General features: G+C 71.0%; 44 protein-coding genes and 4 pseudogenes (2 of these 48 running past the window's edge). 9 read left to right on the top strand and 39 right to left on the bottom strand.

Going from position 1 to position 57,671, the window contains the following annotated elements; genetic code table 11:
• From AC5WRT_RS14345 to AC5WRT_RS14275, 15 genes are all read right to left on the bottom strand, one after another.
• Nucleotides 1-1,078, bottom strand: partial view of a putative baseplate assembly protein gene (locus AC5WRT_RS14345; protein ID WP_496100276.1) — the 5' portion only. The gene continues 881 nt to the left of window position 1, outside the view; the window shows 1,078 of its 1,959 coding nt (coding positions 1-1,078); the start codon lies at nt 1,076-1,078; the stop codon falls past the left edge of the window.
• Complete coding sequence (locus tag AC5WRT_RS14340; RefSeq protein ID WP_496098118.1) at nt 1,078-1,500, bottom strand: GPW/gp25 family protein; 423 nt, start codon at nt 1,498-1,500, stop codon at nt 1,078-1,080. Before AC5WRT_RS14340 ends, AC5WRT_RS14345 begins: the two co-directional genes overlap by 1 nt.
• A complete protein-coding gene (locus tag AC5WRT_RS14335) occupies nt 1,500-1,817 on the bottom strand; it encodes a PAAR domain-containing protein (protein WP_496098117.1) in 318 nt (105 codons plus the stop codon). The genes AC5WRT_RS14340 and AC5WRT_RS14335 overlap by 1 nt, the downstream gene beginning before the upstream one ends.
• Nucleotides 1,818-1,903: 86 nt before the next feature.
• The gene (locus tag AC5WRT_RS14330; protein ID WP_496098116.1) at nt 1,904-3,727 is read right to left on the bottom strand and encodes a VgrG-related protein; all 1,824 of its coding nucleotides are present in this window, start codon (nt 3,725-3,727) and stop codon (nt 1,904-1,906) included.
• The gene (locus tag AC5WRT_RS14325; protein ID WP_496098134.1) at nt 3,724-4,446 is read right to left on the bottom strand and encodes a CIS tube protein; all 723 of its coding nucleotides are present in this window, start codon (nt 4,444-4,446) and stop codon (nt 3,724-3,726) included. The genes AC5WRT_RS14330 and AC5WRT_RS14325 overlap by 4 nt, the downstream gene beginning before the upstream one ends.
• Complete coding sequence (locus AC5WRT_RS14320) at nt 4,443-4,868, bottom strand: phage tail protein (RefSeq protein WP_496098115.1); 426 nt, start codon at nt 4,866-4,868, stop codon at nt 4,443-4,445. Before AC5WRT_RS14320 ends, AC5WRT_RS14325 begins: the two co-directional genes overlap by 4 nt.
• A gap of 24 nt (nt 4,869-4,892) precedes the next feature.
• On the bottom strand, nt 4,893-8,111 hold the full coding sequence (locus tag AC5WRT_RS14315) for a hypothetical protein (RefSeq protein WP_496100275.1): 3,219 nt from the start codon (nt 8,109-8,111) through the stop codon (nt 4,893-4,895).
• Nucleotides 8,112-8,115: 4 nt separating this feature from the next.
• Nucleotides 8,116-8,274, bottom strand: a complete 159-nt coding sequence (locus AC5WRT_RS14310) for a DUF6760 family protein (protein WP_358656509.1) — start codon at nt 8,272-8,274, stop codon at nt 8,116-8,118.
• Complete coding sequence (locus AC5WRT_RS14305; RefSeq protein ID WP_496098113.1) at nt 8,271-8,774, bottom strand: hypothetical protein; 504 nt, start codon at nt 8,772-8,774, stop codon at nt 8,271-8,273. The genes AC5WRT_RS14310 and AC5WRT_RS14305 overlap by 4 nt, the downstream gene beginning before the upstream one ends.
• On the bottom strand, nt 8,771-9,211 hold the full coding sequence (locus AC5WRT_RS14300) for a phage tail protein (protein WP_067132325.1): 441 nt from the start codon (nt 9,209-9,211) through the stop codon (nt 8,771-8,773). The genes AC5WRT_RS14305 and AC5WRT_RS14300 overlap by 4 nt, the downstream gene beginning before the upstream one ends.
• A gap of 35 nt (nt 9,212-9,246) precedes the next feature.
• Complete coding sequence (locus AC5WRT_RS14295; protein WP_496100274.1) at nt 9,247-10,803, bottom strand: phage tail sheath family protein; 1,557 nt, start codon at nt 10,801-10,803, stop codon at nt 9,247-9,249.
• Between the two features lie 195 nt (nt 10,804-10,998).
• A complete protein-coding gene (locus AC5WRT_RS14290) occupies nt 10,999-13,077 on the bottom strand; it encodes an ATP-binding protein (protein ID WP_496098111.1) in 2,079 nt (692 codons plus the stop codon).
• Nucleotides 13,074-13,814, bottom strand: coding sequence for a Pvc16 family protein (locus tag AC5WRT_RS14285; protein WP_496098110.1), 741 nt, complete (start codon nt 13,812-13,814; stop codon nt 13,074-13,076). Before AC5WRT_RS14285 ends, AC5WRT_RS14290 begins: the two co-directional genes overlap by 4 nt.
• On the bottom strand, nt 13,811-16,933 hold the full coding sequence (locus AC5WRT_RS14280) for a TolB family protein (RefSeq protein WP_496100273.1): 3,123 nt from the start codon (nt 16,931-16,933) through the stop codon (nt 13,811-13,813). Before AC5WRT_RS14280 ends, AC5WRT_RS14285 begins: the two co-directional genes overlap by 4 nt.
• Before the next feature lie 208 nt (nt 16,934-17,141).
• The gene (locus AC5WRT_RS14275) at nt 17,142-17,810 is read right to left on the bottom strand and encodes a helix-turn-helix transcriptional regulator (protein WP_496098108.1); all 669 of its coding nucleotides are present in this window, start codon (nt 17,808-17,810) and stop codon (nt 17,142-17,144) included.
• Between the two features lie 271 nt (nt 17,811-18,081).
• Between AC5WRT_RS14275 and AC5WRT_RS14270 the strand changes: the two genes are divergently transcribed.
• Nucleotides 18,082-19,365 (top strand): COG1470 family protein, encoded by a 1,284-nt coding sequence (locus AC5WRT_RS14270; RefSeq protein WP_496098133.1) that lies wholly within the window; start codon nt 18,082-18,084, stop codon nt 19,363-19,365.
• 421 nt (nt 19,366-19,786) lie between these two features.
• Nucleotides 19,787-21,121, top strand: coding sequence for an eCIS core domain-containing protein (locus tag AC5WRT_RS14265; protein WP_496098107.1), 1,335 nt, complete (start codon nt 19,787-19,789; stop codon nt 21,119-21,121).
• Between the two features lie 333 nt (nt 21,122-21,454).
• Here AC5WRT_RS14265 and AC5WRT_RS14260 read toward each other — a convergent pair whose 3' ends face one another.
• The 9 genes and pseudogenes from AC5WRT_RS14260 to AC5WRT_RS14220 all read right to left on the bottom strand — a co-directional run.
• On the bottom strand, nt 21,455-22,138 hold the full coding sequence (locus tag AC5WRT_RS14260; protein ID WP_496098106.1) for a TetR/AcrR family transcriptional regulator: 684 nt from the start codon (nt 22,136-22,138) through the stop codon (nt 21,455-21,457).
• A 41-nt stretch (nt 22,139-22,179) separates the two neighbouring features.
• Nucleotides 22,180-23,892: an allophanate hydrolase gene (locus tag AC5WRT_RS14255; protein WP_496098105.1), complete on the bottom strand. Its 1,713-nt coding sequence runs from the start codon at nt 23,890-23,892 to the stop codon at nt 22,180-22,182.
• Nucleotides 23,889-27,482, bottom strand: a complete 3,594-nt coding sequence (uca, locus tag AC5WRT_RS14250) for an urea carboxylase (protein WP_496098104.1) — start codon at nt 27,480-27,482, stop codon at nt 23,889-23,891. The genes AC5WRT_RS14255 and uca overlap by 4 nt, the downstream gene beginning before the upstream one ends.
• On the bottom strand, nt 27,479-28,279 hold the full coding sequence (locus tag AC5WRT_RS14245) for an urea amidolyase associated protein UAAP2 (RefSeq protein WP_496098103.1): 801 nt from the start codon (nt 28,277-28,279) through the stop codon (nt 27,479-27,481). Before AC5WRT_RS14245 ends, uca begins: the two co-directional genes overlap by 4 nt.
• 1 nt (nt 28,280) lies before the next feature.
• Entirely contained in the window at nt 28,281-29,192 is a 912-nt protein-coding gene (locus tag AC5WRT_RS14240) for an urea amidolyase associated protein UAAP1 (protein WP_496098102.1), read from the bottom strand.
• Between the two features lie 62 nt (nt 29,193-29,254).
• Nucleotides 29,255-30,859, bottom strand: a complete 1,605-nt coding sequence (locus AC5WRT_RS14235) for an amino acid permease (RefSeq protein WP_496098101.1) — start codon at nt 30,857-30,859, stop codon at nt 29,255-29,257.
• Nucleotides 30,856-31,275 carry a recombinase zinc beta ribbon domain-containing protein gene (locus tag AC5WRT_RS14230; RefSeq protein WP_496098100.1) on the bottom strand — a complete coding sequence of 140 codons (420 nt, stop codon included), beginning with the start codon at nt 31,273-31,275 and terminating at the stop codon, nt 30,856-30,858. The genes AC5WRT_RS14235 and AC5WRT_RS14230 overlap by 4 nt, the downstream gene beginning before the upstream one ends.
• Before the next feature lie 302 nt (nt 31,276-31,577).
• On the bottom strand, nt 31,578-32,639 hold the full coding sequence (locus tag AC5WRT_RS14225) for an alpha/beta hydrolase (protein WP_496098099.1): 1,062 nt from the start codon (nt 32,637-32,639) through the stop codon (nt 31,578-31,580).
• A gap of 649 nt (nt 32,640-33,288) precedes the next feature.
• Nucleotides 33,289-33,479, bottom strand: a pseudogene (locus AC5WRT_RS14220) (IS30 family transposase); the annotation flags it as partial.
• Nucleotides 33,480-33,571: 92 nt separating this feature from the next.
• On the opposite strand from AC5WRT_RS14220, the gene AC5WRT_RS14215 reads away from it, so the two are divergent.
• The 3 genes from AC5WRT_RS14215 (at nt 33,572) to AC5WRT_RS14205 (ending at nt 36,791) form a co-directional block, all read left to right on the top strand.
• Entirely contained in the window at nt 33,572-34,441 is an 870-nt protein-coding gene (locus AC5WRT_RS14215) for a trypsin-like serine peptidase (protein ID WP_496100272.1), read from the top strand.
• 554 nt (nt 34,442-34,995) lie between these two features.
• Complete coding sequence (locus AC5WRT_RS14210) at nt 34,996-36,234, top strand: M23 family metallopeptidase (RefSeq protein WP_496095226.1); 1,239 nt, start codon at nt 34,996-34,998, stop codon at nt 36,232-36,234.
• A gap of 302 nt (nt 36,235-36,536) precedes the next feature.
• Complete coding sequence (locus AC5WRT_RS14205; RefSeq protein ID WP_496095227.1) at nt 36,537-36,791, top strand: hypothetical protein; 255 nt, start codon at nt 36,537-36,539, stop codon at nt 36,789-36,791.
• 54 nt (nt 36,792-36,845) lie between these two features.
• Here AC5WRT_RS14205 and AC5WRT_RS14200 read toward each other — a convergent pair whose 3' ends face one another.
• The 5 genes and pseudogenes from AC5WRT_RS14200 to AC5WRT_RS14180 all read right to left on the bottom strand — a co-directional run.
• Complete coding sequence (locus AC5WRT_RS14200) at nt 36,846-37,142, bottom strand: alpha-amylase inhibitor (RefSeq protein ID WP_496095228.1); 297 nt, start codon at nt 37,140-37,142, stop codon at nt 36,846-36,848.
• 950 nt (nt 37,143-38,092) lie between these two features.
• The gene (locus AC5WRT_RS14195; RefSeq protein WP_496100271.1) at nt 38,093-39,295 is read right to left on the bottom strand and encodes a globin domain-containing protein; all 1,203 of its coding nucleotides are present in this window, start codon (nt 39,293-39,295) and stop codon (nt 38,093-38,095) included.
• Between the two features lie 9 nt (nt 39,296-39,304).
• A complete protein-coding gene (locus AC5WRT_RS14190; protein ID WP_496100270.1) occupies nt 39,305-39,748 on the bottom strand; it encodes a globin domain-containing protein in 444 nt (147 codons plus the stop codon).
• A gap of 364 nt (nt 39,749-40,112) precedes the next feature.
• A pseudogene (locus AC5WRT_RS14185) lies at nt 40,113-40,470 on the bottom strand (thiamine pyrophosphate-binding protein); the annotation flags it as partial.
• Between the two features lie 583 nt (nt 40,471-41,053).
• Nucleotides 41,054-41,620, bottom strand: a pseudogene (locus tag AC5WRT_RS14180) (sigma-70 family RNA polymerase sigma factor); the annotation flags it as partial.
• A 414-nt stretch (nt 41,621-42,034) separates the two neighbouring features.
• Between AC5WRT_RS14180 and AC5WRT_RS14175 the strand changes: the two are divergent.
• Nucleotides 42,035-42,793: pseudogene (locus AC5WRT_RS14175) on the top strand (B12-binding domain-containing radical SAM protein); the annotation flags it as partial.
• Between the two features lie 309 nt (nt 42,794-43,102).
• Here AC5WRT_RS14175 and AC5WRT_RS14170 read toward each other — a convergent pair.
• Nucleotides 43,103-43,711 carry a hemerythrin domain-containing protein gene (locus tag AC5WRT_RS14170; protein ID WP_496095231.1) on the bottom strand — a complete coding sequence of 203 codons (609 nt, stop codon included), beginning with the start codon at nt 43,709-43,711 and terminating at the stop codon, nt 43,103-43,105.
• Between the two features lie 200 nt (nt 43,712-43,911).
• Here AC5WRT_RS14170 and qcrB point away from each other — a divergent pair, with 200 nt between their 5' ends.
• Nucleotides 43,912-45,555 carry a cytochrome bc1 complex cytochrome b subunit gene (gene qcrB / locus AC5WRT_RS14165; RefSeq protein WP_496095317.1) on the top strand — a complete coding sequence of 548 codons (1,644 nt, stop codon included), beginning with the start codon at nt 43,912-43,914 and terminating at the stop codon, nt 45,553-45,555.
• 15 nt (nt 45,556-45,570) lie between these two features.
• On the opposite strand, the gene ctaF is transcribed toward qcrB, so the two are convergent.
• The 9 genes from ctaF to AC5WRT_RS14120 all read right to left on the bottom strand — a co-directional run bounded on the left by ctaF (nt 45,571) and on the right by AC5WRT_RS14120 (nt 54,455).
• Nucleotides 45,571-45,963 (bottom strand): aa3-type cytochrome oxidase subunit IV, encoded by a 393-nt coding sequence (gene ctaF / locus AC5WRT_RS14160; RefSeq protein WP_496095232.1) that lies wholly within the window; start codon nt 45,961-45,963, stop codon nt 45,571-45,573.
• Nucleotides 45,960-47,678 (bottom strand): aa3-type cytochrome oxidase subunit I, encoded by a 1,719-nt coding sequence (gene ctaD / locus AC5WRT_RS14155; protein ID WP_496095233.1) that lies wholly within the window; start codon nt 47,676-47,678, stop codon nt 45,960-45,962. Before ctaD ends, ctaF begins: the two co-directional genes overlap by 4 nt.
• Nucleotides 47,679-47,812: 134 nt before the next feature.
• Nucleotides 47,813-48,052: a hypothetical protein gene (locus tag AC5WRT_RS14150; RefSeq protein WP_496095234.1), complete on the bottom strand. Its 240-nt coding sequence runs from the start codon at nt 48,050-48,052 to the stop codon at nt 47,813-47,815.
• Between the two features lie 151 nt (nt 48,053-48,203).
• Nucleotides 48,204-48,851 (bottom strand): ATP-dependent DNA ligase, encoded by a 648-nt coding sequence (locus AC5WRT_RS14145; protein WP_496095235.1) that lies wholly within the window; start codon nt 48,849-48,851, stop codon nt 48,204-48,206.
• A gap of 222 nt (nt 48,852-49,073) precedes the next feature.
• On the bottom strand, nt 49,074-50,426 hold the full coding sequence (locus AC5WRT_RS14140; protein WP_496095318.1) for a (Fe-S)-binding protein: 1,353 nt from the start codon (nt 50,424-50,426) through the stop codon (nt 49,074-49,076).
• A complete protein-coding gene (locus AC5WRT_RS14135; protein ID WP_496100269.1) occupies nt 50,405-51,607 on the bottom strand; it encodes an FAD-binding oxidoreductase in 1,203 nt (400 codons plus the stop codon). The genes AC5WRT_RS14140 and AC5WRT_RS14135 overlap by 22 nt, the downstream gene beginning before the upstream one ends.
• Entirely contained in the window at nt 51,523-52,164 is a 642-nt protein-coding gene (locus AC5WRT_RS14130) for an FAD-binding oxidoreductase (protein ID WP_496095237.1), read from the bottom strand. Before AC5WRT_RS14130 ends, AC5WRT_RS14135 begins: the two co-directional genes overlap by 85 nt.
• A 550-nt stretch (nt 52,165-52,714) precedes the next feature.
• Nucleotides 52,715-53,611 (bottom strand): DMT family transporter, encoded by an 897-nt coding sequence (locus AC5WRT_RS14125; protein ID WP_496100268.1) that lies wholly within the window; start codon nt 53,609-53,611, stop codon nt 52,715-52,717.
• A 256-nt stretch (nt 53,612-53,867) separates the two neighbouring features.
• Nucleotides 53,868-54,455, bottom strand: coding sequence for a proton-conducting transporter transmembrane domain-containing protein (locus AC5WRT_RS14120; protein ID WP_496100267.1), 588 nt, complete (start codon nt 54,453-54,455; stop codon nt 53,868-53,870).
• A gap of 408 nt (nt 54,456-54,863) precedes the next feature.
• Here AC5WRT_RS14120 and AC5WRT_RS14115 point away from each other — a divergent pair, with 408 nt between their 5' ends.
• Together AC5WRT_RS14115 and AC5WRT_RS14110 are read left to right on the top strand one after the other, a co-directional pair.
• A complete protein-coding gene (locus AC5WRT_RS14115; protein WP_496100266.1) occupies nt 54,864-56,558 on the top strand; it encodes a sigma-70 family RNA polymerase sigma factor in 1,695 nt (564 codons plus the stop codon).
• A 1,021-nt stretch (nt 56,559-57,579) separates the two neighbouring features.
• On the top strand, nt 57,580-57,671 hold the beginning of the coding sequence (locus AC5WRT_RS14110) for a protein kinase domain-containing protein (RefSeq protein ID WP_496100265.1). The gene runs 1,153 nt beyond the window's last position; only the first 92 of its 1,245 coding nucleotides appear in the window; its start codon is at nt 57,580-57,582; its stop codon lies beyond the right edge, outside the window.

The raw sequence follows: 57,671 nt of genomic DNA, 5'->3' as shown, positions 1-57,671 counted from the left end.
CGGTGGTCGCGTCCACCCGTACGTGCCGGTCGTCTGGGCCGGAGCGGCCGAAGTGCTCAACGGCGCTCCAGCGCTGCCAGCCCTCGGCCGAGGAGACCTCCACCACCGGCGGCTCGCCGTCCAGCAGCACCGGCGGCCGGCCGAGCCGGAACACCTGGCCGGGCACCCCCTCCGAGGTGCCGAGCGGGACGTCCGTCACTGTCTCGGCGTGCTCCACCGCGATGGTGCCGCCGACCGTGAACACGGACGCCTCACGCACCGTCGGGGACTCCGAGTAGAACGGCTGGCCCGGCTCCGGCTCGGTGACCCGGCAGCGCAGCCAGCCCGCACGCGTCCCACCGATCACGGACGCCGTGTGCCCGGCGGGGACGTGCACGATCACCTCGCCGGGCCGGTTGAGGCCGCCCGTCGTGTCCGAGCCGGTCTCGCACGCCAGCCAACGACCGCCGTCCCAGGCCTCCCACACCAGAGGCGGCTGGCGCGGGTCCACGCCGACGCCCTCCACCCGGCTGTCCAGGCGTACGGCGACGATGCACCGGGGTACGGCCGTGGGCAGCCCGAACAGCACGGCGTCGCCGGGTTCGGGCGCCGTCCGGAAGCACCGTACGTCGCGGCCTTCGCTCAGCTCACGGGTCCGCTCGGTCTGCTCGCCGGTCCGGGGCGCGGTCACCAGCCGGTTCAACTCGCTCGGCAGGATGCGCAGTTCGTCCGTGGTCGCGAACACCACGGGCTCCTCCGCCTCGCCGTCGCCCGTGGTCACCTCGGTGCCGGGGGGCAGCGTCACCGTGTCGGGCTGCGGCGCGGACAGCCAGAAGTCGACCTCGGCACCGGCCGCCGCCGGCGGGAACAGGCGGATGCCCAGCAGGTCCAGGAAGGCGGTGTAGTTCTTGTCGGGCACCCGGTTCAGCCGGTACAGCAACTGGTCCACGACATACGCGAAGGTCTCGATCAGGGTGACACCGGGATCGGAGACGTTGTGGTCGGTCCACTCCGGCGCGCGCTGTTGCACGTACCGTTTCGCCTCGTCGACGAGTTGCTGGAACCGTCGGTCGTCCAGGTTGGGGGAGGGCAGGGCCATCAGTCCGCGACCGCTTCCTCGGCCCCCTCCTCGGAGGGGATCGTGTAAAAGGGAAACACCAGGTTGCGCCGGTCGTTGGTGGACCGCACCGTGTAGCGCACGTCGATGTACAGGGTTCCGTCGTCCACCGCGTCGAAGGCCACCACCACGTCGTTCACGCTGATCCGCGGCTCCCACCGCTCCAGCGCCTCGCGCACCTGCTGGGCGATCCGCCCCGCGGTGGCGCCGTCGCCGGGTGCGAAGACGAAGTCGTGGATGCCGCAGCCGAACTCCGGGCGCATCGGGCGTTCTCCTGGCGCGGTGCCGAGCACCAGCCGGATCGCCTCCTCGATCTCCCGTTCCCGCTCCACCATGGCGATCCCGCCGGTCGGCCCGACCCGCAGCGGGAACGCCCAGCCTCGCCCGATGAACCGCTCGCTCATCACAGGCCTCCGATCCGGACGTTCAGGGCGCCGAGCTGGATCGTGGCGCCGCACGTGGTCTGGTCGCCCGCCCGTGCGGCCGGCAGCCCGCCGATGAGCACCTCGCCCGGGGTCAGGCCGGCCGGGTTGGGCATGACCACGTTCCCCGGGCCCAGGGCGGCGTGCGGCGGCACCACACAGGTGTGCAGGCTTCCCACGACGGCGGCGGGACGGCCGCCGATCAGCACGCGCGCCACCGCCATGGCGGCGCCGGGCGGCGGGGTGGCGATCACACCCCCATGACTGGTGGGGTCGCCGGTACGGGCTGCGCCGGGCATGCAACGGGCTCCTCGAAGCGGTTCGTGGCCCCCAAGGGGCCTGTGACGACAGGAATATGACGACAGTCAGAGATAGGCTGGGAGTGTCAATTGATACGCACGAGATCCGCCTTCAGCACTCCGAGCAGACCGCCGTCGAGCGTGAGGTCCGTGTGCCCCGCGACGCTCACCGACCGGCCGCCGACCCTGACCGTGTTGGTGCCGTCGATCTCCACGGTGCCGCCCTTCACGCTGACCTTCCCGGTCTTCGCGTCGAGCGTGATGCCCTGGCCGTCCATCACCACGGAGGACAGCGCCCGTCGGCCGCCGGCCGCGTACACAGTCAGCTCGAGCCGGTTGCTCCGGTCGTCCAGCAGCACCTCCAGCCGCTCGTCCGCGGTACGCAGCAGTACCCCGGACGGGCCCGTCGGAGGATCCAGCAGCTCCAGCCGGTGCCCCGAACGTGACACCAGAGAACGGCGGTTGACCTTGCCGCTGGTCTCGTCCACGAGAGGCACGTCGTGCTTCGAGGGCCGGTCCACGCCGTTGTACAGACCGCCGATGACATACGGACTGTCCAGCAGGCCCTGCTCGAAGCCGACCAGCACCTCGTCGTTGACCTCGGGGCTCACCACACCGCCCCCGCCCTTGCCGCCCCACTGCACCGTACGCACCCAGTCGGTCACATAGGTGTCGTCCAGCCAGGGGAACTTGAGCCGTACCCCGCCGCTCTGCGCGCCGCCCGGCTCCCGCACGTCCGTCACCACCCCGATCGCGAGGCCCGGCATGCGCGGACCCCGCCCCGGCGCATTCGCACCCGTCACGAGACCGGCCAGGGACCGGTCCGGGCTGGCGCTCACCCACACCGTGGTGCGGTAGCCACCGTGCGGTTCCAGGGTGTGCTGCACCGCCGTGGACGTGTACTTGCCGGAGAACGCGGGTCCCACATTGCCGAGCGCGACCGGCCGGCCCGCCCGCAGCCGCGGATTGCCCTCGGCCAGCGCCTCCAACTCACCGAAACCCGCACTCACCTGACCGGCGACCGCACCGGCGGCCGCCGTCGTCTCGGCCTGCGTCCGGTACGGCGTGTCCGTCACTGTCAGCTTCGCCGACTTCCCGAACCGGGCGCCGAACTGAGGGGCCAGACCGGGCAGTACGGTGTCGCTGGTCACCGACTGCTGCCGGGCCACCAGCGGCGTCTTGGTGGTGACGTCCCAGCCGCGCACCTCGACCTGGGACGCCCCGTCCGCCCCCGACAGCGCGGCCCGCAGCGCCAGCAGATTCCGCCCGTACTCCAGCACCATCGGACTCCGCGTCGCCGGAGTCGACGGCGCGGGCGCACCGGAGGCCTTCTCGGGCTTGGTGAACTGCAGCACGCCCTTGTCGTCGACCCGCACCTGCGCACCGCTCTCGCCCGCCAGATACTGCAGGAAGTCCCAGTCGGACACATTGGCCTGCGACAGCTGCTTGTACGTGACCGGCGCCGCCTCGACCTTCCCGACCGGCAGCCCCGCCCCGGCGGCCACCTTGCGGACGATGGCCGCGGCCGTCATGTTCCGGTACGCCACCACCTTCCGCCCTCGCTGCAGCCGGTGCGCGACGGAATAGGCGCGGACGACCGTGAACGACCCGGTGCCGTCCCGGTCGATCTCCACCGCCGTGACCTCGCCGTTGAACAGCCGCTCCCGCGCCTGCCCGGCCACCGTCACCACCGACACCCGCAGCGGGGTGCCCAGCGTGATGCCGGTCGACTTCAGGAACTCGTGATCGGGATCGCGGTAGGTGAGCACGGCCGTGTCCGGAAGGCCCACGTTCTCGTCCACCACACAGCTCACCAACTGCGCGGCCCAGATCTGCGGCAGCTCACCGGGCGCCTCCACGACGGGGTCCGCCGCGAAGGACCGGCCGCCCCGCGCCTCGGGTGTGGTCACCGCTCCTCCTCACCGTCCGCGTCCCCGAGCGCCGGCACCACCAGCTCGGTGCCGGGCACGAGGGCCATCGGGTCGTCGATTCCGTTCGCCTCCGCGATGACCCGCCACGCCGTCGCGTCGCCGTACTCCCGCCAGGCCAGCAGCGCCAGGCCGTCCCCGGCCACGACCGTGTGCGTGCTGCGGGCCGTGCGGGCGCCGGACGTCGGGTTCTGTCCCGGTGGGTCGACGCTCGCCTCCTCCACCGACAGCGAACAGGTCGCCCGCAGCGGTTTGCCGTCCACGTCGAACAGCGAGTACGTCACCGACAGGCTGGAGAGCACGCCGTCGAACGACGTCGTCCGGGCCGTACCCCACTCGAACCGCACCCAGGGACTGGCCGGTTTCTTCCGCGCGAGGCTCGCCGGGCTGGGCACGCACGCCTTCATCAGCGTCTCCACCGCCTGCTCCACCGAGTTGTCATGGGTCGAGGTCGCGTCGAGGAAGACCTCCAGGCTCAGCTGCCGCGGCCCGCTGCCCACGAACTCCGGCAGCGCCGACTGCCCTGCCATCCGCGACGGGGTGCGCCGCCACTCGGTGGTCTTGCTCAGCTGCAGGGTGTTGGGATTGAACTGGAGGTTCAGCCGCGCGATCGTCCCTCCGGGCTTCGCGCCGACCGCCGCCGGGGGTTCCTTCAGGGTCAACTGGGCCCTGGCCCGGCTCGTCCGCATGGCAGGCATCAGGAAGGCCTCAGTCCCTCGTGGGCGATCTCCAGCGTCTCCACCGCCGCCTGCGAGGAGGAGGGGTCGAACGACGGCCCCTGCCAGCGCACCGGCACGATGCCGAGCACCTGCCAGCTGATGATGCGGGTCAGATCCGGCTTCAGCGCCACGATCTCGCCGTCCTTGGGCTCCACACGCCGCAGCGTCTCGTCGAGCCAACGCGCGATCTTCGTCGTGTCGGCGGTGACCGGCCGGCTGAGGGTGATGTTCGACCAGGTGACCCGGCCGGGCAACTGCCAGGTGAAGCCGTTGTTCCCGCCCTCCGCGTAACTCTCCATCTCCACCTCGGCCCCCATGCCGGAGCAGGTGTGGAAGGCCCCCAGATCGTTGCCGCCGATCGCGAGCCGGAAGAACACGCTCGTCGCGAAGATGTTGTCCGTCATCCGTTGGTCATCCGTTCCCAGTCCTCAGCGGCGTCCGTCGTAGGGGCGGCCCGCACGTTCGCGGCCACGCCGCAGATCGGCGCGGAGCAGCCGGGCCAGCGGGTCCAGCAGCCGCCGCGCCAGCTCGTCCAGGTCCACCACGGGCTCCTGCCGCGCTCCCGCCGGTCCCGGCCTCCCGGCGCCGGCCGTCCCGGGCACCGGCGGCGCGGAGGACGACCGTTGCCGCCCTCGCGGGGGCACGGCCGTCACGGGCACCCCGGCGGACACGGCGCCGTCCCCGGCTCGGGCCGCCTCGCGCTGCACGGCCGGCCCCGTGGGGCCGGCGGCCCGCGGCGCCGCCGTCGCCGGCGCGGTCGGTGCGGTACGTGCGGCGCGGACCACCGGCACGAGCGGGGCGCCGGCAGCCGGGGCGTACGGCTGCTCCTGGAGCGGTGGTGCCTGCGGATCGGACAACGGCAGGCTGAGCGGCCGTACGGCCATGTCGCCGCCGGCGGTGGTGCGTTGGACGGGCGGAGCAGGCCGTACGACGGGTACACCCCGTGCGACGGGCGGGCTCGGCTGCCCTCCGGGCACGGTCGGCCGGGTCCGCGGTGGACCGGACGTACCGGAGGGCGGGTCGGCGGACCCCGACGGCACCGGACCGGCAGCGGCGCGCTGTACGTGCGGCACTTCGGGACCCGGCACGGGCGAGGGCGCGGATGCGCTCAGGACAGGGTCCGGAGCGCGGCGCCAGGACGCGGCGACGACGGGTCGCTCGGCTGCGCGGGTTCCCGTGGGCGGCGCGACGTCTTCCGGCGTGCGGGTGTTGACGGTGAGCGGGCGCCCGGCGAGCAGGGCGAGGCTGCGGGGTGCGGACCGCTGCCCCTGAGCCGGGAGTGGTCGGCGCCGGATGACACCGGGTGTGTCCGCACCGTCGGTGCCGGGGCCGGGCCGGGCAACGGTGACCGAGCGGGCGACGACCAGCGGCGCCGGTCCACGTACGCCTGCGTTGTCCGCCGCCGTGGTCCCACGGGCCGGCGTTCGACCGCCGGTCGAGGTCACGGCGCCTTCCGCTGCGCCCGCCGGTGTCGACGCCGACGCCTCGCGGGACGTGGGTGCCTGGCCCGGTGCGGGGGACGGGTGTGTCTGCGGGGTCCTGCGCTGCACGGCATCGGTCGCGGAGGCGATCCGGGTGAGGACGACCGGCTCCGGCCGGCCCGCGCCGGCTGTCGTCGCCGACTCGCCGGTCGAGGTCGCCGGAGGATCGGGTGCGGCGGCGCGTTGCACGGCACCGGGTCCGACCGCGTTGGAAGGCGCCGATTGCGGGGCGACCGGAGTGACCAGAGGCGCGGCGGGAGCGTCCGAGGCGCTCGACGTGGGGTGCGCAACTCCTTGGATCACAGGTGAGCCCGGGCTCCCGCCGCTCTCGGTGCTCGTCGCGCCCAGCAGCGGCGCGGAGGGCTTCCGGGCACCGGAAGCGGTCGCGGGCGTGTCCGTGACGGTGCGGTCCGGGCGCACCGGGGTGCGTTGGACGCGCGGGAGGGCCTCGGCGCCACCGGCGGTCGGGAGGCCGGCCGCGCCACGGGGGCCGGCCGGGGGTGCCGCGTCCGCGGTCGGCGGCATCGCGGACAGCGGCGCCCCGAGTCCACCACCTGCACGGGCCCGGGCGACGGACGGCTCGGGAACGGTCGCCGCGGTACGGGGCGTTCCGGTCGCCTGGGCCTGGGTCAGGGTTTGGCTCTGGGGCTCGAGCCGCGGCCGGATCTGGTGCGCCGGGCGGATCTGGAGCGTTGCGGCGTTTGCGCCGTGCGGGCCCGGCGTCGCATCGGTACCAGGAGCGCTCGCCCTGCGCTGCACGATCGGGAGTTCCGGTCCGGCCGACGGGTGTGTGCCGGTGGTCGGACCGGTCTCCTGGGTCCCGTCGGTGGTCAGTGGCCTGGCGGTGGCGGGCAGTTCCGACAGGGGAGCGCCGAGGGGCGCCCGGCTGTCGGGGCGTGCCGGGCCGGCGGTGCGCTGCACGGGAGGCACGGGGTTCGGCGTTGCTCCAGCCATGGTTTCCGGCACCACGTCAGGGCCCGCAGCGGGGAGAGCGGCCGCAGGGGTGGGCCGAAGGACCGCGATGCGGCGCACCGGCGTGGCCGGCCGCCGGGCGACGGTCAGCGAAGGGCCGAGCGGCCGAGGGCGCACGGAGCGGGTGCCGGTGGTGCCCGACGCGCGGGCCAGGGCGGCGGAGACGTCGGGCGCCGGCGTGGCGGGGGCTGTGTGTTCCGTCGTGCCGTTCGTGTCCTGACCGTGCGGCGCGGTGCGGCCGGTGTGCGGAGCCGTACCGGGGCCGGAAGCGGGCCGGGGCGCGGTGCTGTCTCCCGCGGAGCGGGGCACCACGGCGATCCGTCGCACGACCGGCAGGTCGGGGTCGATGGCCCGGCGACCCGGGTCGGCGGCGGACCGCCGTACGGGAGTGTCCGGTGCGGCGACGGTCACCAGGGGGCCGGCGGCAACGAGGCCACGGCTGGGCGACGTCCCGGCCGAGCACTGGACGGAATGCGGAACGGCCTGGCCGGACTGCCCGCCCCGGCCCGAGGCCGCCGAAGCGGTCGCGCCGGCTCCGTCACTGCTCCCGACGCCTCGAGGAGTCGCGCTCCGATCCGCAGCCGCCGTTCCGGCGGAGCCAGGCGAGTCGCTGCCCGCCCGCTGCCGGGACCCGGAATCCCGCCGCGTGCCGGTGCCGTGGGGCCGGGCCCCCGGTCGTGCCCTGCGGGGCACCTGAGGCACGGGCGCAGCGGACTCCTGTTGCGCGCCGGCCGTGTCCGGACGCGGCTCGCCGGGTTCCTCGGCGCGCGGACTGGTCTCTGCGGCCTCTTCGGCCTGCTGACGCGGTACGCGCAGCAGCAGGGGGCCGCCGGCGGTGTGGGTGGCGCGCGCCGCGACCGGACCGGTGACGCCGCGCACCAGGCCGACCGGCGCGGAAGGCAGCAGTGCGTGGCCGAGACCCGCGTCGAACGACGGGTCCTGCCAGGACGCGAGACCCGAGCGGAAGGCGAGGCCGTCGCTCACACCGAGCGGGACGCGGGCCACCGTCAGCGTCGGCGGCGGCGTACGGCGCCACCCGCCGTCCCAGTCGTGGGGCACGGTCGGGCCGGCTGCCACCGACGCGGGCGCGCCCACGGCACGCGGCGCGGCCTGCTGCGTGGAGCCGGGACCTGCCGGGGTGCCGCCGGCACCTGGCGCCGTGGCCCGGCGGCGCCGTCTGTCCCGCCATGCCATGAGCTCAGCCACCTTCGTTCACACGGGTGTTGATACGGGCGATCTCGGCCACCCACTGCCGCCGCTCGGCGTGGGTGAGGTCGAGGATCTCCTCGCGCTGCCAGTGGAAGTGGTAGGCGATGTACGCGATCTCCTCCCGCAGCCGGGGGAGTGCGTACGTCACGATTCCCCCAGGCGCCCACCCGAGAGGTCGACCTCGAAGCCGCCCTCGCAGTGCGGGCAGACCACCGCCGCGCGGGTGTGGCCCTCGCTGTTGACACGGCGGTAGAAGTCCTGGAGGAACGCGACGTCGGTGGCGTACATCCGCTCCACGATCCCCGCGTGCACATCGGTGAGGGTGCCGAGCCGGGTGATCACCTGGCTCAGCAGCACCACACTCAGATATGCCGGGTTCTCCTTGACCCGCAGATCGATCTGCGGCCGCAGCTCGTCCCGGGCGGTGGCCAGACGCATGGCGCCGTGCCGGTGGAGCGTGCCCGCCTCGTCCACGTAACCGCGCGGCAGCTCGAACTCGAACTCGGTGCGCAGCCCGTGGTCCTGAGAGGGCGCGGGTCGGGCGGCCGGAGTCTTCGGCGGGGCCTGGGGCTGGTCGGCCGCCTGAGCGGGCGCCGTCGCCTCCAGGAACTCCTCCAGGTTGCCGGCCGTGACGGTACGGCGCCTCATTCGACGACGATCTCCTCGAACACGATCGTGACGGTCTCGGTGGCCGCGGAGGACTCGCCGGCCTTGAGGGAGGGACCCTCCCACTTCGAGGCCCAGCCGTTCATCAGCTGGATACGGCGGACCGTCTCGCCCTTGGTGTCCTTGATCTCGATGGTCAGGTTCTGCCGGGCGGTGTCGACGGCACCGTTGTTCAGCGTCTCCTTGATCCACTTGGTGAACTCGCTGCTCTTGTCGAGTCCCCGGGTGATCGTGATCTCGCCGGCCTGTCGTGCCCCGGGCTGCTTGCGGATGATCTGCTTGCCCGTCGACGTGACCTGCTTGACCTCGACGACCTCCTCCTCGACGGAGAAGCCGCTGATCTCCTGGATCGACTCGACCATGTACCCGCCGAGCTGCACGCCGAAGACGTGAGTGGAGAGAGCGTCGCCTTCTGCCATGACTGTCTGTCACCTTTCCTTCGCGGACCCGCGGGTCACTCGTCGATGAGGCTGGTGCTGTCGGAGAACTGGGCCAGCCGGAACACCACGAACTCGGCGGGCTTGACCGGACAGACGCCGATCTCACAGACGACGCGTCCCTGGTCGATGGAGGTCTGCGGGTTGTTGTCGCGGTCGCACTTGACGTAGAACGCCTCTTCGGCGGTGCGGCCGAAGAGCGCGCCCCGGCGCCATTCCTCGGTGAGGAACGCGGTGACGTTGCGCCGGATGCTCGACCACAGCCGGTCGTCGTTCGGCTCGAAGACCACCCACTGGGTGCCCAACAGGATGGACTCTTCGAGGTAGTTGAACAGACGGCGCACGTTCAGATAGCGCCAGGCCGGGTCGGAGGACAGGGTGCGGGCGCCCCAGATCCGGATGCCACGGCCGGGGAAGGCACGCACGCAGTTCACGCCGATCGGGTTCAGCAGGTCCTGCTCGCCCTTGCTGAGCCGGACCTCCAGGTCCACCGCGCCCCGGATCACCTCGTTGGCGGGCGCCTTGTGCACCCCGCGCTCGGCGTCGCTGCGCGCCCACACCCCCGCGATGTGACCGCTGGGCGGGACGGTGGTGTTACGGCCGGCCGCCGGGTCGAAGACCCGCACCCACGGGTAGTAGAGGGTGGCGTACCGGGAGTCGTAGCCCGCTTCCTCGTTGCGCCACTGCCGCACCTGCTGCGCGGTGAGCCCGGGGGGAGAGTCCAGGACGGCGACCCGGTCGCCCATCTGCTCGCAGTGCGAGATGACCGCGAGCTGCACGGTGCGCACGCCCTCGGCGTCGATGTCACCGCGCTGGTAGGCGCCCATCAGGTCCGGGACCGCGACCATGGTGATCTCGTCGATGCTCTCGAGGCCGGCGAAGCCGGTCCGGGCGGAGGCGTCACCGACGTACTCGGCCGGGTCGATCCGGGACACCGCCTCGGCGACGGGCGCCGCGGGCGCGGCCGGGGCGTCGGGCACGGCCACCGTCTGGCTGGCCGGCCGCGTCTGCGTCGCGTCACGCTGCTCGGTGACCTCGACCAGCTTCGACGCGCGCAGCTGGGTGACCACATAGCCCTTGACGTTCTTGCGGGTGGAGACGTCGTACGTCTCGACCACCTGCTCGCCCTGGCGGACCAGCAGTTTGAAGCGGTCCTCGGGCGGGTTCTCGCCGTCGGCGTCGGCGATCTCCACCGACACTCCGGAGGTACCGGGCCTGGCCGTGATCTGGAATCCGCCGAGCGACAGCGGCTGGGCCGCCCGGACGTCCCGGGGCCCCTGGCCACCTCCGGACGTGGCGGCGCCGTCGGCGGAGCCGCCGATGCGCACCACGTAGGCCGCGCCGCCGCCGTTGGAGAAGTAGCCGTACACGGCGTGCGCGAGGTACGTGCCCTCGGTGAACCCACCGAACAGCTGGGTGTACTGGTCCCAGTTGGTGACCAGGGTCGGTTCGTGGAAGGGCCCGCTCTGGGTGAACCCGACGAACGCGGCGACGGCGGTGCCGACCCCCTCGATCGGGCGGGCACCGGACTGCACCTCCTCCACGTACACGCCCGGGGTGAGGTACGTCGGCATGCTCGCTCCTTCACGTTCCATCGGATCACCTGCGTCGATGCCGAGTCTCCGGGGCGGATCAGGCCCGGCGGCAGGGGCGCCGGTACCTTGCCGGGGGCAACCGCACTGCCTTTCCGGACGCCCGCGCGGACCGCTGGGGAAGGAACGGCGTCCCGGGCCGCCCGAGTTCGGCACGGGACCGGCCGGTGAGGCTCCTCACGCGCCCAGGACGTCCGCCAGATACGGCCCGAACTCGCTCTCCAGGACCAGCCGACCGAGCTTGCGGTACTCCTGCACCACCGCCGTCACCAACTGCCGCATGGTCAGCGGGCCCCCGTACTCCGCGGCCAGATAGGCGGCGGTGACCGCGCAGGCCCGGATGGAGCCGCCGGCCAGTTCGAACCGGTCCGCGCAGAAGCCGAGGTCCAGGTCGTCCGCGCGGGGCAGCCGGGCGCCCAGACACCTGTCCCACAGGGCCAGCCGCTGGGCCGCGTCGGGCACGGGGAACTCCGCCACCACGTCGAGCCGGCGGGTGAACGCCTCGTCCAGGTTGGCCCGGAGATTGGTGGTCAGCACCGCGATCCCGTCGAAGGACTCCATGCGCTGCAGCAGATACGCCGACTCGATGTTGGCGTGCCGGTCGTGCGCGTCCTTGACCTCCGAGCGCTTGCCGAAGATCGCGTCGGCCTCGTCGAAGAGCAGGACCGCATTGACCGCGGAGGCCTCGGTGAAGATCCGCTCCAGGTTCTTCTCGGTCTCGCCGACGTACTTGTCGACGACCGTGGACAGATCGACCACGTACAGATCCATGCCGAGGTCCGCGGCGACCACCTCGGCCGACATCGTCTTGCCGGTGCCCGACTCGCCCGCGAACAGCGCGATCACGCCGCGTCCCCGGCCGCCGCCGGGCCGCATCCGCCACTGTCCGAGCACCTGCTCGCGATGGCGGGCGCGGACGGCGAGTTCACGCAGCCGGCGGTGGGTCGCCTCCGGCAGCACCAGGTCGTCCCAGCCGACCGCCGGCTCCACCCGGCGGGCCAGCCGGGCCAGTCCCGCGCCGTTCTGCGCGCGTACGGCGGACCTGAGGTCGTCGGGGCGGACCGGGTGGCCCGCCAGCGCGGCGGAGCGCAGCGCCGCGTCCGCCGCGCGCCGCAGCTGTCCGCCGTCCAGACGGTGCGCGGCGACGGCCCGGGCGAGGGCATCGGTGTCGCCCGCTACGGCACCCTCGGCGTCGGCCAGGGCCAGAGCGTGCCGCCAGCGCGCGGCCTGTCGCTCGAGGGAGGGCGGAGCCACCGGCAGGACGACCGGCGTGTCCGGCCCCCATGCCGGGTCCCAGCCCTCCCTGCCGTGGGTGAACAGCGGGACGCCGCGCAGCGCCGTGCACAACGCGCTGACGGCACAGGCCCGTTCGGCCGGTGCCCCGGGCAGTGCCTCCAGCGGGCCCAGGACGACTCCGGCACCGGTGAGGCGGGCCTCCAGCGCCGCGACCCGGGCGAGCGCGGGCACCTCGCCGGAGCGTCGGGCGAGTGCCGCCGCGTCGAGGACCAGCGCGCCCAGCCCCACCGCGCGCAGGGCCGCGCCGGCGAGTCCCGGCGCGTCACCACCCCGGTCGAGCAGATGCACCGACCCCGTTCCGGTGCGGGCGGCACGCGTCGCCCGGCGCACCTCGTCCACGTCGGCCGTCGGGTCGTCCGCAGGCTCGCCGAGCACTCCGGCGAGCCGGGCGTCCGGGTCCGTCCCGCCCAGCAGATGGCCGGTCACCCGGTCCGGTACCGCGAGCACCCGCGACAGCGGTGGCCGCTCCGGCTCGGTGACCTCCAGCAGTCCGCCCGCGACCAGCGGCGCTCCCGGTGCGAGGCGGAAGCGGGCGGCCGACGCAGACGCGAGCCCGCACAGCTCCAGCGACAGGGCGACCGTGGGCCTACGGCGGGTCAGATCGTCGTTGAGATAGCCGTAGAGCCGCTCGAAGCGGGCGTCCAGGTCCGGTGCCAGCGCGATCAGCAGCAGGTCGGTGTCGAGCGGCGACAGCCCGAACCGTGCGGCGAGCGTGCCGAGCACGGAATCGGGTGGCGGGGACAGCGGCTCATATCCGGGCACGTCGAGTCCGCCGGGATCGTTCAGGATCCGCTCCACTGCCTCGGGGGAGAGGTACTGGCCGCGGTAGGGGTCGTCGGGGTCGGGATCGACGGCACGGCGGGCGGCCACCGCGTGCCGGACCCGCTCCTCGACCAGCCGCAGCCGCTCCCACAGGGGATCCGTGCCGGCCGCGGTGACGACATCGGCGGGATACGTCACGGCTGGCGGCCCCCTCTGCGGCGGCGGGCGGACGCCGGGTGCCGCTCGCGCGGACCGGCGAAACCGTCCGGCCCCGGGTCGCTCACGCCCTCGTAGCGCAGCCGACGCCCCGGCACCGGATCCCCGTCCTGCCGCTGATCCGTGTCCTGCCGGTGTGCCCCGTCCTGCCGGTGATCCGTGGCCCGCACCACGAGGCCCTCGGTCACCGGCGGCGCTGTCGTCCTGCTCGCCCCGGCGAGTGGCGCGCGCACCCGCACACCGAGCGATGCCTTCAGCTCGCCGCCGAGTGCCGACCACACATCGGAGGCGGACGGGCCGTCGGGCCCCGCTCCGGCGGCCTCCAGCGAGACGGTCAGGCCCAGTTCGGCCAGCGAGCCCGTGAGCAGCCGCTCCGGCAGCGCGTCGACGGCCACCAGCGTGGCCAGCACCTGGGCCAGCAGCCGATGCTCGTCCTGCGGGCGGCTCGCCCACGCCGTGACCAGGTACGTCAGCTCGAACCAGCGGGGCGGGGTGCGGCGGGCCACCACACGTCCGTCCGCGTCGTACACCTCCCCGGCGCCGCTGCCACGCCGACTCGCGTCCTCCCGGATGTCGTACAGGAACGCACAGACGGTGGGGGCGTTGCGGCGCGCGGCCCAGTCCCGGGTCGGCGCGTCGAGGACGATCTCGACCCCGGACGCCTCCAGCCCCGACTCCGCGAGCAGACCGCGCAGTGCCTCGTCGACCTCGTGGATCACCGGCGGGTCACCTCGTCCGGCGGCTGCACACTGCCGTTCACCACCAGGAAGTCGGTCTTCACCGGGGAGAATCCGGGCCCGCTCGCGCTGATCGTCCGCGGGCCCGTCTGGTCCTTGGTGAGGATGAGCAGCTGGCCGATGAACGTGCCGTCCGGCCCCGGCACGGTCGGTGCCGCGGCGGCGGTGATCCCCGGCTTCCAGGTGAAGCGCACCGGGACGCCCGGCGGGAAGTCCTTGCCGCGCACCGAGGTGACGAAGCCGGGCTTGCCGATCGGCGGGACGGCGACGATCTTCGGCTGCAGGATCCGCAGCGTGGTGTGCGTCCGGTTGTCCCGCGGGTCGGCGTCCGTGCCGGTGGTGGTGAGGGTGCCGGTGACCCGACCGGTCAGCGCGTGGTCGGGGGAGAGCACCACCCGTACGACGGCGGAGTCGCCCGGTGCCAGGTCCGGCAGCGCACACACCCACCGGGTGTCGCAGCCGGCCGGCGGCCCCCCGTTCGGGATCCCGGAGGGCAGGCCCATCCGCAGCCGCAGCCGCAGCCCGGTCGCCAGGGCGTTACGGCCGTTGCGCACGGTGTACGTCACCACGACCCGGCCGCCGACATAGCCCGGGTCGGGCTGGGCGGTGACCCGGACGCCGGGGCCGGCCTCCGGGGCGGGCGGGGGCGGCGGGGTGGGCGGTGTCGGCGGCGTCGGAGGCGGAGTGGGAGGCTCGGCCTTGTGCACCGGCACCACGGTCCGGGCGGTGTTGTCGTCGGGCTGCGGGTCGATCACGCTCCCGGTGACCGACCAGCCCACCGGGTGGTCGCCGACGGCGAGCCCGGTCAGCGTCACGGTCACCGGCACGGTCGTGCCGGGCGGCACCACACCGATGTCGCACTGCAGGGAGGCGGCGTCACAGGTGCCGCCCGGCCGACGGATCCTGCTCACACTCACCCCGGCCGGCGGCGCGATGGTCAGCCGGGTGCCGGGCGAGGCGGCCGGGCCGGTGTTGACGATGTCGACGCGGACGTCCGTGGAGTGGCCGACGGTGACCGCGGGCACCGTGCCCGGGGCGTGCACGGCCAGGTCCACCGACTGCTGGACGCTCGGCTCCTTCTGCCGCCCCGGCAGTTCCAGGGTGAGCGCGCTCAGATGGCCGGTGGCCACATTCAACCGATGCAGCTTCTCGGGGCAGTTGACCGGCGTGTCGGTGCGTGCGCTGAAGACAATTCCGGTGCCGTCCGCGGTCCAGGCCGCGTCACGCGGCTGGTGGGGTCCGGTGACCGAGCTGTCCGGCAGCTCCCGGCGGCAGGCGTCGGCGTCGCCGCGGGCCGACTCGGGCAGCAGCACCTGGCAGGTGTCGCCGGACACGGAGGTGAGCACCATGCCGTTGTGCTCGTCGACCCGGCCGCCGCCGTTCTTGCGGTTGAAGGCGATCTGCCGGCCGTCCGGCGAGAACGCGGGACTGTCGTCGATGACCGCGCAGGTGGCGGGGCAGATCGTCGCGCTCAGATCGCGCTGCTGGTCCGGATGGTCCACCGGCACGGTCCAGATGTGCTTGTTGCCGCCGTTCCCGTCGATGGTCATGTTGCGGGTGAAGGCGAGCGTGGTGCCGTCGGAGGACCAGGTGGGCTGGGCGTCGCCGCCCGTCTGCCGGCCGGCCGGCGGCACGATCTCGTGCACGATCGCACCGGTGGTGGCGTTGGCGATCAGGATGTGCCCGGGACCGGAGGCGGAGCCGACCCCGCCCGGCGACGTCCGGGTGAACGCGACGAACCTGCCATCCGGCGACAACGCGGGGTCGGTGTCCCAGTCCTTCGGTCCGCGCCCGGCGAGCGGCATGGGCGCGGCGTTGGAGCCGTCGGCGTCGACCGTCCAGATCCGCTCGATCCGGTTGTCCGTGTCCCCCTCGAACCGTGTCACCACGATGCGCCGGCCGTCGGGTGTGTAGTTCTGCCGCTCCGTCCACGGGTCGTATCCGGCCGCCGGGTTGAACAGGGGGTCCTTGGTCGGATCGGTGTTGCTGTCGGCCGCCGGGTCCTCGTTCAGGATGGTCAGCCCGAGGTCACGCGGGTCGGCGCCGTCCGCCCGGACGTCCTGGAGGGTCACCACATGCGGACCGTGCACGCCGTTCGCCGTGTTGCTGCCCTTCGCCGAGGTGCGGTCCACCACGACATAGCCACCGTTCTGCGGGCCGACCCAGGTCGGCGTGCCGACGGCGCGGTCCTCCATGAGCACCAGGCTCGGGCCCGACGCGCGGTTCCGTACCTGGTACACGTGGTCCCAGTCGCCCTCGCAGCCACAGGTGCGGTCCGGACTGAGGAACAGTACGCCCTCCCCATCGGGCGTCCACGCCGCCCCATGGGTCCGCCAGCCGGTCGGTGTGCCGGTGAGCAGCGGCTGGTCGCCGACCGTGCCGCCGGTCACCCGGAGCCGGGGGCCCGTCGATTTGCCGGAGGCGGTGGGGGTGGAGGTGTACGCGATGAGGTCGCGGTGCCCCGGGTCGTTCACCGGGTTCCACACCGGTTCCGTCGCCTTGTCACCCAGCGTGCCGGTCACCCGGGTCGGGGTGCCGCCGGCCAGCGGGCGCACGTAGATCTGCTCCCCGAAGACCGCGTCGCTGTCACACGCGTACGCCAGGCGCTGCCCGTCCGGCGAAACCGTGGGGCTCTCCTCGTTCGCCGGCGTGTCGGTCAGCCGGGTCAGCCCGGTGCCGTCGGTGCGCACCAGCCACAGGTCGCGCTGCTTCTTGCCGTTCGGGCCGCCGGGCTCCGCCGAGTCGAACACCACGGACTTGCCGTCCGGGGTCAGCCGGGGGTGTGCCGCGTCCCGGCCGCTGGTCAGCTTGCGTACCGAGCCGTCGGGGGCGCGTAGATAGATCTGCGGATTCTTCTCGTCGCGGCGGCTGGCGAACACCATCGTGTCGCCCAGGGCCGACGGCTCGACGTCGTAGTGCGCCGGGCCCGCCCCGAACAGCGGCTCGCTGTCCTTGGTGTCGACCACCTTGCCGAGGCTGCGGTGCCCGGTGCCGGCGTAGGCGATCCGGGTGGCGGAGGCGTCGACGGCCTTGGGCTGGGCCTGGGCGCTGCCCGGTCCCGAGGCCGCCGTCAGCGCGAGCAGCGGGACCAGCAGGAGCAACGAGGCTCCGAATCTCCCCGGCCGACGTCGCCCGCCGGGGTCAGCGGTGCCGTTCACGGTCCACCTCGCAGTCTCGGAACACATGGGTCGCCCCGTCACTCTGTGTCCGAGCGGGCATCGCGCGGCAGGGCGCCGGGGACCTGCCCGGGGGAAGTGTGGGCTGCGCTTTCGGGCAACATCGCCGAGACACCACATAGGTGACGGGCGCTCAGATCAGTCCGTTGCGCAGTGCGTAGCCGACGGCATGGGCCCGATTGCGTAACTGCAGACGTGTGGTGATCTCATGCAACACGTTCTTGACGGTCCGTTCGGAGTACGACGTCTTCCGCGCTATCTCCGCGGTGTCGAACCCGTCCGCCACCAGGCGCAGCATGTCCGCCTCGCGCGCGGTCAGCGTGGACAGGGTCAGACCGTGCGGGTCGAGCGCCGCGCGCTGCAGACTGCCGACATGGCTCAGCAACTTGCCGAGCAGGTCACCGGGGAGCACGCCTTCGCCGTTGGCCAGGGCGAGCACCAGATGAAGGAGCCGGTCCTGGTCCGCCTCGGCGCGCCGCAGCACCGCCGCGACACCGCACTCGACGACCCGCTGCAGCGCCGCGGACTCGAAGGAACCGACCACGAGCCCGGTGCGGGTCGCAGGGTTGCGCTGCAACCGCTGCAGCAGGGCCATCACCTCGTCGTCCACGGAATCGACGACCACGAGGGACGCGTGTGCCCGTTCCGCGTCGGTGTCGTCCAGCAGCTCCACCTCGGGACGCTGGCGCAGCTGATGGACGACACCGATGCGCAGGACCAGGTCCTGGGCGTAGACGGCGACGGAGACCCGGTACGGCCGGTCGGCCGTACCGGCCTGATGTTCTGCTGCGGAGAGGGGCATGCGGAGTCCTGTTCCAGTGGGAGTAGGGAAGGGATGCGGAAGGCCGCGGAAGCCGAGAAGGGCACGGCGGCGGGGCCCGCCGGAGGTTCGCGGGCCGTTCCATGAGCCATCAACAGGCCTGCCGCTTCCGCAAGTCGAGTTTGACCGTGCGGGGCACGCACCCTGCCCGCATGTTGCCCTCGCACCTCTCGTGGCCGTCCGGAGGTGGTTCTACGGTCGTCGCGTGATGCCTTCTGCAGCCTCTTCCGGCCCCGGACTGCCCGGGCTCGACATGCCCGACGTGACGGTGGCCCCGGGCGGTACCGCCTCGACCCGCCTGACCGTCCGCAATGACAGTGACATCGTCGAGGCGTACACCTTGGAGGTCGTCGGTGATTGTGCGGCCTGGGCCACCGTGGAACCCGAGCGGGTCTCGCTGTATCCCGGCACCTCCGAGACGGTGACCATCCGGCTGGACCCGCCCCGCGCGCCCGAGGTCAGCGCGGGTGATGTGCCGCTGGGCGTACGCGTGCTGCCGGCCGAGCACCCCGAGGCCGTCACGGTGCCCGAAACGACGGTGCACGTGGAGGAGTTCCACGAGCTGCGCACCGAGATCCTGCCGCGCCGCCGACGTGGCTGGCTCCGGGGCCGCTACCGGCTGGCGGTGCGCAACGAGGGCAACGCCCCGGCCCGGATCGTCCTGACAGCGGAACAGCCGGGGGAGGAGCTGCGGTTCGCGTTCACTCCGGCCGAACCGACGCTGGAGCCGGGCGAGTCGGCGGAGACCCGTCTGCGGGTACGCACCGGCAAGCCGGTCTGGTTCGGCAAGCCCGTGGTCTGGCCATTCACCGTGAGTGCCACGGACATCGCGGCCGCTGAGCGTGCCGAGCGGCCGGGCGCCCTCGTTCGGCCGCCGCTGGAAGCCGAGTTCGCTCAGATCCCGATCTTCCCCAAGTGGCTGCTCGCGGTGCTCGCGGCCTTGATGGCGCTGCTGCTCGCGTGGTTCGCGCTCGTCCGTCCGGCGGTGCGCAGCGCCGCCAAGCAGGCCGCCGACGAGGTGGTCCAGCCGCGGCCCACACCCCGTGGACGGAACGGGCAGTCTCCCGGGACCGGGTCCGGGGACAAGGCGGGTACGGGTACCCAGGCAGGCAAGGGTTCGACGTCGGGCAATGGCGGGGGTGGCGGCACCGGCGGGGACGGTGGCGGTGGCGGCACCGGTCAGCAGAGTTCGGCCACGATCGACGTACAGACGTCCGGCGGGCAGAACAAGACCGGTACCTATGTGGTGCCCAAGGGCAAGGTGTTCGGGATCACGGACATCGTGGTAGCCAACTTCCAGGGCGACGAAGGCGTCATGACCATCACCTTCGGCGACCGGAAGATCACCACGATCGCACTGGAGACCTTCCGCAATCAGGACTACCACTGGGTCACCCCCATCAAGATCCTCGAGGACGCCAAGGTCGCCGTGAAGGTGACATGTGCGAAGCCCGGTACTCCGGCAACCGGCCAGCAGGCGCAGCAGTGTCATGAGGTCCTGAACGTCAGTGGCGTACTCAGCGACGTCACCCGGTGACATCGCTCCCTCGAACATCGTTCGCCTCGTAGGGCACGAGCGGAAGAGGAGAATCCCACTCCGTCCGAAAAACGGCAGAGCGCGGGATGTTTCCGGCACCTTTCCAAAAGTGCCGGAAGCCCGGAAGCAGGGGCCTCCGGCGGCTTCCGTTCGGCTCCGGTGAGTTCAACCACGCGACGCAGATGGCCAGTTCACGCGCCTGATGCCACGCCTTGCAAGTGCGAGGCGCCCTGAGTGGTGTCAAGGCGGCGCGCCGATCCGGCGTGCGCGGAGTCCGGCCCGCACGGGGTCCGGGACCACGCCGGAACCCGTCCGACGGCAATCCCCTTGCCCGCAAGGCTGCCCTCGCGTTCATTCCGCGGCCCGGCGAGTTCGGGCAGGTTGTGGTGTTGAAGTGTGTCCGGCTTCGAGGGGAGCACCCGTGCGCGCGCACGACAAGGAGAACGAGCAGAGCGACACGCGGTCCGCGCCGCGTCGGCCGGCCGGCCCGGCGCCCGCCGGGCTGGAAGCGCTGCAGCGAGCGGTGGGCAATCAGGCGGTCACGCGGGCCGTCGCACGGGAGCGGGAGGGGCAGGTGCAGCGTCGCTCCCTGGCGCACGACGTGCTGCGCTCTCCCGGCAGGCCCATGGACGCCGGGCTGCGTGACGAGATGGAGGCCCGGTTCGGAGGTGCCGACTTCAGCGGTGTGCGCGTCCATTCGGACGAGGTCGCCCGCCGGTCGGCGGTGGAGATCCAGGCCAAGGCGTACACCTCGGGGGCGCATGTGGTCGACGGCGGCCGGATGACGAAGGAGGACTGGGCGCACGAGCTGACCCACTACCTGGACCAGCAGGCCGGCCCGGTTCCCGGTACGGACAACGGCTCGGGCCTGCGCGTCTCGGACCCCGCCGACGCGGGAGAGCGCCGCGCGGTCGCCAACGCGCGCAGGGTGATGAGCGGCGGCGCGCCGGTGCAGCGGACGGCCGAGGAGCACACGAGCGGCCACCCCACCGGCAGCCACCGGACCCACGCGGCCTCGCCCGTTCAGCGGACCGAGGACGACGACCTGCGCAACGCCAAGACGCCGGACGAGATCCTCGCCGCCCTGAAGAAGTCGGGCCATTCGGACGACGACGCCTGGCAGTTGATGCAGTACATGACCTCCCAGCAGTTCCGGCCCGGTGAGGGGCAGAGCGAGTTCGACATCCTCGACAGCATCAAGCAGGCCTCGCAGCAGCGGATTGCCCCGGTCCGCAGGAGGCAGGCCGGAGAGCTGCTGGCCAAGCGGTGGACGATCCGTCACTACACGGGCCGTGATCCGGAGAACCCGCCGAGTTTCACGGAGATCGCGTCGACGTACGAGAACGCGGCCGCCGGCCGGGCGAGCGAGCACACGAATGTCGCCGACTGGCGCTCGCTCGGCAACATCAAGTTCACGTTCTACCTGGTGGCCGTGGACGGCAAGGTGCCCCAGCGCAACTGGCTCAACAACACGCACTGGTACGCGGAGTGGGACCTCGACGAGATCCCGGACTGCTGGATCTCCCCGGACCTGCTCGAGAAGATGAACAAGTCCATGGACGCCGACGCGGCCCGAGAGACGATGAAGACGGCCAAGGCCTTCCGCGGAACCGGCGCGCAACTCAAGGAACTGCTCGCGGTCAGCGCCTTCGGTAGCGGCAACGATCCGGCCACTGCCCTCGACACCGCGATCGGCGGCGCCTTCGAGCTGAAGGTCCCCGGCGGGCTGACGGTCGAGGAATGGAAGAAGAAGTAGGTCCCGGCGAACCGTCCGGCGGGGTCAGGAGGAAGCGGAGGACGGTGTCGACATCGGCGCCCATGAGCGGGGCGCCGTGCGCGAAGCCTGGAGACCGCATGGCTAGGGCGTGTTTCGAAAGTGGCGTCGTCCGCCCGGAGGGCGGGGTCCGCGGCGTCTGGTGCGGTGCATCGCAAGGCGGAGGGTCGTCCTCGTACCGGGCGTACGTGGACGATCCCGGCAACGCGGCGAGGTGCCGTGCCAGGCGTCGCGGACCAGACGGGACTTTCGAAACACGCCCTGATGTCGCCCGAAGTGGTCGGACGAAATATTCGGCAGCCGCAGGGCCGGCGGTCAGTCCAGGCTGCTCAGCAGCCTTCGGCCCTCCTCCCGGGCGGCGGCCACCGCCGGCTCTGCGAGCCCGCACAGGCGCAGGCACGACGACGCGATGGCCTCGGTGTCAGCCGCGTCCGGCTCGCGGGAGCGCCGTATCTGGATGACGACCTCCACCAGCTGGATCAGCAGTTCACCGAGCCGCTCGGCGGGCAGGCCGCGCGCGACGTCCTCGGTCGCCGCGAGGGCGCCCAGCGTGCCGTAGCTCGACTGCAGACGGCCCCGCTCGGCCCGGAAGGCGTCGAACCGCTCGGCCCGCACCTCCGGCAGCAGATAGAGAGTGCCGATGTTGAACGGAGTGCGGGAGAGGGTGCGTACGTCCATGGCGGCCACGGCGTAGAGTGCGGCGGCCGCATCCGCCTGCTCGGGCACCAGGGCCCGGATCCGGTCCACCATCTGCAGACTGGGCCGCACGGACGTCGCCAGCAGCTCGGCGAGGATCTCCTCCTTGGTGGCGAAGTGGTAGTAGAGCGAGGCCTGCCTGATGCCGACACGCTCGGCGATCATGCGGGTGCTGGTGCTGGTGATCCCATGGGCGACGAAGAGCGCCCCGGCGGCGTCGAGGATCTGTTCCCGGGCGGAGGCGCCGGGGTCGGACGGCGGCGTGTGCCGGGGCCTGCCTTGACGGGGACGCGTCGTCGTCATGGCTCCATCCTGCCACCAGGTGTCCGCCAGGCGGCCTCCGGTCACGCGGACGCCGTGTACGCCCGCCAGCCACCGAAGCGGGTGATGTCGGGCGCGCCCGCGACGGCGTACGGCTCGACGAGGAAGCCGCAGACCTGCCGCCCGTCGGACAGTTCGACGGTGCCGATGGTCATCGGCGCGGGCACGGCGGCGGTGAACGCCCCGAACCCGGCAGCGGGCAGCCGCCAGATCTCACCCTCGACGCCCGTTCGTGCGTCGCCGCCTGACGCCGAGGCGTGACCCGTCCCGGCGCCGGCGCCCCGGCCGCCCTCGGTGACCCGGAGCAGGCCGGGCTTGGGCGGCTCGGTGGCCAGGGCGTACAGCCGGTAGCCGCCCGCGGTGCGGGCCAGGCCGGTCAGGGTGCCACCGGCCTGCACCAACTGGGCATTGAGGGGCTGACCGGTGAGGTGGGCGCCGACCACGAACAGGTCGAGCCCGGGGCCGGCGAACCGCTCGGCCAGCGCGGCCAGGGCGCGGTCGGAGAAGGCCGGTCCGGTGAACATCACGCCGAACGGCAGGCCGTCCACGAACCCGGCGGGAACGGCGAGCGAGGCGCAGTCCAGCAGGTTGGCGAAGTTGGTGAACCGTCCCAACCGGGCGTTGGCGCCGACCGGGTCGGCCGCCACCTCATCAAGGGTGGGATGCCCGGTGGTGGTCGGCGTCAGGAGAGCTGTACAGCCGTCGAGCACCGCGCGTCCGGCGGCGCCGAGCGCGGCGAGCCTGGCGGCGTCGGCGGCCCAGTCGGCGGCGGTCTTCTCCCGGCCTGCCAGCACGATGGCGGCGACGGTCGGATCGAGGCCCGCCCCGATCAGGTCGCGGTGCTTCTCCAGATGCGCGCCCACGGCGGCGTACCGCTCGGCGACGAACGCGCCGCCGTACAGCAGTTCCGCGGCCTGAAGCAGCGGGGTGATGTCGGTTTCGACGATCTCCGCCCCGGTGCTCGCCATGCGGGCGACGGCGGCGTCGAAGGCTTCGCGCCAGCCGTCGGCCATGCCGTTCAGATGCTCCCCGGCAGGTACGGCGATCCGCGGGCGGGCGGGGGGCGGCGGGAGCTGGGTGCCGGTACGGGAGAGCGGATCGGCCGGATCGGGGCCTTCGGCGAACTCGGCTGCGGTGCGGGCGAGTTGCAGGTCGCGGGCGAAGACGGTGACGCAGTCGAGGGTGTAGCAGGCGGGGACCACACCGGTCACGGGGACCAGGCCCTTGGTGGGCTTGACGCCGATGATGCCGTTGAGGGCGGCGGGCACCCGCCCGGAGCCTGCCGTGTCGGTGCCGAGCGCGATGTCGGCGATGCCCAGCGCCACCGCGACGGCGGATCCGGAGGACGACCCGCCGGAGATGCGGGCCGCGTCCCAGGCGTTGCGCACCGCGCCGTAGGGGCTGCGGGTGCCGACCAGGCCGGTGGCGAACTGGTCCAGGTTGGTCTTGCCGAGCACCACCGCGCCGGCCGCGCGCAGCCGCGCCACCGCGGGCGCGTCGGACCGCGGTTCGTAGGCGTACGACGGGGCGCCTGCGGTGGTGGGGAGGCCGGCCACGTCGATGTTGTCCTTGACGGCCACCACCAGGCCGGCCAGCGGCAGTGCCGGGTCGATACCGGCCACCTCGGCGAGCACCTCTTCGAGTGGCCTGAGGCTGATCCAGATCTCGGGCCGGCCGACGCTGTCGATGCGGTCGTAGGCGGCCTGGACGCGGGCGGTCGATGCCATGGCGTTCATGCCCGCACCGCCGCGAGGATCTGGCCGGGGGCGACCTGCTCGCCGGGCTTGACGTAGATCTCCAGCAGTGTCCCGGCGGCGGGGGCGTTCACGGTGGACTCCATTTTCATCGCCTCCAGGGAGAGGATCGCATCGCCGCTCGCGATGGTGGCGCCCGGCTCGGCGGCGATCTGCCAGACGGTGGCGGTGTACGGTGCGGTGACCGGGACCGCCCCGTCCGGCAGGGTGACGGCGGCAGTGGCGGTCACGGGTTCGGGATCGTGGTCACGGTCGAACTCTCCGGCGGCTCGCCAGCGTTGCCTCTCGGACTCGAAGGCGGTGCTCTGCCGCCGGCGGAACGCGGCGATCGAGTCGGCCTCCGCGGCCAGGAACGCGTTGTACTCGGTGATCGAGAAGGTGCCTTCCTCGGTCGGGAAGTCACCGCGCCCGGCGTCGGCCTCGGCCCGCAGTTCGAGCAGTTCCTCCGCGGTGACGGGATACCACTCGATGCGGTCGAAGAAGCGCAGCGCCCACGGCGAGTCCTGGAACAGGCCGCCCTTGCGGAACCGGTTCCAGATCTGCACGGTGCGGCCGACGAACTGGTAGCCTCCGGGGCCTTCCATGCCGTAGATGCACAGGTAGGCGCCGCCGATGCCGACGGAGTTCTCCGCGGTCCAGGTGCGGGCCGGGTTGTACTTGGTGGTCACCAGGCGGTGCCGTGGGTCGAGCGGGGTGGCGACGGGGGCGCCGAGGTAGACGTCGCCGAGGCCGAGCACCAGGTAGGAGGCGTCGAAGACGGTGCGGTAGACGTCGTCGGCGGTCCGAAGGCCGTTGACCCGGCGGATGAACTCGATGTTCCACGGGCACCACGGGGCGTCGTCGCGCACCCCGGCCATGTACCGCTCGATGGCGAGCCGGGTCGCCGGGTCGTCCCAGCTGAGCGGCAGCCGCACCGTGCGGGAGGGGACCACCAGTTCGTCGCTGGGCGGGACTTCGTCCTCCAGCTCGTGCAGCAGGGCGGTGAGGTCACGGGCCTTCAGCCGGCGGGCGTCGGTGTGGATCTGGAGGGAGCGGATGCCCGGGGTGACGTCGAGGATGCCGTCGGGCGCGTGCGCGGCGAGGGTCTCCTGCAGGGCGTGGACCCGCATCCTCAGGCCGAGGTCGAGGACCATGGGGCCGTACTCGACCAGGACGTTGTCGTCGCCGTCCCGGCGGTAGGTGACGGTGGGGCGGGCATCGGTGGCCTCCAGGCGGCCGAGAACGCCGTCGTCGCCGTCTCCGCCCGTACTGATCAGCGTGGGGGAGGCGCGGCGGGCATCGAGGGCGGCCGCCTCGGCTTCCCTGACCGGTACGAAGCGGACGGTGTCGCCGGGGCGGAGCTGGCCGACTTTCCACAGTTCGCCGCTGGCGACCACCGCGGGGCAGACGAACCCGCCGAGGGACGGCCCGTCGGGGCCCAGGACGATCGGTGTGTCGCCGGTGAAGTCAAGGGCACCCACCGCGTACGGCGTGTCGTGGATGTTGGAGGGGTGCAGCCCGGCCTCACCGCCGTCCTGGCGGGCCCACCGCGGCTTGGGACCGATCAGGCGGACGCCGGTGCGGGCCGAGTTGTGGTGGACCTTGTAGTCGGTGGCGTAGAGGGTGTCGATGTCGTCGCGGGTGAAGAACTCGGGCGCCGCGTGCGGCCCTTCGGTGACACCGATCTGCCAGTGCGAGGTGATCGCCGGCCGGCGCTCGGGCGGGGTGGGGCCGCCGTCGGCGGTCGACGAAGCTCCGGGCCGCAGTACGTCTCCGGCGCGCAGCGTCCGACCGGCGTGCCCGCCGAAGCCTCCGAGGGTGAAGGTGGAGGCGCTGCCCAGGTATTCGGGTACGTCGATGCCTCCGCGGACGGCCACATAGCTGCGCAGGCCCGGCCCCCGGCAGTCGCCGAGCACCAGGGTGGCGCCGGCCGCGACCGTGACCGGCTCCCACAGGGCTACGGCGCTGCCGTCGACCGTGACCGGAACGGGGGCGCCGGTGACGGCGACCACGGTGGCGGCCGAGAAGCGCAGGCTCAGCCCGCCCGCTGTGACCTCCAGGCCAGGGGCCCCTGCCGGGTTGCCGACGGCCAGGTTGGCCTCGGCGAAGGAGACGGCGTCGAAGGGGCCGCTCGGCGGCACGCCCACGTGCCAGTAGCCGAGCCGCCCCGGAAGGTCCTGGACGGTGGTCATCGCGCCCGGCACCAGGACGTCGATGCGCGGCTCGGGGTCGGCCGTGGTGGCGAGCGTGCTGGTACTGTGCACGGCCTCGCGTACCTCGCCCCGCGAGGTCAGCTCGCGCAGCAGGCCCAGGTTGGTGACGATGCCGTCGACCCGGCTCGCGGCCAGGGCCTGGCCGAGCGTGTCGAACGCGGCCTCCCGGGTGGGGCCCCTCGCGATCACCTTGGTGAGCAAGGGGTCGTAGTACGGCGAGACCTCCAGACCGGTTTCGGCGAAGCCGTCGACGCGCACGCCGGGCATGCTGTCGGCGCCCTGGCCGGGGAAGGCTGCCCGGGTGACGAGGCCCGAGGACGGCAGCGAGTCCTTGCCGGGGTCCTCGGCGTAGACGCGGGCCTCCACGGCATGGCCGGCCGGCGTCCACTCCCGCTCGAACACCGCATCCTCGACCCCGCCGTCGCGGGCCAGGGCGAGCATCAGTTCGACGAGGTCGACACCGTACGCCTCCTCGGTCACCGGGTGCTCGACCTGGAGGCGGGTGTTGACCTCCAGGAAGGCGGCCTCCTCGCGCACGGGGTCGTAGACGAACTCCACGGTCCCCGCGCCCCGATAGCCGACCGAGGCGAGCAGCCGGCGCGAGGAGTCGTGCAGCAGTGCCCGCACATGAGCAGGCAGGGCCGGGGCCGGTGCCTCCTCGATCACCTTCTGGTTGCGGCGCTGCAACGAGCAGTCCCGGTCGCCGAAGACGGCGATCCGACCGGTGCCGTCGCCGAAGACCTGCACCTCGACATGGCGGGCGGGGCGCACGAGGCGCTCCAGGAACACCCCGGCGGATCCGAAGTTGGACTCCGCGAGCGCCGCGACGCGGGTGAAGGCCCCGCGTACCTCATCGGCGGTGGCGCAGGCCTGCATGCCGATGCCGCCGCCACCGCCGGTGGCCTTGACCATCACGGGCAGCCCGATCGAGGATGCCGCGGTGACGGCCTCCTCGGCGCTTGCCAGCAGTTCCGTCCCGGCCAGTAGCGGCACTCCGGCGGCCTTGGCCAGGGCGCGCGCGGTGTGCTTCTCACCGAAGGCGGTGATCTGGTCGGCGGTCGGTCCCGCGAAACGCAGACCGGCCTCCTCCACGGCACGGGCGAAGGCGGTGTTCTCGGAGAGGAAGCCGTAGCCGGGGTGGATGATGCCCGCGCCATGGGCGAGCGCGGCCCCGATGATCGCCTCTCCGCGCAGATACGACGCTCGGGCGGGCGCCGGGCCGAGGCGGACCGCGTGATCGGCCTCGCGGACGTGCGGGGCGGCCCGGTCGGCGTCGGAGAAGACGGCGACGGTACCCAGGCCCATCCTCCTGGCGGTGCGGATCACACGGCGGGCTATCTCACCGCGGTTGGCGACGAGAACGGCGGTGGGGCGGCTCACGCGCCCTCCTTCGCGGTGCGAGCGGCTTCCGCGGACCGTGCGTCGACGTCGACCGGTGCCGGCTCCACGACGATCATCCGCAGCGGAGTGGGGTTGAAGTCGTTGCACGGGTTGTTCATCTGCGGGCAGTTGGACACCATCACCAGCACGTCCGTCTCGGCGCGCACCGCAACCCGACGGCCCGGCGCCGAGATGCCGTCCACGATGCCCAGCGCGCCGTCCGCCTCGACGGGCACGTTCATGAACCAGTTGAGGTTGGAGACGATGTCCCGCACCCCGAGGCCACGCCGCCCGGCCTCGGCGAGGAAGTTCTCACGGCAGCCGTGCTGGAACATCACATGATGGCCGTAGCGCAGGGTGTTGGACTCCTTGCCGCACGCGCCGCCGATGGTGTCCTGGCGGTCTACCTCGTTGGCGACGACGGTCATCAACGGACGGCCCTCGCTGCTGCGCAGCACGGTGCCGGTGCGCACATAGGCGTTGCCCTGCCAGGCCAGGGTGTCGGGGACGCTGTAGCGCTCCTCGGGATCGTCGGCGTTGTAGAGCAGACAGTCGGCCGACTGGTTGCCGCCGACGTCGACGATCGTCAGGACGTGCCCCGTCCGCACCACCGCCGACCAGGGCGCGTTGGGGGCCACCGTCTCGTCCAGGACGACTTCGCCCTCGACCAGGCTCGCACCCCAGTCCAGGGGGGAGCCCTCCGCGTGGACGGCGCCGACCGGGACGGTGGAGGCGACCGTGCCGCCGGCGGCGGTCGGGCCGCTGACGGGCGTGGAGTCGGTCCGTGTGGTCGCCATGTCACAACCCCCGGGCTTCGCAGTAGTCGACGGTGTTGAGGTACGCCCGGTGCAGTTCCGGAGTCGCCGTGAACCGCGGCTCGTCGCGGCCGGTCGGGGCGCCGCGCCAGGCATGCACCCGCAGTGGGCCGACCACATAGCCGGGACGAGGATCCAGCGGGTGGGCGACGTTGGCGACCAGCACCAGCAGGGGCATCTCCGCGACGAGTTCGACATGCGTGCCCGCCCCTGCGCTGCCCTGCCAGGCCAGGGTGCCGTCCGGTTCGACGCGCACGCCCTGGAAGAAGGACAGGCTGGGCGGCAGGTCGCGCCGGCTCAGACCGTGCTTGGCGGCCGCCTTGAGGAAGAGCCCGCGGCCGGACGGCGACGGCCCCTCGGGGCGGGCGTCACCGTACTTGCGCTTGTTCCAGGCGTCGGTGGTGGTGCCGCAGAAGGCGTCGTGCCGGCCGGAGGAGTCGCCGCTGACCACGGCCAGGACCCGGCCGTCGCCGGAGAGCAGCGGATGGTTCTGGCCCGGATAGGCCTGCCAGGGCACCTTCTGGGTATCGGCGACGTTCAGCCGCTCCACCGGCTCCAGGGCGTTGAAGAGCAGCAGGTGGGCGCAGGCGTCACCGGTCGGGTCGTCGAAGCGCAGCCGCGTACCGCGGGCAAGGACCTTGTGCGTGTAGCCACCGGGCGCTACGGTCTCCGCCCAGACCAGGGCGGCCGCGTCCACAGCCGGCGGGCAGTACGGGCTGTCCGACGCCGGAAGGTACGGCATCCACGTGCCGGCCTGCCCGCCCTGGGCGCGGGCGTCGGCGCGGGCGCTTCGGACGCTGTCGGTCAGGTGCAGATCACGGGCGCGGGCGGGAGCCTGCCCGGTCGGGTAGCGGCCCTGCTGCGGTACGGCCGTCGAGCTCTCGGTGGTGGTCATGGATGTCCCGTCGTCCCTTCGTCGGTACGTCATCGATGCGTGCCCTCGCGTCGCACGGGCCCTCAGGCGGGCTCGGCGACGGCCTGCGCGTCCAGGGGCGGCTCGGAGTGCGTGTGCGGTACGTGCCTCAGCTCGATCCCGCGGTGCAGTCGGCGGGCGAGGAAGTAACCGGCACCGGCGGCGAGGCTGAGCCCGATGAACAGCGGGGCACTCCACCGCAGCCACCACGTGCCGCCGGTGAGGTCGTAGATCTCCGCACGGGGCCAGATCAGATTGACCGTCATACCGGCCTGGTAGAGCACGGCGAGCGTGTTGACCGCCACTCCCCACCGGCCCAGCGAGAACAGCGGCCGGCCGGTCTCGTCGACGCCCGCCGGCAGCCCGCCGCTGCCCCTTCGCCGGATCCGGGTGACCAGCAGGGGCACCGTCACGCCCAGGTAGGCCAGGTACAGCAGGGCGATGCAGAGGCTGGACAGGGCGGTGAAGATCGCCGGCTGGCGGATGTTGACCACAAGCGCGATCGCGGCGCCGACGCCCACCACCATCGACGTGGTGATCGGTGTACCGGTGCGGGCCGAGACCTTGCCGAGGTGCCGGTGGAAGGGCAGGGCGCCTTCGCGCGCCATGGAGTACATCATCCGCGCCCCGGAGGTCTGCACGGCCAGGGTGCAGGCGAACACCGCGACCGCCACGCAGCACAGCAGCAGTCGGCCCAGAACCCCGCCGAGCCGGTCGGTGAGCACCCAGGACAGACCACCGGCTGCCAGTTTTCCGTCGGTCAGGCTGCGCGCCGCCGTCAGCCCCGACAGGATCAGCAACGCGCCGCCGACACCCGAGGTGGTCAGGGCCCGCAGGATGGTCCGGGGTGTGGTTCGGCGCGGGCTGTGGGTCTCCTCCGCCAGTTCGCCCGCCGAGTCGAAGCCGACCATCACGTACGCCGCCATCAGTGAGGACGCGAGGAAGGCCCCGAAGTAGCCGCCGTGGCCAGCCCAGCCGGTGGGGTGGGCCACCACCTGCGGACCCCGCTCGGGCAGGAAGAAGAGGATCAGCACCAGCGCGAGCACGCCGACGATCTCGACCGTGACGCCGAAGCTGGTGGCGGCGGCCATCTGGCGGATTCCCAGGATGTTCACCACCGTGGTGATCACCAGCAGAGCGCATCCCAGCAGGACCGCGTTCTGCGCGCCGGTCGGGGAACCGACCGACGGATCGGCACCCGGACCGCCGACGACCTGGAAACCGGACCAGACACCCGGCAGCACCGCCTGCGCCGCGATCGCGGCCGCCGCGACCGTGAGCATCTGCCCGATGATCATGATCCAGCCGACGAACCAGCCCGTCGTGGTGCCGGCCAGTCGGCTCGACCACTGGTAGATCGCCCCGGATATGGGCCAGCGTGCGGCCAGTTCGGCGAAACACAGCGCGACGAGCAGCTGGCCCGCGAAGACCAGCGGCCAGGTCCAGAAGAACGCCGCGCCGCCGAGACCGAAGCCCAACCCGAACAGCTGGAAGACGGTGGTGAGGATCGACACGAAGGAGAAGCCCGCGGCGAACGACGCGAAGCTGCCCACACCGCGGTGGAGTTCCTGCTGGTAGCCGAAGACGGCGTGGCCGGTCGCGCCACCGCCGCCAGGATCCTGCGCAAGGGGGAGTTCGGGCCGGTTCATCGCCGCACCTCCGATCGGTCGACAGATACCTGTCGCTTGATAGGTATTGCGATCGTCGGCCGGACCGGTCTCACACCCGAGTCTGGGAAGTTAACTTCGTGTATCCGTCGGCCCGCCTCGGAGAAGAGCGCATGCCGGCACTCTGCGGTGTCCCCACGGGCGATCCACCGGTCCAGGGCCTGGCACACGATGTCTTCGCGCAGGTCGACGGTGCGCGGGTGCGTCAGGTCGGAATGGAGGGCGGTTTCTTCCTCTTCGAACTCGCAGCGGTAGTAGACGCGGCTGCGGATGGTGGCGGGCTGCATCTTGCGCCCGCACAGGCTGCACCGGACCCGGCCGTGCAGAGCGTAGGAGCGCGCGCCCTGCTTCCCGGCGCGCTCCTGCCGCCCCTGGTTGCGGGCGCGCTGTGGGCGCACGGTGCGGGCGGCATCGAAGAGATCGGGGCTGACGACCGCTTCGTGGGCGGGTTCGTCGGGGCTCGTCGGAGTGGATCCACTCCTCGACGGGGTTGTGGGTCATGTGGGTGCGGTGGCCGAGGGTGACGTCGTCGACGGAGGAGGCGTTCTTCCTTGCGCCGCTTGTTCCAGACCCCGTGGCTGGTGTAGCGGGAGTTGAGGAGAATGGCGCGCACGGCGCCCTGCTGCCATGCGGTCTTCTTGCGGTGCGGATTGCGGGTGACGTCGTCGGTGGAGGGGCAGGGGATGCCCCGCAGCCGGGGTCAGCGCGGGGCGGAGAGCCACTGGCTGAGCCAGGCAAACGCCGGCGGGTACTCCGCGGACCAGGTGTTGTAGTTGTGGCCGCCGCTCGGCAGGAACAGCGTGCGCACCGTGACCGGCGAGGACGCCGCGGCCGCCTGGAACTGCGTGATGTAGGAGGGCGTGCTGAGACGGTCCTCGCGTGAGGTGGCGAGGAACAGACTGACGTGGGACTTCGTGTGCCGCACCAGGTAGGTCGGGCTGTTGAGCCGGCGCACGGTCGGATCCGGGAGGACGGACTCGTCGCCGGTCAGCGGGTCGGGGTCGAGAGCGGCGCCCGCACCGAAGACCTTCGGGTACTGCAGGGGCAGTTTCGCGGCGCAGAAGCCGCCGGTCGAGAAGCCCGTCACGCCCCAGCCATCGGCACCCCGCAGTGTGCGGAACTTGTGCCTGATCAGGTCCGGAACGTCCACCGACATCCAGGTCGCGACCTTGCGGTTGGGTAGGTCGGTGCAGTCGGTGTCCACACTGCCCGGATTGACCACGGGCATCACCAGGATGAAGGGGTGCGCCTTCTTCTGCTTCAGCAGGTCCGAGAAAGCACCCGGCATGCCTCCGTGCTCCAGCCAGGACTCCGGGGATCCGGGCACGCCGTGCAGCAGCATGATGACCGGGAACCGCTTGTTCTTGTAGGCCGGCTCGTCGTACTGCGGCGGCTTCCACACCAGCACCTGCCCGGACAGCGCGGACTTCTGGCCGTGGAAGTACGTGTCCAGGACACCGCCCTTGGTGCTGTGGTTGAACTTCGCGCGTTGCACCGGCGGCCCCGGCATCGCGACCGCGTTGGTGTTGTCCGTGTTGCCCATGAGATCGTCCCAGGACGCGTACAGTCCGTAGCTGTTGTTGATCCAGGTGGCCACGACGCTGATCGCGGTGAGCTGGCACAGGCCGATCATCACGGCGTGCGCCAGCCAACGCACCGGCCTGGGCCCGCGGATCCTGGCCCACAGGGCGATCGTGCCGACCATCGCCACGACCGTCGCGACGACGAGGGCGACGAAGAACGGCGTTCCGGTGAGAGACACACGACCACCTTTCTGGACCACTGAGCGAGAGCGAAACGGGCGCCACCGGCTGTAGCGCCCGCAACGACCACGCATGCCGGCTACTTGGCTAGAGGGGACCCGACGATCACCGGTTCCGTCCGACGGGTCAGGACAGGGCGAGTGATCGTCAGGGGGTGGTGTCCACGGGCGACGGCGGCCTGCGGGGCACGGGGTGCTCGCATCGCGGCCAGAGGCGGGCAGCCGGGCTTTCCGGCCGGGCCAGAAGGTGTGACCGAGGGCCCTCGGCCGGTGAGGCGGCGCCGTCGGCAGGTCTGTGTCCGGAAGGCCCCGGGCCGGCGGGATGCGCTCGGCCGGCGCCCCTGGGCCCGGGCCGTCCAGGGACTCGTCGTAGGGTTCGTCCGTGTTCGGGGTCTTGTTCGGGGTCTTCCCCTCGTGCACCTGCTCGTCGGTGCGTTCGCGCAGCGGCGGCGAGGCGGTGAGGGCGGCGGTGACGAGGGCGAACACCGCGGCGACGAGCGCGCGAGTACCCCGAACCGGCGAGTTCGGGACGGGCGGTCGTACAGCGACACCGAGGATCTGCTCCGGGAACGCAAAAGACCCACCGTCGCCGGCAGAGGCGGCGCCGACGGCCGGCGCCGCCACGCCTCACTGACCGGCAGAACCGGCCCGTGGCCGGGCGGCAGAAGTAGACCGGGATACCGGTGGCTATGGTGAACGCGCCGTGGGCGTCCATCTCGCTTCCCTGGGCCCAGGTCAGGGACAGTCGGAGTGGGGACCAGCGCGCCCCGGGACGTTTTCGGCGCCGCGGTCGCCGGGCGGATGCAGGAGCATGCGGTAGCAGGTGGCAGGCTCGACCAGGTGCCTCCGGTGCCGATCCGGACGGTGGCTTGTGACGGGAGCCTCCTGTTGAAGCACCTCCCGATTTCCCGGCCCGCGTCGATAATGACCTTGTGCGCTCGCTAGTCAGGAAATTCATCCTGCCCCTGACGCTGGTCATCGTCGGGGCAGCCGCAGTGGTGGGGGACGCCGCGGGGGAAACCCACGCGGTCAGAAGCGGCGGGCGCAGCGGTTTCGGCAAGTCCGGCGAGCCCGGCCGGTCCCCGCGGGACCAGGACCAGGACCTCCCCGCGACGGCCCCGGCCAAGGACGGCACCGCGTACACCCCCCTCAGGACCGAGGAGAACGCCCGGATCGGCGCGGTCTTCGAGAAGGACGACCGGGGCGCCCACTTCTGCACGGCGAGCGTGGTGCGGAGTCCGGGCCGGAACATGCTGATCACCGCGGCCCACTGCGCCTTCGACGCCGACTCCGGACAGCCTCTGAAAGACCTGGTCTTCGCCCCCGGCTACCGCGACGGCGACGAACCCACCGGCCTGTGGAAGGTCAGCAAGGTGGTCGTCGACGACCGCTGGGCCAAGTCGCAGGACGAGGACCTCGACGTCGCCTTCCTCGTCGTCGACCAGAAGGACGGCAAGGACATCCAGGACGTCCTGGGCGGCAACACCCTCGGTATGGACCGCGGCTTCCACAACAAGGTCGAGATCACCGGGTATCCCACCAGCCGTGACACCCCCGTCTCGTGCCGGAACCGGACCACGAAGTTCAGCGACACCCAGCTGCGCATCCAGTGCACCGGCCTCGCGGACGGGACCAGCGGCAGTCCCTGGCTCGCCGGCTACGACCCCAAGAGCCACACCGGCACCGTCATCGGCGTCCTGGGCGGCCATGAGGGCGGCGGCGACCAGGACGATGTCTCCTACGCCGCGTACTTCGACGACGACATCGCCAAGCTCTACCGGCGTGCCCAGGACGAGGACTGAGCCCAGCCCGTCCGCACCCGCTCACGGCGAAGGGCCGTAGCCGCGAAGCGTGCCGCCTGGACGTTCTTGTGGACACCACGCCGTACCTGTTTGGCCGTCAGCAGGGCTTGGCCGGGAACTTCTTGAACTCCACCGCGCGGTGCCGGCGGTGGAGCGGGCTGATGACCTCGCCGGTGGCCGCGTTCAGGGCGGCGAACAGGGTACAGTACGGCGAGTCTGCACAATCCGGCCGCTTACTTGATCGTGTTTCAGACGGCTGTACTTATACTTCACCGCCGGGTACTGGAAGATCACCGGCAAGGTGTGGCAGGACGGTGTTGCGATGTACTACATCACGCGACTGACCGGGTTTCAGATGTCGCCGACGTTCGCTCACTGTCCGGCCGCCGTGAAAGCGGTCCGGTGGCCTTCGCGGCCTGGTTCGCCACGGGCAACCGGACAGCCCGCCTCGTCGGCCGTTTCCTGGGCCTTCCTGCTGCCCGGCACCTGGCTCAGGCCGCCTACTGGTTGGTGGCCCGCAATCGACACCGCATCCCGGGCCCATGGTAGCACGCGTGCACGATCTGAACGCATACCACCGCACTCGCGCGGTTGCACGGGCGGTGGAGGAACTCCTCAATGCGCCGGCCGATCAACGGGCTCGCCAGGCACCTCACCTGATCAGTGAAGTGGGCGCCGCACGCCTTGAGAGGATCATCGCCGCAACCCGCACGAGGATCGGAACCGAACAGGCCGAGGTGACGTACGCCTACCGGAGAGGGATGACGATCAACGGACCCAAGGGCCGTGTCGCGGCCTGGGGCAGCCTGGACCGCGAGGGGCGGTTGGCTGGTCTCCTCATCGACACTTCAAGTGTTCCGCGACGGTGGCCGAGCGGGATTCCGATCCGCCTGGTGTGGGCCACCGCCGCGTTCGGCATGTGGGTGTACTCGATGCTGGACCTGTCCATCGGTGTTGCTACGGCGCCGACAATGCTCACCTGGTTGTCCTACGCCGTGAGCGCACTGCTGGGCTGCCTGCTGCTGATCGGCTTCTCCGCTCCGAAATGTTTCCCGCGGTGGGTCCGCTTGTTCCCGTACGTCGTCTTGGGCATAGTTGCGGCGACATTCGTGTGGCTACTGGTGTTCCGGGGCGTCCCCGTGGGGCACGGCGGACTCGATCAGGTTGGCTACAGCCACATCGTCCTGCTCGCCGCCGCCTTGGTCTTCCTTGCACGGGGTCGCGTCCATCGGTGGGGGCAGCCGGTGTCCACACCCTTGCACTTTCCCCTGACGGGACCCGGTTGGTACATCGCGCAGGGCGGCGGCAGGTTCCTGAACCACCACCGGACCGCTGCCGCCCAGCGAGGCGCGATAGATCTCGTCAAGACAGGACCTAACGGGACGAATACCGGCATGTTTCGGTTCCTCGTCCCCTCCCGTGACCCGAACTCCTACCTTTCCTACGGGCAGCCGGTCCTGGCCCCGTGCAGCGGGGGCGTCGTCACTGCTGTCGATGGCGTAGCCGACCAACCCCCCGGCCGCATCCATTACGGGCCGCTCTACGGCAACCACGTGGTGATCGACACCGGCCATGAGCACGTGGTGCTGGCGCACCTGCGGCCGGGGACCGTCAGCGTCACCGCGGGTGATGTGGTACGCGTCGGCCAACTCCTCGGTGAGGTCGGAAACTCGGGGCGCAGCACAGAACCGCATCTTCACATTCATGCCGAACGCGACGGAACGGGCCTGGATCTCCAGTTCATCGGCGTGACCGGTGGGCTGTACCGAGGTCGAACCGTCCCCACCCAATAACCGCGCTGTTCACAACTCCGTCACGGCACCGCCCCCGTTGCTGGGGCGGACACCTTTGCCGTTCACGAAACAGAAGGCATCCTGGTGTTCCCTCGAATACACAAAGCCACCGCGGTGGTATCAGCGATCCTGGTCTCCGCCGCGTCAGCGCTCGGGGCCTGGGGCTCTGCGGCGGTCGCTGCGGCGCTCGCGTGGGTGAGTGCTTCGATGGTGGCGGAGAACCGGCCCGGGGCGAAGGCCCGGGCGATCCACCGGCCGGGGCCTGGCACACCGATGTCTTCGCGTGGGTAGACGGTGCGCCGGTGCGTCAGGTCAGGACAGAGGGCGGCTTCTTCCTCTTTGAACTCGCAGCGGTAGTAGACGCGGCTACGGATGGCGGCGGGCTGTACGGCCTGTACTCCGGCGTCCGCACCGACCTGGTCCGGCTGCTCGGGGACGCGTACACCGAGCCACGGGCGGATGAGCTGCCGTCTGGCTGCCTGCCGCAGACAGAAGCGATTTCCGGCCGTTCGGCGGTTGCCGGTGCGACAGGGGCGATGCCGGGGCGTGACACATGAACGCGCTCGTCGGTGCCGCCACCCCGGTCGTGGCGGACGCCGGCCGTATCGGTGTCAGGAAGGCGCACAGACCGCTAGGTGGTCGGCGTGGCCGTGCCGGCCGACGTATCCCTCTCCGACTGTGCTCCACGCGCCCGGCGGGAGCGTGGAGCACAGGCCGGTCGCGCCGTCCCGGTAGACGACCCTCACGCTCACGGTGTCCGTGCAGTTGTTGGCGGCATCGACGTAGCGCCAGCTCTCGTACATCGTCACACAGGCCGGGACCGACACGGGTGGCTGGTCCTCGGCTTCCGCGGGCTGAGTCAGACCGAGCGGGAGAGTCATCATCGTGAAGGCTGTGGCGGGCACCATAGCCCATTTCATCCGGTTATGCACTGTCGGAGTCCTCATCATTCTGAACGAAGGGTGTACGCACAGGTGAAGGAGATCGCCCCAAAAAGGTTCTTTGCCTTCGGGAGTTGACGATTTCAAGGGGCGGGAGCGAGTGCAAACAGTGCGGCCCGATTTCGGGCACCCCGGCGTTTTCCACCCGGGGAGTCCATCACCGGCGCGAACGCGGCCCGGAGGCGCCGGTGGACCATGATGAGCCTTCAACCATTTCAGCGGTGGTCGGACGGCGCGCGCCGCCTCGGTCAGGTCAGCGCTGCTCGGCGGCGGCCGGGATACCGCGGTGTGCAAGCCGTCCGACGGCGCTCCACCCGGATGCTTGGCCGGAAGAGGCGGGCCGGGTCACGACCGTGTCCTGTGTGGTGGGCGGTCGGTTGGCCTGGGCATGGACCGGGGTCGTGGAGCTGGATTGCTCAGGACGGGCTGTGGGACAAAGTTGCCCCTGCGTTTACAGCGCCTCGGGCGCGGTAGCGGAGACCACCGTCTTCGGCGAGGCGCTCGCCGCGTACGACTTCGTGCACGAGCCACGGCACGAGGCTCTGCCGACCGACTGCCGTGCGGTGCCGGACGCGTACGAGCAGGCGAAGCGCTTGCCTGCCGCCGTCCAAGGCCACGGCAGGGCGGAGGTGGCAGCGCCGGAGGCCTCGACCGAGGAACGGCGGGCCCTCGGCGGGTCACGCCCGCAGACAGGCCGCCCGGTGCCCACCCGCCCGTCCGAGGCGCTCGCGCACGGGCAACGCACCGTGTCTCCTGCGGCTCAACAGCTTCGGGCCGCAGCGATCCGACTTCTCCCGGGACCCGCGTGCTCGCCGCCCCGCGCTGCGGGCAACGTCGCACGGGAAGCACTCGTCGACGTCACTGCGGCCAGTGCGCGAAGGGGCGCCCGTCGCACGTGCCTTGATGTCGTGGCTGGGTCAGGCGCCGAGTTCGGTGCGGTTGATCCAGCACACGTCCCGCTCCGTCAGGAACCGTTCGGCGCTGCTGGTCGGCCTGCTGCGGCAGAACGTCGTGGGCAACGGGTCGTGGCGGATGAGCTCACCGGCCACGCCGCATCGCGACCGCAGCAGGCCGGCCACCTGCCGCACCATGTCGGGCGGCCCGCTCAAATGGACATCGTGTCCTGCCCAGCTGCCACGGTCCGTGATGGCGGTCTGCATCATCTGCACGCCCGCGGATCCGGGTGCGTGTCTGCCGGGGATGACGGACACCACCTCCAGCCAGGTGTGACGTTCCATCAACAGCCGTACGCCGACCGCGTCGTAGTGGTCCCCTCCGCAGCGTCCGCCGAGGAACACGGCGGTGCGGCGCGGGGCGTACGCCACCTGCTCCAGCACCGCCTTGGTCTGCCCCCAGCCGGAGCCGCCGGCCACCGCCAGCAGAGGCCGCTGTGAGCCGGGAGGCAGGACGGCGTCTCCGAGCGGTGGCCCCAGCCGCAGTGCCTCACCGACGTGGGTCCGGTCGACCAGGGCGGTGCTCACCGTGCCCTTGGGGACCTTGCGCACGTGCAGCTCCACAGTGCCGTCGGGGCGGGGCGCGTTGGCGATGGAGAAGGGCCGCCACACCCGGGGGGCGTGTGGACTGCAGAGAGTGAGGTACTGGCCGGGCACGAAGGGATAGGGCCGGTCCGGTGCGAGAGTGAGAATGACGAGGTCGGGCAGCGGTTGCCGCCGCGCGACGATCCGGGCGTCCCACCATGCCGGCGTGGTGGGAGGCACCGCTGCGGCAGCATCGACCATTGCCTGGGAGATGACCGAGTACGCCTCGGCCCACGCCTTCTCGACCGCCGGCGTCCAGGCGTGCCCGCAGAACTCGCGGAGCGTGGCGATCAGGCTGGCGCCCACTGCCGGGTAGTGCTCGGGCCCGACCTCGAACTTCCGGTGGTCCCGGCCGAGGGCGGCGAGGTAGGCGCCGAGGCGCTCAGGGGCATCCAACAGCACGACGAGCTGGGTGAGGGCCGCGAACAGCCGGTCCTGCTGTTCTGCCATCTCGTCCGGGAAGAGGGACCGCACGTCCGGGTTGTTGGCGAACAGGTGCGCGTAGAAGTAGGCGGAGGCGTGATCGGCGCGGCGCTCGACGACGGAGAGGCTGGCACGCAGCAGTGCGGGGTCCAAAGCCATGGGCCGACCTCAGACAGCGGTGGCGGCGTCTGCGGACCCGCCCGCTGCGGTGTCCGCCGCGGCGCCGGTCATGGTGGTGCTCACGATGCCGAACAGGGTGCTCCACGCCTGCGCGGTGGCGGAGTCCCAAATGTCTCCGGCGAAGTGCTCAAGCGTGGCGAGGAGGCTGGCGCCGACGGCGGGATAGTGCTCCGGCAAGGCACCGTATGCGGCGTGACGGCGCCCGAGCCCTTCCAGGATGCTCTGCAGATTCTGCGGTTTCCCGAGGTTGGCAACCAAGGTGCGCAGCGCGGTCCACAGCCGGTCGCGCTGCTCGTCGAGATGCGCGGCGAAAAGGCCTCGCACTTCAGGATTGTGCGAGAAAAGGTGGTCGTAGAAGTAGGTGGCGACATCGGGCCCGTAGGGCTCGACGGCGGCGAAGCTGCGTGTGACCAGTGCGGTGTCCAGAGCCATGGCGCCAGACTGTACCGCGCTGCATCGGGCGGCTCGTTATGAAAGCGTTATCTGTTAAAAACGTCACTGTATCCATTTCGCTATCCTGGCAAGAATGCGCCGATGGGCTGAATTGATCCTGTCCGTCGCGCAAGCGAGGGCGGTGCCGGGGCCTCTGATGGACGGTCGTGTGCGGCCCATGCGCAGGGATGGGGAGTGCCGTCTGAGGTGGTACCTGGAGAAGTACGAGATTTCCCTCGCCCGGACTACCGACTTTCACCGCCCGATGTGGCCAGGCCGGCGGTGTCGGATCCGGTGGCGCCGGTCGCGAGGCCGCTGCTGTGCGCGCGCTGGGCCCCGGCATCTCGCGCAGTCGGCCGATGGTCTCTGACACGTCTGCGAACAGCTGTGAGAGGGGGGATCTCCTGCTGGTGATGCCCGCCGGGGGATTGCCGCTCTTGCTGCCCGACCGCGGCGACGACCGGCTGGTGGTCCGGCTTCGCGTCGTACAGCCCGTTGAGCAGGTGGACGGCGCCCGGCCCGGAGGTCACGGTGCAGCAGGCCACCTCGCCGGTGGACTTGGCGTGCGCGCACGCCATGAACGCGGCCATCTCCTCGTGGCGCGTCTGGATCGATTCCGGGTCGCCCTGCGCCCGGTCGAAGGCGCTGAGCGGCCCGTTGATCCCGTCGCCGGGACAGCCGTGGACCCTCTCGATCCCCCGTTCCCGCAAGCGTTGCAGCACATGGTCGGCCACCAGCGTCGTGTCGCGCTCCCTCGAACGCGCACCTTTGCCGTCGCAGTGGGATGACCTCCCGTGGTGCCGGATGAACAGCCGGTGGTTCTCCTCTGCCCGGTCGGCGAAGTGTTCGTCCAGGTGGCTCTGGCGCGCAGGGAGTGGGGCCTCGGGTGAACTGCGGCGAACTCCCGGTCCGCGGAGTCCGCTCGATCGGCCCGGGCGGCTGTTCGCACAGGCAGGCCCTCGATGTGGTCAGCGATGCTGCCCTGCTGTCGGGGCCTGGGAAGTGCAGGTGTTCGGTGCGTCCCCGGCCGGCGCGGCCGCCCCCGGCGAGTTGGTGTGTGGCGTCGTCGTCCACCGGTTCGCGCACCGCCGGCGGGTTGGTGAGGGTGACGGCCATGTCCGGCGTACAGGCGTCGATCGGCCGGCCGGCGGGAGCGATGTCCGCAGGCGTGTCTGCGGCGGTTCCCGAAGCGGTCTCGGGCCGGCCGTGCTCCTGGGCGGACCTCGCAGGGTCCAGATGCCGGAGCACCTCTCGCAGCTGGTTCAGACACCGGGTGAGCAGCCGGGAGACGTGCATCTGGGAGACGCCCACCGTCGACGCGATCTGCTGCTGCGTCTGGTCGTGGAAGAAGCGGAGCGCCAGGATGCGGCGCTCTCGCTCCGGGAACTGCTTCAAGGCTTTGATGAGCTCTACTCGCTCGGCGGCGGCTTCGATTCCGGGATCGTGCTCTCCCAGCGCCTCGCCGAGCGCGGGCAGGAAGCCTTCCGATTCTCCCGCGGGCGCGTCGAACGATCGAGATCGCACGGTGCCCTGGGAGCGGATCGCCTGGGCCACGGTGTCCTCGGGCAGCGAACAGGCCCGTGCGACCTCCGCCAGCGTGGACGGACACCCGGCGTGCTGCTGTTCGAGTTCCAGCTGTGCCCGCCGCACCTGCCGTCTGGCCTCCTGCAGCGCTCGCGGCAGCCGCACGAGGCCGGTTCGGTCTCTGAGGTGGCGTTTCAGCTCGCCGCTGATCGTCGGGACCGCGTAGGAGAGGAAGGCGTGACCTTGATCGGGGTCGTAGCCGTCGACGGCCTTGATCAGGCCAAGGCAGGCCACTTGGAAGAGGTCGTCGTGCTCCTCGCCGCTGACGTTGCGGTACTTCGAGGCCATCCGGCGGGCGAGGGGCATCAGGGTGCGGATGGTCTCGTCGCGGACGGCCCTGCGCTGAGGAACGGAAGTCTGCCGACCGACGCGTGATACGAGCTCGTCGATCCGTGCGGATGTAAGCGCGCCGCCGGCCTCGGGCTTCGCTGATGGGCGGAGGGTGGTGAGGGGCATGTGAGCCTCCGCAGTCGGGCTGGCCTTCCTAGGGCGTGTTTCGAAAGTCCCGTCTGGTCCGCGACGCTACTTTCGAAACACGCCCTAGGGCATCGGAGCATGGGTCCCCACCTTCGGTTGGCCTATGCAAAGATCACCTGGACGGTCGTGAATTGCCTCCGGACGGCGGGCCGGACGGCTGACCGGTGTTTCGCGGTGCTCGGACGAGGCGGTTCACAGACGTCCCGGCGCGCGTCCGAGGTGCTCATGCGTCTGCTCCTCGTCCATCCCAGTGCCCTGATGTCGTCGGAGATCTTCCTGAGGCCGGAACCGCTCGGACCGGAACGTGTCGCCGGGGCCGCCCGTGATGCGGGGCACGAGGTGCGGGCTGTGGCCCTGCAGGTGCGCCATCATGACGCCCTGCACAGGACTGTGGCTTCTTTCCGGCCCGGGGCGGTTGCCTTCTCGCTCGACTATCTGGCGAGCATCCCCGAGGCCATCGGCCTTGCACGCGCCATCAAGGGCGACGGTGCCGGGCTGTTGCCTCTTCTTCGGCGGGCAGGCGTGTCCTTGCCGAGGACGTCCTGGAGCAGGCCGAGGGTGCCATGGATGCGGTGGTCCGTGGTGCGGGCGAGCCGGCCGTCGCCCCGCTTTTGCAGGCCGTTCGTGACGGTGGTGTGGACGGCGTGCCCGGTATCGCCACCTCCGCCGGGCGGGGGCCTGCCCCGAGCATGCTGCACTCGATCGACAGTCCGCGTCCGGCGCGGGACCTCATGTCCCACCGCAGCCACTATGTCATCGGCGGGTTGACCCGTGCGCTTCGATCGAGTCCCCCCGGGGCTGCCCCTGGGCCTGCTCCTCCTGCTCCGCTTGGACCCTCTACGGCCGCAGATACCGCAAGGCATCACCTGAAGCGGTCGCCGAGGAGCTCGCAAGCGTCCGGGAGCCGAATTTTTCGTCGTCGACGACGTCGCCTTCATCCGGCCCGAGCACGGCGACGCCATCGCTGCCGAGGTGGAACGGCGCTCCTGCGAAGGATCCCGACCGCGACCGCTGATCCGCGTGCGGACGAACCTTGTCGGGGCAGGCTCCACCACTGGTGTCATCGCCTCGGGCTCGCCAACGTTCCGGGCGCCGATTCACGCCGTGGTCAGGGCCGCCGCATGTGCAACGGCGTGCGCCATCCCCCGCTCGGCGCACCCCGGCCGTACTGGCCGGTGACGCTCTGCTCGCACTGGCACAGGACGCTCTGCCCAAGACCCGAACCGACGAGGCAGCACATGCCGGACGTCGGCCGGCGACCGCGATCGGCTGACGCACACGCCGGGTGTGCGGTCAGGGGCGGCCGCGGCGCGTCACCCGGTCCCGCAAACGGTCCCAGGGCCCCCAGAGGGAGGTCGTCAATTTTGTCAGGACCGGTGAGTCGGGCGCTGCGGGGCGCGGTCGAGTCGGGGCCTCGGCTTCGGTGCGGCGTGCCGCGGCACCGGCGTCACGCAGGACGTCATCGGGGCCTACGGCCTGCAGGCGTGGGAAAACCTGCTGTTCGAGCTCGACCACGTGCCGGGTGACGTCCTCGACGAGGGACAGCAGCAGACGCACATACTCTTCACTGCGCGGTGGGGTGGTCCCCAAGGACTTCAGCGTCTGCTCAATGTCCCTGTCCCCCATGCGGAGGCTGTCCGTCCAGTCGCCGCCGTCCACGACGTAGCGGTGGAGCAGGGGGTGCAGGCGCTCCTTCTCTGCGGTCAGATGGCGCACCAGGCAGATGCTGACCTGTTCCACCACAGCGCTGCGTTCGTCGCTGCCGGGCGGTGCGGCCCGCACCTGGTCGATGAGGCTCTGGATCCTGTGGTGGTCCGCCGCAAGCTCCGCGATGATGCCGCTGTCGCTCCCCAACTGCTTCTCCTTGAAGGCTGCGTGCGGTTCGGCGGGTCGGCGTGGCACGACCCTGGCTCCGAGCGGCTCCCGCGGTGTCACCGGTAGCTGCCGTACTGCGGGTTTCCCGTGATGTCGGCGTTTCATGCTCGCCCGTATGCCTGTCCCGTTGGTTGACGGTCGAGGGCTTCGGGTACTCCTGCGCCCGTCGCGCGACCTGCCGGCGGTGCGGCGCGCATGAGGTATCGAACAGAGGAGCGGGTGTGGGCGTGCTGCTGGGGCGACGCAGGCAGAGGCTGAGGGCACGGGCGCGACAGACGAGCTTCCGCACGTACATCGCGATCGACCGGCGATCGCCTGCGTCGGAACTGGCCAATCAGCTGATGCGCAAGGCATTTCCTGATCACTGGTCGTTCTTCCTGGGCGAGATCGCGCTCTACAGTTTCATCGTCCTGGTGCTGACCGGCTCCTTCCTGACGTTCTTTTTCGATCCGAGTCTTGCCGAGGTGCCCTACACCGGCTCCTACGGGCCCTTGCGGGGGCTGCTGGTGTCGCACGCGTACGAGTCGACGCTCCACCTGAGCTTCGACGTGCGCGGGGGTCTGCTGATGCGGCAGATGCACCACTGGTCGGCGCTCCTCTTCGTGGCGGCCATCGGCGTTCATATGCTGCGGATCTTCTTCACCGGAGCGTTCCGCCGGCCGCGGGAGTTCAACTGGATCATCGGAGTGACCCTGTTCCTGCTGTCCCTGCTGGAGGGTTTCTGCGGCTATTCGCTGCCCGACGACCTGCTGTCCGGTACGGGCCTGCGCACCGCCAATTCCATCGTCCTGTCCATCCCGGTCGTCGGCACGTATCTGAGCTTCTTCCTCTGGGGCGGACCGTACCCGGGAACCGCGATCGACCGGCGTTTGTACATCGTGCACGTCCTCTTCGTCCCCGGCGCGCTCCTCGCCCTGATCACCGTGCACCTGATCATGGTGATGTACTTGAAGCACACCCAGTGGGCGTCACCGGGGAAGACCAACCGCAACGTCATCGGTCAGCCGATGTTCCCCGTCTTCATGGTGAAGTCCAGCGGGCTGGCGCTGATGGTCGCCGGTGTCACCGCGCTGATGGGGGCCCTCGCGCAGATCAACCCCATCTGGGATTTCGGCCCGTTCAAGGCCGACCAGGCCTCCACCGATGCCCAGCCGGACTGGTACGTGGGATTCCTCGAGGGCGCGCTGCGGTTGATGCCCGGCGTCGAAACGAACTTCGCCGGCCACACCTTCATGTGGAACGTCCTGCTGCCCGCGGTGGTGCTGCCGCTTGTGCTGTTCGCGGTGCTCTACCTGTATCCCAGCTTCGAGCGTTGGGTGACGGGCGACATGGTGGAGCACCATCTGTGCGACCGCCCCCGGAACAAGCCCACGCGTACCGGGCTCGGTGTGGGGGCCATCGCCTTCTATGCGGTGCTGCTCATGGCGGGAGGCAACGACGTGATGACCGTCTGGTTCGACGTATCCCTGAACGAGCTGACCTGGATCTTCCGGATCGCCGTGTTCGTCCTCCCGGTCCTCGCTTACCTCGTGACCAAACGGGTGTGTCTCGCCCTGCAGAAGCATGATCGTCAGCTGCTCGAAGAGGGTGAGGAAACCGGCGAGGTCCACCAGGACCTGGCAGGGGGGATGAGCGAGCTGCACGAGCCCATCGGGCGTGAGGAGCGCTACAAAGTGCTCGTGCGGGACATCCCCCGCCCGCTGAGGCACCCAGGACGCCAGGCGCCGCTGCGGAGCAGGCTCCGGGCGTCGCTGAGCTCCTGGTACTACGGCGAGCGCGTCGAGATGCCGGCGACGGCGGAGGAACGCCTCCAGATCGGAGGCCGAACCGCCGACCCCGTCTCGGGCGGCGTCGCAAGCGAGGAGGAGTGAGCCGACGCGGCTGCGTCAGTCGCTCTCGCGTCCGTTGTACTGGAACGCCATGCCGAAGACCCCGAGGCCGAGGACGCCCAGGCCGATGAGGATGAGCCAATCGCCGTAGACCATGCCGTTGGCGACCAGCGCGGCGCCGACGGCCGTCACCACCGGATGCCGGCTGTGTGGGGGGAAGAAGTCGACGCGGCCACTGCGCTCCTGGATCTCCGCGTCCCCGCGGTCCTCGGGACGCGAGCCCTTGCGCCGATAATTGATCATCGAGAAGAAGGCGATCACCGACGCCATGAGAAACGAGACGGTGAGCGCCGCGATACCCGCGGGCTCCCGCGCGTAGTAGATGTAGGCGGCATCGGTGAGAAGGAAGAAGACGGCCACGCCGCCGAAGAGGTATGCCTCGGATTTCATTCGCTCTGCGTCCCTAGGGTGTCGGGGGTCGGTTCCACGGTTCCGCGAGCCGACTCGGGCAGCTCTTCGATGAGCTCGGGGTGGTGCAGGTCGAAGGCCGGGGAGTCGGACCGGACCCGGGGCAACGCCGTGAAGTTGTGCCGGGGCGGAGGACAGGAGGTGGCCCATTCCAGCGAGCGGCCGTATCCCCAGGGATCGTCCATGTCCACTTTCGGCGCGTACCGGGCGGTCTTCCAGACGTTGTAGAGGAACGGCAGGGTGGACAGCCCCAGCAGGAACGCACCGATCGACGACACGGTGTTGAGGGTGGTGAAGCCGTCGGCGGCCAGGTAGTCGGCGTAGCGCCGTGGCATCCCCATCTCACCCAGCCAGTGATCCACCAGGAACGTGGTCTGGAATCCGACGAACAGCGTCCAGAACTGGATCTTGCCCAGGCGTTCGTCGAGCATCCGGCCCGTCAGCTTCGGCCACCAGAAGTAGAAACCGCCGAACATGGCGAAGACGATCGTTCCGAACAGGACGTAGTGCAGGTGGGCGACGATGAAGTAGGTGTCGGTGACGTGGAAGTCCAGCGGGGGCGAGGCGATGAGGACGCCGCTGAGCCCGCCGAGCAGAAAGGTGACGAGGAAGCCGAGCGACCAGAGCATGGGTGTCTCGAAGGAGAGGCTGCCCTGCCACATGGTGCCGATCCAGTTGAAGAACTTCACGCCCGTGGGTACGGCGATCAGAAAGGACATCAGGGAGAAGAACGGCAGCAGGACCGCGCCCGTGGCGAACATGTGATGCGCCCAGACGGTCGCCGACAGCATGGTGATCGCGATGGTCGCGCCGATCATGCCGACGTAGCCGAACACCGGCTTGCGGCTGAACACCGGGATGATCTCGGTGACGACGCCGAAGAACGGCAGCGCCACGATGTACACCTCCGGATGGCCGAACCACCAGAACAGGTGCTGCCACAGCAGGGCTCCTCCGGTGGTCGAGTCGAAGATGTGTGCGCCGTACCGGCGGTCGGCGACCAGCGCCAGCAGGAGGGCGGTGAAGACCGGGAAGGCCAGCAGCACGAGGATGGAGGTGAACAGCACGTTCCAGGTGAAGATCGGCATCCGGAACATCGTCATGCCCGGGCAGCGCAGGCAGACGATCGTGGCGATGAAGTTGACGCCGCCCAGCGTGGTGCTCACACCTGACAGCACCAGGCCCATCGCCCACAGATCACCTCCGTGGCCCGGGGTGTGGACGGCGTCGTTCAGCGGGGAGTACGCGAACCAGCCGAAGTCGGCGGGACCGTTGGTGACGAGGAAGCTGGACAGGACCGTGAGCCCGCCGAAGAGGAACAGCCAGTAGGTGAGGGCGTTGAGCCGGGGGAAGGCCACGTCCGGGGCACCGATCTGCAGGGGCATCACCGCGTTTGCGAAACCGGTGAAAGTCGGCGTCGCGAAGAGCAGCATCATGATCGTGCCATGAATCGTGAACAGCTGGTTGTACTGCTCCTGGTCGATGATCTGAAGCCCGGGACGTGCCAGTTCGGCGCGCATCATCATCGCCATCAACCCGGCGGCCAGGAAGAACCCGAACGACGTGACGAGATAGAGATTCCCGATCTTCTTGTGGTCGGTGGTGGTCAGGTAGTCCCTGATCCGGTCGCCCGTCTGCACGCGCGGGCTGGAGCTGGTGTCTTGTTCCTGTCCCGGCTCCTGGGACGTCTTCGACATGAGCGCTCTCCGTGCGATGTACCGATGAGTCGGCATCCGTGACGAACGCAAGAGGGGTTAGCCCCGAGGAACTCCGCGTAAACCTGCGCGTCGCCCGGCCGACGAGGGTCGGGCTTGACGTCTGGCCGAGGGCATCAGTGCTCCACCCGGTGATCCTCGGACCGGTCCGTCGCACCGCATTCCCGGGTCGAGGCCAGGGCCGTCGCCACGTCCCCGGGGTAGGTGCCCGGTGGCAGGAGCGTCAGCAGCCCGGCCGCGGTCAGTGGCAGCAGACATACCAGCAACGCACCCTCCAGGCTGGGAGCGGTGGTGATCAGCTGCTGCACCCCGTCCATCGGGACGGTGCGCAGGCCGGGCAGGAAGGTGGAGATCACTGCCGTGGTGACGAGGAAGAATGCGGGGAGGGAAGACGAGAGCCACAGCCAAGACGGCGCCCGCGACAAGGACCGCCCGGCCCGGTGACACCACTTGCCGGGCCATGGGCCGGTCCGCACCGCCCGCTGCACGGTGCGTGCCGGAACGGCCCTATGCGTCCGTGTCCTGGTGCTTGATCTTGATCCAGTCGCGGGAGCGGCGCCCGGGTAGGTAGGGGCTGGTGAGCCGCTTGGCAACCACACCGTCGAAGCCCTCCTGGAGGGAGTGTTCGAGCGCCTGGGAGGCGCTCGAAGGCCAGGCTGCGGGGACAGCGATGCCGGGACGTGTCAGAGCGAGGTCGTCCAGCAGGTCCCGGCGCGAGGTGTAGGGAAGGTGGACTGCCGGCTCACCCAGATAGAGGACGTCGAAGATCATCAGCTGGACGGGCAGGTCTTCCCTTGCGCGCGAGACCGCTTCCGGGTGGTGCAGGTTCATGCGCTGCTGCAGCCGCTCCACCGAAGGGCGCCCTTCCGTGTCCAGGGCGACGATCTCGCCGTCGAACACCGCCTGGGGAGCGGGCAGAGCGCAAGCCAGTGACTGCAACTCCGGGTACTGGTCGGTGACGTGCAGCCCCGTTGCCGAGATCAGAGACATGGTGCCGTCGCCGGGCAGGTGGGCGAGAACCCGGGCACCGTTCCACAGCGTCTCGTAGGCGTACTCGGCTTCGGTCTGCGGCGTGGGCGGCGGGCCGACGACCGCGAGCATCGGTGACAGCGGCGGCAGTGCACCAGGCGAGGGCAACGGCGGATGCGTGCTCATGGTGTCCAGCGTCACTCCCGGGACGCGTGTCGGCCACCGGGCCCCCCGAAGACGGTGTCGACGCCCCATTCCAGGAGACGTTCGACGAGCGCGTCGGAGGCGGTGCGTTCGCTGGCCATGAGCTGCTCCCTCCGTGGGCGGAGGACGGTCGGTGGGTGAATTGTCGCGTGCATGCCGATGTGTCGGCCGGGTCGAGGGAGCGCGGAATGCGACCGGCTGTCCTCACTGCAGTGGCCCGCCAGGTCGCGGTAGCCCGTGCCCGGTCCGGGCGAGACGGCGGACTGCCGCCGCCAGGCCGACGGCGTCGGCGGCAAAACCGCTGCCGACCAGGGCGCGCCGGGCGGCGCCACGTGCGGTGGCTTCCGCGCCTCCTTGGCCGGATGCGGGATGCGGCGGACCGGTCGGGCCGTGCCGGATGGCGAGCTGGAGGAGCTGAGCGAGGTGCGGGGGTTCCCGGTCGCTGCCGCTGCGGATCTGGCCGCGGCAGCTGAAGCCGTCAGCGACGATCAGCGTGTCCGGTGCGGTGTCGCGGACGGTGGGCAACAGGACCCGCTCCGCGGCGGCGGTCGAGACGTCGTAGTGCTCGCCCGCCCCGTAGCCGAAGCTCCCCGCCATGCCGCAGCACCCGGCGTCGGGTATGTCGACGTCCAAGCCCATCCGGTGCAGCAACTCGGTCTCGTCGTCGAATCCCGCTACCGTGCGGTGGTGACAGTGCGGCTGTACCAGCGCCTTGCGGTGCAGCTGGGGAACCGGCCAGTCCGGTGCGTGCCGGACGAGGAACTCCGAAAGCAGGTAGCTCTGGGCCTTCAGCCGCTGGGCATCCGCGTCGTCGGGGAAGAGGTTGACCAGTTCGTCGCGGAAGACGGTCAGGCAGCTGGGCTCCAACCCGATGACGGGGATGCCGGCCTCGATCTGCGGCCGCAGGTCCGTGAGGATCCGGCGCAGGTAGCGGCGCGCCGGGACGAGCATGCCGTAGTCGTAGAAGGGCCGGCCGCAGCACAGACGCTGGTCCGCGACGACAGGCCGGAATCCGGCCGACTCCAGCACCTCGACCGCGGCGACGGCGATCTGCGGTTCGAAGAAGGCGGTGAAAGTGTCCGTCCACAACACAACCGGTGGAGCGTCCGGATGCCGCGGCGTGTGGGAGGCGAACCAGTCGCTGAAGGGGCGAGCGGCGAGGCGGGGGACGTCACGGCGCTGGTCCACCCCGCCGGTCAGTTTCAGCATCCGGCCGAGCAGCGGGGCATGCGTGAGCGCGTTGACGAGTCCCGGCGCATGGGCGGCCAGGCGTGCCCACACCGGGATCAGGCCGAGCGCGTACGCCTCCCGGGGGCGCAGTCTGCCTTCGTAGTAGTGGTGGTAGAACTCGGCCTTGTACGTGGCCATGTCGACCTGGACGGGGCAGTCCCCCCGGCAGCCCTTGCAGGCCAGGCAGAGATCGAGGGCGTCCTTCACCTCGTCGTCGCGCCACCGGTCGGTGAGCGGCCCGGACGCCTCGGCCATGTTCTGCAGCAGCCGGGCGCGCCCGCGAGTGGAGTGCTTTTCCTCGCGCGTCACCGTGAACGACGGGCACATGACGCCGCCGTCGGTGTGGCGGCACTTGCCCACGCCGAAGCAGCGGCGGCCTCGTGGAAGCTGCCGCCGTCCTGCGGGTACCCGAAGACGGTTTCCAAGTGGGCGGGACGATTGCCGGGGCCTTCCCGCAGGTGGCTGTCGAGCGGGTAGGGATCGATCAGCTTGTGAGGGTTCATCCGGCCGTCGGGGTCCCACACCTGCTTGAACTCGGCGAACGCCCGCATCAGCCGGGGGCTGAACATCTTCGGCCACAACTCGGCCCGGCCGTGTCCATCGCCGTGCTCCCCCGAGAGCGAACCGCCGTACGGCACCACCAGGTCGGCGGCCTCCTCCATGAATCTGCGGTAAGTGCCGACACCTTCGGCGGTGCGCAGGTCGAAATCGATCCGGCAGTGCACACAACCCTGCCCCCAATGGCCGAAGAGCACCCCGTCGTAGCCGAAGCGGTCCAGCAGTCCGGTGAAGTCCCGCAGATATTCCTCCAGCCGCTCCGGGGCCACCGCGGCGTCCTCCCAGTTCGGCCAGCCGGTGTGGCCGCCGAGGCCGACCGGCATCCGCGAGGTGCCGGCCGAGTGCCTGCGGATCTCCCATACGGCGGTCTCGTCCTCCGGCCGGTCGTACAGCCGGTGACTCGGCGCGTCCGCCAGCGCCCGCAGGCCACGCACCAGGTCGTCTGCCCGGGCATCCGCCTCCTTCTTGGTGTCTCCCCCGAACTCCACCAACAACCACGCGTCACCCGGGGGAAGGCGCTCCGCGCCGCCGAACCGCATGCCCTTGGCGTGGAGGTTGTCCACCACGTGCCGACTGGTGAACTCCAGCCCGATGGGCTCGAACCCCATCAGCCACGCCACGTCCCGGCCGGACGTGGGGATATCCGGATAGCCGAGGACGACGAGGGTCCGCTCCGGCGGGGAGTGCACGAGACGGCACGTCGCCTCCAGCACGAGCGCGCAGGTGCCCTCACTTCCCACCGGTGCCCGACCGACGTCGAAGCCGTTCTCGGGCAGAAGCTGCTCCAGGTCGTAGCCGGACACCCGACGAGGAATGTCCGGGAAACCGGAGCGGATGTCGTCCACATACGTGTCCCGGATGTGCTTCAGCCCGGCGTAGATCGCTCCACGGCGGCCACCGCCGTCGATGAGGCGCTGCAACTGCTCGTCACTGGTCGGGCCGACCCGCATCCGGCGACCGTCGTACGTGGCGATCTCCAGCTCGACGATGTGTCCACGGTCTTGCCGGCCATGACCGAGTGCGTGCCGCAGGAGTTGTTGCCGATCATCCCGCCGAACGTGGCGTGGTCGTGCGTGGCCGGGTCCGGACCGAACGTCAGCCGGTGCCGCTCGGCCGCGTCCCGCAGATGATCACAGATCAGCCCCGGCTGCACCCGGGCCAGCCGTGCCTGCGGACTCAGGTCGACCAGCTGGTTCATGGAGAAGTCGAAGACTACGGCCGCGTTGACCCCTTGCCCGGCCAGCGAGGTGCCACAGCCACGCGCCAGCACCGGCACACCGTGACGGCGGCACACATCCAGCCCCGCAAGCACGTCCTTCACATGCCGTGGGATGACGACCCCAAGGGGTACCTGGCGGAACACCGACGCGTCATGGGCGTACAGGGCGCCGTCACCGGGAGTGAACCTCACCTCCGCCGCGACCGCGCGACGCAGATCCCGGGCAAGTGGCAGGGTCTGCGCCCACCGGGAGGCAAGGCCGCCCGACCCCACGTTCGTACCGGTCATACCGCCCCGAGTAGCCCGGACAGAACGGGAGGAAACACACCTGCATCATGAGTAACCGTGGTAGGCCGAATCGCCCGGCCATGGGGGTTTGCGCACTCGCGCCGGGCCCCGACCAGGCACCAGCTCGAACGCGGGCAGTGCGTAGCGCGACGACGTCCTCGTTTCCTGCTCTGGTGGTCGGCGGGAGAACAGGCAGGGCCGGCCTGTGCCACCGCCGGGCCGTTGCCCGTGTCCCGGTTGCGCCAGCTCGGAGGCACGCCCGGGGGCGCGCCGAGGTATGGCCGGCCGGGTCGGTCGGGCCTCCACCGGAACCCGGCCGACCCGGCCGCGCGGCTCCCAGCAGGGCGACGGAGACCTGAACCGCACAGGGGCGTGCTCGGCAGGCAAAGGCCTCGAAGAGGGGACGCCGGTGGGCTGCACGGGGTCGCAACCGCAGGGTACGGACGATCACCCGACCGGCCTTGTGGACGAAAGGCCCCCCCATTGGCCTGCTGGTGGTCTGCTGGTCCGGGGGCGGCGCTGCCCGGCGGCGGGACGGGCACCGATCACCTTATTCGTTCTTCTCGCGTGCTGTTCGGGCGTCCTCGTCCACGTCGGCGTCCTCACGGTGGCCGGCTTCGCCGCCCAGAAGCGGGGAACGTGACAGGACCATCACCGCTGCCGCTGCCGCTGCGGCGGCAGCGACCGCCAGCAGGATGAACAGTCCGCCGCGCACGGTCTCGCCGAATACGAGCGTGCCCCACAGGATGGCGACCACCGGATCGGCCATGGTCAGCCCGGGCTGGGTGGCCAGCAGTCGGCCCGCGTGCATCGCCGACTGCAGCAGGAACATCGCTCCCGCACCAGCCGCGATCATGGCCCACAACTGCCAGCCTGCGAACAGAGCGACCAGGCCATGGGAAAAGGCGATGGTCATCGCCTTCATCAGTGCGGCGGTCAGGGCAAAGGCGCACCCGGTGGCGGCGCCCAGGATGGCTGCCCGGCGCGAACCCGACACCCCGCGCGCCCAGAGCACACCGGCCACGATCACTGCGACGTTGATGCCACAGCCGATCAGCCACCCGAGCCACGACACCGACGACGCGTTCCCGCCTTGGGGCGACAACGCGATGAGCAGGCCCGCCACGCCCGCTGCCATGACCGCCGATGCGACCCACTCACGTCGGCCCAGCCGGCCTCCCAGGAGGAAGTTCGAGAGGATCAGCGCCGTCGGCAGTTCCAGGGACAGCAACGGCTGCACGAGGGAGATCTGGCCGGCATCCAGAGCCGCGGCCTGCAGGGGGAAGGCCGCCATGATCGAGAGAATCCCGCCCAGCCACACTCGGCGATGCAACAGGTGCCATATCAGGCGCAGGCTCAAGTTCTCTTCCGCCGGCTGGTCCCGGGCAGCCTTGCGCTGCAGGACGGAAGACAGGGCGTTGGCAGCGGCCGCCAGCACGGCCAGCACGGGGCTAAGCACGATACCGCCTGGATGGAACCGACGAGCCAACCGATGAGCGCACCAGGCCCCGGACGCAGGGCAGGGTGCCGCGACGCCCACCCGCACGGCACAGCGTGTTGATCTCCGCCGCCCGGGGAACCGTCACCGGCGCGCAGAAGACGTACGAATCCGGGAGCGAGGGAGGTCCCGGTTCCCTCACCGCCGGCCTGGTGTGCAGTGGTGCCGCCCATGCCCGTTCCCGCTGCTTGCTGCGAATACGACATCAGTGCCGTGCCTCTCCCGGAGGAGCCGGTGTCTGCTGCCTGGGCGAGTTCCCGGTTCCGGCTGGCTGACCCTCGCCTTGCCCAGCCCGGTACCGAACGGGGGCAGGCCGGCGAGTCCGAGGGCCGCAGCACTGCAGGGCCGGGCGTTCAGCGGTCCCGTCTGCCGCGGCCGTACAGGGTGAGCTCGTCGACGTCGTCGTGTCGGGCCAGCAGGGTGCCGACAAGGAGGAACAGGGCCGCCTTGACCCGTCGTGTCCGGCCATGTGCAGCGCGGCGCCGGTCGTACCGTCCGCATCCGTCGTGGCGAAGCCAGGGTGAAGAGCCAGGGTGAAGAGGCTGACGTGCGCCGTGGTCGAGTGGACGAGCAGGCGCTTGAGGCGGTGCTGGGCGAAGCGCCTCAGGGCGCCCACCACGGGCGCCACCGTGCCCAGGACGAGGGCCACCGTGCGCAGGACGAGGAAGGTGCGCCGGATGTCGTGGTGGGGGAGGGGCCCGTCGAAGACGACCCGGTACACCCGGGCTGCCCCGTACAGGCCCGGTTCGACCCTGGCTCGGGAGAACAGCACGCAGACCGGGGCCGGGGTCATGGCGTGTGCGTGGCGAGCCGGAAGGCGTCGGGGGTGACCCACCAGGGGCAGCCGCCCGCAGGAGGGGGCGGGTTCGGGATCGACGATCAGGAGCCCGATGGCTCCCTGCCCACTCTGCACGAGCTCGCCGGGCGCACACCCGGGCTCACCAGCGCTACGCCGTAGGGCTACCGGACCCGTGCTGCTGACCGACACCGAACGGACGGCGAGGTCGGACGTCGAGCGGCGCCGGGACGTCCCATTCGACCACCGTGGCCCTCATGACGCCAGGCACGTACGTCCGGACACCGACCGGCCGGGCCGACGAGTGACGGAGCCCACAGATTTTCCCGTTTCTGTGACCGACACGCCCACGGAGGATCTCCTCTTGTGTACGGCCGAGCCGGAGTCACCGGAGGGTATACGGAGATGAACCACATAGCCGCGGACGCAGAACTCGTCGTCGCAGCACGCGAGGGCAGCCAGGGGGCACTGGAAGAACTGGTGGCCCGGCACCTGCCACTCGTCTACAACATCGTCGGTCGCGCGCTGAGCGGGCAAGCAGATGTGGACGATGTCGTCCAGGAGACGATGCTGAACGTCGTGCGGGGCCTGCCCGGACTTCAAGAGGAGCAGGCCTTCCGGTCCTGGCTGGTCGCGGTGACGATGAATCAGGTACGCAGGCACTACCGGAGCCGCACCGAGCAAGCGCGTCCCCTGGACGAACTCGCGGTCGTGGCAGACCCCGGCGCCGACTTCGCCGACCTCACCCTCACGGAACTCGGGCTGTCCGGACAGCGGCGGGAGACCGTCGAGGCCACCCGTTGGCTGGACGAGGACGACCGAGAGTTGCTGTCGCTGTGGTGGCTCGTCACCACGGGCCATCTGACCCGCACGGAAATGATCGACGCGATCGGCCTGGACAGCCATCACGTCACCGTACGGGTGAGCCGGATGAAGGCACAGCTGGACACCGCGCGACTGGTGGTCCGAGCACTGACAGCGGTTCCCCGCTGCGCCGAGCTGTCCTGGGTCATCAGTCCCTGGGACGGAAAGCCGAGCGCCCTGTGGCGCAAACGGCTGGCCCGACACGTGCGCGAGTGCGCCCACTGCGGAGGTCTGGGCACCGATCTGGTACCGGCCGAGCGGCTCCTGGTCAACCTGGCCCTGGTCCCGCTGCCGGTCGGCCTCGCGGCGTACGTCCTCGCGCACACCACAAGCCCCGCATTCCAGGTCACGTCGGCCTCGACGAGCGCACCGCGAGCTCGGGAGGGCAAGCAGGCCGGCAGGCACCGTATGTCACGCACCCGCGTCTCGGGCGACGAAGGCGGACGCTCGCTGGCATCCCTCGGCGGCAAGCCGCTGTTGGCTGCCGCGGCGCTCGCGGCCACCGTCACGGCGGCCCTCGGCGCGGGGGCGTTCGCGAGCCCGGACACCGGGAAATCGGCGGGACACCAACCCGGCGGTCTCAGCGTCGCCGACGACAACACGCCGGCCTCGGCGTCGACTCCCGAGAAGGCCGGGGGCGGTGGCCAGATCACGCCGACGCCCAGAGCGACGCCGAGCAGGAAGCCCAGGGCCAGGCACACCGCGCGCCCGAGCGGCCCCAGCCACACCGCCCCCGCGCACACCCCCACCCCCACCCCCGCGCAGCCCACACCGTCGCAACCCTCCGTGCACCCCTTTGGCACGAACGCCGAGCAAGCCGCCGCCATGGCGGTCCTCAACCTCATCAACCAGGCACGCGCCGAGGCACACCTCGCACCTCTGCAGCTGAGCTCCGGCCTCGGCACGAGTTCCGAGCGACACACTCACACCATGGCATCGGGCTGTGGCATGCAGCACCAGTGCCCGGGCGAACCACCCTTCACCGACCGCGAGACCGCGGCCGGCGTCCATTGGGGGACTGCCGGCGAAAACATCGGTGAGGGCGGTCCGGTGGCCGACACGCAGCCGGACATCACGCGCATGGTCGTCGGCATCACCGAGCAGATGCTCGCGGAACAGCCCCCCAACGACGGACACCGCCGCAACATCCTCAACCCGGATTTCCACCACATAGGAATCACCGTGCTGCGTGACAGCGGAGGCACGGTCTGGATGACCCAGGACTTCTCGGATTGACGAGCTCGTGCACGGTCGGCGGTGAGGCTTCGGGCTCTCGATCGTCGATCCGTGTCGTACGGTGGGGACGCCTCTCGTGCGGTGGTCGTCAGCGACAGCATCACCGGCCTGTCGGCCGATGTGATCGCGGAACGCGTGGTCGAGGTCGAGGCCGTTGTGGCACGAACTGCACCCGGTCAGGGTCGCGTCCGGGCTGCGGAAGCGCGCTGTGGGGGCCAGGGCGAAGCAGTGGTCGGTCTTGGCCGACCGGCTCCCGGAGGTCTGTCCGCACCCGTCGCGACCGCCCCGGGGCCGGATGGAGATCATCGTCAGTGTCGGGCGCTCGCGAGGTGCGCCGATGCGCTGGGCTCTCCAGGGGCAGGGGCAGGGGCAGGGGCAGGGGCAGGGGGCACTGCTCTGCCCGGCGGCCGGACAGAGCAGTCGGTCATGTCACGTCCTTGTAGGTGCCGGTGGACGACAGGGCGCCTCACTGCTCTGTCGGGGATTTTGTGATGTACCCACCTGAACCGGATGTCTACTGGGTGTGCGGTTCAGGATGTTCGAGGCGGCTACTGTCATATGCAGGTGGTGTGGTTGAGCGCGCGTGCGGCGGGCACGGTCGCGTTCTACGGCACTCCGAGGCGCGTCGGCACGGTGCCCGGGGCGCGGAGTGGTGCTGCTGCTTGCGCACGGCCGGTATGCGCGCCGGGGTTGGCACGACATCCCGGCTGCACGGGGAACTGCCCGCACGCGGCCGCGAGCCGCAAGTCGAGGACCGCCCGAGTCCGCTCCCGAAGTACGGTCCGTCTCGAAACCGCGTTGCGTCGTCGGCCGGCTCATGACCGACCCGGACCGCCTTAACAGGACCGACGCCGGCTGCAGAGAGCGGCGGGGTGGGCCTTCCACGCCGCTTTCATGGCAGGGATGGTACGTGTCTGCGACCGCTGCCGGGGCGCGCCCCGGGGTCGGACCCGATCACAGAGATCCCACAAGATCCGCCCCTACGGTTCCTCCTCGGGAGTCGGCAATCAGGGGGAGCACCGTGGATCGTTCACGTTGTCTGGGCGGGCGCTACCGTCTGGAACACGTTCTGGGCCGGGGCGGGATGGCCGAAGTGTGGCTGGCGTACGATCT

The sequence above is a fragment of the Streptomyces sp. NTD91 genome (assembly GCF_059510455.1).
The sequence above is the reverse complement of the archived record's forward strand: the minus strand, read 5'-3'. Positions and strand labels throughout refer to the sequence as shown.

Bases quoted from the DNA above. Each gene is read 5' to 3' on its own strand.
- AC5WRT_RS14340 (WP_496098118.1), bottom strand. From the start codon at position 1,500: ATGAGCGAGCGGTTCATCGGGCGAGGCTGGGCGTTCCCGCTGCGGGTC.
- AC5WRT_RS14335 (WP_496098117.1), bottom strand. From the start codon at position 1,817: ATGCCCGGCGCAGCCCGTACCGGCGACCCCACCAGTCATGGGGGTGTG.
- AC5WRT_RS14320 (WP_496098115.1), bottom strand. From the start codon at position 4,868: ATGACGGACAACATCTTCGCGACGAGCGTGTTCTTCCGGCTCGCGATC.
- AC5WRT_RS14315 (WP_496100275.1), bottom strand. From the start codon at position 8,111: ATGGCATGGCGGGACAGACGGCGCCGCCGGGCCACGGCGCCAGGTGCC.
- AC5WRT_RS14305 (WP_496098113.1), bottom strand. From the start codon at position 8,774: ATGAGGCGCCGTACCGTCACGGCCGGCAACCTGGAGGAGTTCCTGGAG.
- AC5WRT_RS14300 (WP_067132325.1), bottom strand. From the start codon at position 9,211: ATGGCAGAAGGCGACGCTCTCTCCACTCACGTCTTCGGCGTGCAGCTC.
- AC5WRT_RS14295 (WP_496100274.1), bottom strand. From the start codon at position 10,803: ATGCCGACGTACCTCACCCCGGGCGTGTACGTGGAGGAGGTGCAGTCC.
- AC5WRT_RS14275 (WP_496098108.1), bottom strand. From the start codon at position 17,810: ATGCCCCTCTCCGCAGCAGAACATCAGGCCGGTACGGCCGACCGGCCG.
- AC5WRT_RS14270 (WP_496098133.1), top strand. From the start codon at position 18,082: ATGCCCGACGTGACGGTGGCCCCGGGCGGTACCGCCTCGACCCGCCTG.
- AC5WRT_RS14260 (WP_496098106.1), bottom strand. From the start codon at position 22,138: ATGACGACGACGCGTCCCCGTCAAGGCAGGCCCCGGCACACGCCGCCG.
- AC5WRT_RS14255 (WP_496098105.1), bottom strand. From the start codon at position 23,892: ATGAACGCCATGGCATCGACCGCCCGCGTCCAGGCCGCCTACGACCGC.
- AC5WRT_RS14245 (WP_496098103.1), bottom strand. From the start codon at position 28,279: ATGGCGACCACACGGACCGACTCCACGCCCGTCAGCGGCCCGACCGCC.
- AC5WRT_RS14240 (WP_496098102.1), bottom strand. From the start codon at position 29,192: ATGACCACCACCGAGAGCTCGACGGCCGTACCGCAGCAGGGCCGCTAC.
- AC5WRT_RS14235 (WP_496098101.1), bottom strand. From the start codon at position 30,859: ATGAACCGGCCCGAACTCCCCCTTGCGCAGGATCCTGGCGGCGGTGGC.
- AC5WRT_RS14200 (WP_496095228.1), bottom strand. From the start codon at position 37,142: ATGGTGCCCGCCACAGCCTTCACGATGATGACTCTCCCGCTCGGTCTG.
- AC5WRT_RS14195 (WP_496100271.1), bottom strand. From the start codon at position 39,295: ATGGCTTTGGACCCCGCACTGCTGCGTGCCAGCCTCTCCGTCGTCGAG.
- AC5WRT_RS14190 (WP_496100270.1), bottom strand. From the start codon at position 39,748: ATGGCTCTGGACACCGCACTGGTCACACGCAGCTTCGCCGCCGTCGAG.
- ctaF (WP_496095232.1), bottom strand. From the start codon at position 45,963: ATGAAATCCGAGGCATACCTCTTCGGCGGCGTGGCCGTCTTCTTCCTT.
- ctaD (WP_496095233.1), bottom strand. From the start codon at position 47,678: ATGTCGAAGACGTCCCAGGAGCCGGGACAGGAACAAGACACCAGCTCC.
- AC5WRT_RS14145 (WP_496095235.1), bottom strand. From the start codon at position 48,851: ATGAGCACGCATCCGCCGTTGCCCTCGCCTGGTGCACTGCCGCCGCTG.
- AC5WRT_RS14140 (WP_496095318.1), bottom strand. From the start codon at position 50,426: ATGTGCCCGTCGTTCACGGTGACGCGCGAGGAAAAGCACTCCACTCGC.
- AC5WRT_RS14135 (WP_496100269.1), bottom strand. From the start codon at position 51,607: ATGCGGGTCGGCCCGACCAGTGACGAGCAGTTGCAGCGCCTCATCGAC.
- AC5WRT_RS14130 (WP_496095237.1), bottom strand. From the start codon at position 52,164: ATGACCGGTACGAACGTGGGGTCGGGCGGCCTTGCCTCCCGGTGGGCG.
- AC5WRT_RS14120 (WP_496100267.1), bottom strand. From the start codon at position 54,455: ATGACCCCGGCCCCGGTCTGCGTGCTGTTCTCCCGAGCCAGGGTCGAA.
- AC5WRT_RS14115 (WP_496100266.1), top strand. From the start codon at position 54,864: ATGAACCACATAGCCGCGGACGCAGAACTCGTCGTCGCAGCACGCGAG.